Source organism: Staphylococcus cornubiensis (genome assembly GCF_900183575.1).
Taxonomy (GTDB): Bacteria; Bacillota; Bacilli; order Staphylococcales; family Staphylococcaceae; genus Staphylococcus; species Staphylococcus cornubiensis.
In genome coordinates this window covers 1-57,671 of record NZ_FXUZ01000008.1, presented here as the reverse complement: position 1 = coordinate 57,671, position 57,671 = coordinate 1, and the positions used below count along the sequence as shown (strand labels likewise).

The 57,671-nt window shown below is 37.6% G+C and carries 45 protein-coding genes (1 of these 45 running past the window's edge); 10 read left to right on the top strand and 35 right to left on the bottom strand.

What is annotated here, in order from left to right:
• Positions 1-1,575, top strand: the 3' portion of a protein-coding gene (lip, locus tag CCE82_RS08930; RefSeq protein WP_086429052.1) for a YSIRK-targeted triacylglycerol lipase. It extends 525 nt beyond the left edge of the window; the window shows 1,575 of its 2,100 coding nt (coding positions 526-2,100); its start codon lies beyond the left edge, outside the window; its stop codon occupies positions 1,573-1,575.
• Positions 1,576-2,559: 984 nt separating this feature from the next.
• Here the strand turns inward: lip and CCE82_RS08925 are convergent.
• The 4 genes from CCE82_RS08925 to CCE82_RS08910 form a co-directional block, all read right to left on the bottom strand.
• Positions 2,560-3,735, bottom strand: coding sequence for an ABC transporter permease (locus tag CCE82_RS08925; RefSeq protein WP_086429051.1), 1,176 nt, complete (start codon positions 3,733-3,735; stop codon positions 2,560-2,562).
• The gene (locus CCE82_RS08920) at positions 3,719-4,414 is read right to left on the bottom strand and encodes an ABC transporter ATP-binding protein (RefSeq protein WP_086429050.1); all 696 of its coding nucleotides are present in this window, start codon (positions 4,412-4,414) and stop codon (positions 3,719-3,721) included. Before CCE82_RS08920 ends, CCE82_RS08925 begins: the two co-directional genes overlap by 17 nt.
• Complete coding sequence (locus CCE82_RS08915; RefSeq protein WP_086429049.1) at positions 4,411-5,463, bottom strand: efflux RND transporter periplasmic adaptor subunit; 1,053 nt, start codon at positions 5,461-5,463, stop codon at positions 4,411-4,413. The genes CCE82_RS08920 and CCE82_RS08915 overlap by 4 nt, the downstream gene beginning before the upstream one ends.
• Positions 5,464-5,568: 105 nt before the next feature.
• Positions 5,569-6,210, bottom strand: coding sequence for a hypothetical protein (locus CCE82_RS08910; protein WP_086429048.1), 642 nt, complete (start codon positions 6,208-6,210; stop codon positions 5,569-5,571).
• 175 nt (positions 6,211-6,385) lie between these two features.
• Here CCE82_RS08910 and CCE82_RS08905 point away from each other — a divergent pair, with 175 nt between their 5' ends.
• Positions 6,386-6,988, top strand: coding sequence for a YIP1 family protein (locus tag CCE82_RS08905; RefSeq protein ID WP_086429047.1), 603 nt, complete (start codon positions 6,386-6,388; stop codon positions 6,986-6,988).
• 70 nt (positions 6,989-7,058) lie between these two features.
• Here the strand turns inward: CCE82_RS08905 and CCE82_RS08900 are convergent, their stop codons facing one another.
• Positions 7,059-7,505, bottom strand: a complete 447-nt coding sequence (locus CCE82_RS08900; RefSeq protein WP_086429046.1) for a DUF1648 domain-containing protein — start codon at positions 7,503-7,505, stop codon at positions 7,059-7,061.
• A complete protein-coding gene (locus CCE82_RS08895; protein ID WP_086429045.1) occupies positions 7,492-8,355 on the bottom strand; it encodes a fructosamine kinase family protein in 864 nt (287 codons plus the stop codon). Before CCE82_RS08895 ends, CCE82_RS08900 begins: the two co-directional genes overlap by 14 nt.
• A gap of 112 nt (positions 8,356-8,467) precedes the next feature.
• Here CCE82_RS08895 and CCE82_RS08890 point away from each other — a divergent pair, with 112 nt between their 5' ends.
• Positions 8,468-9,130 (top strand): NAD(P)H-dependent oxidoreductase, encoded by a 663-nt coding sequence (locus CCE82_RS08890; RefSeq protein WP_086429044.1) that lies wholly within the window; start codon positions 8,468-8,470, stop codon positions 9,128-9,130.
• Positions 9,131-9,297: 167 nt separating this feature from the next.
• On the opposite strand, the gene CCE82_RS12895 is transcribed toward CCE82_RS08890, so the two are convergent.
• Positions 9,298-9,402: a type I toxin-antitoxin system Fst family toxin gene (locus CCE82_RS12895; RefSeq protein ID WP_119184409.1), complete on the bottom strand. Its 105-nt coding sequence runs from the start codon at positions 9,400-9,402 to the stop codon at positions 9,298-9,300.
• 174 nt (positions 9,403-9,576) lie between these two features.
• Positions 9,577-9,813 carry an AraC family ligand binding domain-containing protein gene (locus CCE82_RS08885; RefSeq protein WP_159454529.1) on the bottom strand — a complete coding sequence of 79 codons (237 nt, stop codon included), beginning with the start codon at positions 9,811-9,813 and terminating at the stop codon, positions 9,577-9,579.
• A gap of 258 nt (positions 9,814-10,071) precedes the next feature.
• Here CCE82_RS08885 and CCE82_RS08880 point away from each other — a divergent pair, with 258 nt between their 5' ends.
• Genes CCE82_RS08880 through CCE82_RS08870 form a run of 3 tightly spaced genes read left to right on the top strand, consistent with a single transcriptional unit; the run spans position 10,072 to position 13,035 of the window.
• The gene (locus tag CCE82_RS08880) at positions 10,072-11,061 is read left to right on the top strand and encodes a tripartite tricarboxylate transporter substrate binding protein (protein ID WP_086429042.1); all 990 of its coding nucleotides are present in this window, start codon (positions 10,072-10,074) and stop codon (positions 11,059-11,061) included.
• Positions 11,062-11,079: 18 nt separating this feature from the next.
• Entirely contained in the window at positions 11,080-11,523 is a 444-nt protein-coding gene (locus CCE82_RS08875; protein WP_086429041.1) for a tripartite tricarboxylate transporter TctB family protein, read from the top strand.
• A gap of 12 nt (positions 11,524-11,535) precedes the next feature.
• Entirely contained in the window at positions 11,536-13,035 is a 1,500-nt protein-coding gene (locus tag CCE82_RS08870) for a tripartite tricarboxylate transporter permease (RefSeq protein WP_086429040.1), read from the top strand.
• 520 nt (positions 13,036-13,555) lie between these two features.
• On the opposite strand, the gene CCE82_RS08865 is transcribed toward CCE82_RS08870, so the two are convergent.
• The 3 genes from CCE82_RS08865 to CCE82_RS08855 all read right to left on the bottom strand — a co-directional run bounded on the left by CCE82_RS08865 (position 13,556) and on the right by CCE82_RS08855 (position 19,242).
• Entirely contained in the window at positions 13,556-16,075 is a 2,520-nt protein-coding gene (locus CCE82_RS08865) for a glycosyltransferase (RefSeq protein ID WP_086429039.1), read from the bottom strand.
• A 212-nt stretch (positions 16,076-16,287) separates the two neighbouring features.
• On the bottom strand, positions 16,288-17,229 hold the full coding sequence (locus CCE82_RS08860) for an NAD-dependent epimerase/dehydratase family protein (RefSeq protein WP_086429038.1): 942 nt from the start codon (positions 17,227-17,229) through the stop codon (positions 16,288-16,290).
• 525 nt (positions 17,230-17,754) lie between these two features.
• Positions 17,755-19,242: a glycosyltransferase gene (locus CCE82_RS08855; protein WP_086429037.1), complete on the bottom strand. Its 1,488-nt coding sequence runs from the start codon at positions 19,240-19,242 to the stop codon at positions 17,755-17,757.
• 386 nt (positions 19,243-19,628) lie between these two features.
• Between CCE82_RS08855 and CCE82_RS08850 the strand changes: the two genes are divergently transcribed.
• Both CCE82_RS08850 and CCE82_RS08845 read left to right on the top strand, forming a co-directional pair.
• A complete protein-coding gene (locus CCE82_RS08850) occupies positions 19,629-21,800 on the top strand; it encodes a bifunctional glycosyltransferase/CDP-glycerol:glycerophosphate glycerophosphotransferase (protein WP_086429036.1) in 2,172 nt (723 codons plus the stop codon).
• 240 nt (positions 21,801-22,040) lie between these two features.
• Entirely contained in the window at positions 22,041-24,215 is a 2,175-nt protein-coding gene (locus CCE82_RS08845) for a bifunctional glycosyltransferase/CDP-glycerol:glycerophosphate glycerophosphotransferase (protein WP_086429035.1), read from the top strand.
• Between the two features lie 644 nt (positions 24,216-24,859).
• Here the strand turns inward: CCE82_RS08845 and CCE82_RS08840 are convergent.
• The 8 genes from CCE82_RS08840 to CCE82_RS08800 all read right to left on the bottom strand — a co-directional run bounded on the left by CCE82_RS08840 (position 24,860) and on the right by CCE82_RS08800 (position 35,190).
• Positions 24,860-25,549, bottom strand: coding sequence for an ABC transporter ATP-binding protein (locus tag CCE82_RS08840; protein ID WP_086429034.1), 690 nt, complete (start codon positions 25,547-25,549; stop codon positions 24,860-24,862).
• Positions 25,542-26,318, bottom strand: coding sequence for an ATP-binding cassette domain-containing protein (locus CCE82_RS08835; RefSeq protein WP_086429033.1), 777 nt, complete (start codon positions 26,316-26,318; stop codon positions 25,542-25,544). Before CCE82_RS08835 ends, CCE82_RS08840 begins: the two co-directional genes overlap by 8 nt.
• Positions 26,311-27,135 carry a nickel transporter permease gene (gene nikC, locus CCE82_RS08830; RefSeq protein WP_086429032.1) on the bottom strand — a complete coding sequence of 275 codons (825 nt, stop codon included), beginning with the start codon at positions 27,133-27,135 and terminating at the stop codon, positions 26,311-26,313. The genes CCE82_RS08835 and nikC overlap by 8 nt, the downstream gene beginning before the upstream one ends.
• A complete protein-coding gene (gene nikB, locus CCE82_RS08825) occupies positions 27,132-28,118 on the bottom strand; it encodes a nickel ABC transporter permease (RefSeq protein ID WP_086429031.1) in 987 nt (328 codons plus the stop codon). The genes nikC and nikB overlap by 4 nt, the downstream gene beginning before the upstream one ends.
• Positions 28,108-29,604 carry a nickel ABC transporter substrate-binding protein gene (nikA, locus tag CCE82_RS08820; protein ID WP_086429030.1) on the bottom strand — a complete coding sequence of 499 codons (1,497 nt, stop codon included), beginning with the start codon at positions 29,602-29,604 and terminating at the stop codon, positions 28,108-28,110. Before nikA ends, nikB begins: the two co-directional genes overlap by 11 nt.
• A gap of 104 nt (positions 29,605-29,708) precedes the next feature.
• Positions 29,709-30,437, bottom strand: coding sequence for an epoxyqueuosine reductase QueH (locus CCE82_RS08815; protein WP_086429029.1), 729 nt, complete (start codon positions 30,435-30,437; stop codon positions 29,709-29,711).
• 221 nt (positions 30,438-30,658) lie between these two features.
• Positions 30,659-31,297, bottom strand: coding sequence for a class I SAM-dependent methyltransferase (locus CCE82_RS08810; protein ID WP_086429028.1), 639 nt, complete (start codon positions 31,295-31,297; stop codon positions 30,659-30,661).
• Positions 31,298-32,355: 1,058 nt separating this feature from the next.
• Positions 32,356-35,190: a YhgE/Pip domain-containing protein gene (locus CCE82_RS08800; RefSeq protein ID WP_086429026.1), complete on the bottom strand. Its 2,835-nt coding sequence runs from the start codon at positions 35,188-35,190 to the stop codon at positions 32,356-32,358.
• A 327-nt stretch (positions 35,191-35,517) separates the two neighbouring features.
• Here CCE82_RS08800 and CCE82_RS08795 point away from each other — a divergent pair, with 327 nt between their 5' ends.
• Positions 35,518-37,572, top strand: a complete 2,055-nt coding sequence (locus CCE82_RS08795) for an amidase domain-containing protein (RefSeq protein WP_086429025.1) — start codon at positions 35,518-35,520, stop codon at positions 37,570-37,572.
• Between the two features lie 260 nt (positions 37,573-37,832).
• Here the strand turns inward: CCE82_RS08795 and CCE82_RS08790 are convergent, their stop codons facing one another.
• From CCE82_RS08790 to CCE82_RS08760, 7 genes are all read right to left on the bottom strand, one after another.
• Positions 37,833-39,683, bottom strand: a complete 1,851-nt coding sequence (locus tag CCE82_RS08790; RefSeq protein WP_086429024.1) for a cell wall anchor protein — start codon at positions 39,681-39,683, stop codon at positions 37,833-37,835.
• A gap of 283 nt (positions 39,684-39,966) precedes the next feature.
• Positions 39,967-41,889 (bottom strand): fructose-specific PTS transporter subunit EIIC, encoded by a 1,923-nt coding sequence (locus tag CCE82_RS08785; protein ID WP_086429023.1) that lies wholly within the window; start codon positions 41,887-41,889, stop codon positions 39,967-39,969.
• 182 nt (positions 41,890-42,071) lie between these two features.
• Positions 42,072-42,797, bottom strand: coding sequence for a MerR family transcriptional regulator (locus tag CCE82_RS08780; RefSeq protein WP_086429022.1), 726 nt, complete (start codon positions 42,795-42,797; stop codon positions 42,072-42,074).
• Positions 42,798-42,826: 29 nt separating this feature from the next.
• On the bottom strand, positions 42,827-43,792 hold the full coding sequence (locus tag CCE82_RS08775) for an alpha/beta fold hydrolase (RefSeq protein ID WP_086429021.1): 966 nt from the start codon (positions 43,790-43,792) through the stop codon (positions 42,827-42,829).
• A gap of 477 nt (positions 43,793-44,269) precedes the next feature.
• The gene (locus tag CCE82_RS08770; protein WP_019167490.1) at positions 44,270-44,599 is read right to left on the bottom strand and encodes an antibiotic biosynthesis monooxygenase; all 330 of its coding nucleotides are present in this window, start codon (positions 44,597-44,599) and stop codon (positions 44,270-44,272) included.
• Between the two features lie 166 nt (positions 44,600-44,765).
• On the bottom strand, positions 44,766-45,071 hold the full coding sequence (locus tag CCE82_RS08765; protein ID WP_086429020.1) for a hypothetical protein: 306 nt from the start codon (positions 45,069-45,071) through the stop codon (positions 44,766-44,768).
• A gap of 133 nt (positions 45,072-45,204) precedes the next feature.
• Entirely contained in the window at positions 45,205-46,593 is a 1,389-nt protein-coding gene (locus tag CCE82_RS08760) for an NAD-dependent succinate-semialdehyde dehydrogenase (RefSeq protein ID WP_086429019.1), read from the bottom strand.
• Between the two features lie 152 nt (positions 46,594-46,745).
• Between CCE82_RS08760 and CCE82_RS08755 the strand changes: the two genes are divergently transcribed.
• Entirely contained in the window at positions 46,746-47,096 is a 351-nt protein-coding gene (locus CCE82_RS08755; protein WP_086429018.1) for a zinc ribbon domain-containing protein YjdM, read from the top strand.
• Between the two features lie 66 nt (positions 47,097-47,162).
• On the opposite strand, the gene dhaM is transcribed toward CCE82_RS08755, so the two are convergent.
• The 9 genes from dhaM to CCE82_RS08710 all read right to left on the bottom strand — a co-directional run.
• Entirely contained in the window at positions 47,163-47,522 is a 360-nt protein-coding gene (gene dhaM / locus CCE82_RS08750) for a dihydroxyacetone kinase phosphoryl donor subunit DhaM (protein ID WP_086429017.1), read from the bottom strand.
• A complete protein-coding gene (gene dhaL, locus CCE82_RS08745; protein WP_086429016.1) occupies positions 47,519-48,100 on the bottom strand; it encodes a dihydroxyacetone kinase subunit DhaL in 582 nt (193 codons plus the stop codon). The genes dhaM and dhaL overlap by 4 nt, the downstream gene beginning before the upstream one ends.
• 19 nt (positions 48,101-48,119) lie before the next feature.
• Positions 48,120-49,082 (bottom strand): dihydroxyacetone kinase subunit DhaK, encoded by a 963-nt coding sequence (dhaK, locus tag CCE82_RS08740; RefSeq protein ID WP_086429015.1) that lies wholly within the window; start codon positions 49,080-49,082, stop codon positions 48,120-48,122.
• Between the two features lie 172 nt (positions 49,083-49,254).
• Positions 49,255-49,956: an antiholin-like protein LrgB gene (gene lrgB, locus CCE82_RS08735; protein WP_086429014.1), complete on the bottom strand. Its 702-nt coding sequence runs from the start codon at positions 49,954-49,956 to the stop codon at positions 49,255-49,257.
• On the bottom strand, positions 49,949-50,380 hold the full coding sequence (gene lrgA, locus CCE82_RS08730) for an antiholin-like murein hydrolase modulator LrgA (protein WP_086429013.1): 432 nt from the start codon (positions 50,378-50,380) through the stop codon (positions 49,949-49,951). Before lrgA ends, lrgB begins: the two co-directional genes overlap by 8 nt.
• A 604-nt stretch (positions 50,381-50,984) precedes the next feature.
• Positions 50,985-51,719, bottom strand: coding sequence for a response regulator transcription factor LytR (locus CCE82_RS08725; protein WP_086429012.1), 735 nt, complete (start codon positions 51,717-51,719; stop codon positions 50,985-50,987).
• Positions 51,720-51,722: 3 nt separating this feature from the next.
• Positions 51,723-53,474: a sensor histidine kinase gene (locus CCE82_RS08720; protein ID WP_086429011.1), complete on the bottom strand. Its 1,752-nt coding sequence runs from the start codon at positions 53,472-53,474 to the stop codon at positions 51,723-51,725.
• A gap of 195 nt (positions 53,475-53,669) precedes the next feature.
• Positions 53,670-54,947 (bottom strand): YhgE/Pip domain-containing protein, encoded by a 1,278-nt coding sequence (locus CCE82_RS08715; protein WP_086429010.1) that lies wholly within the window; start codon positions 54,945-54,947, stop codon positions 53,670-53,672.
• A 237-nt stretch (positions 54,948-55,184) separates the two neighbouring features.
• Positions 55,185-57,671, bottom strand: a 2,487-nt coding sequence (locus CCE82_RS08710; RefSeq protein ID WP_119184408.1) for a Rib/alpha-like domain-containing protein, incomplete at its 5' end; no start/stop codon positions are given.

The following is a 57,671-nucleotide window of genomic DNA, read 5'->3' as shown; positions in this document are numbered from 1 at the left end:
AAAAAAGTTGATAACGGTAAACAAAAATCAGACAAGATCGTAGCCAAAAACAACGCACAACATACACAACATCAGTCGATTACTTTACCTCAAAACGATTCATCTGAGCCTCAATCACAAAGTTTAGCGTCAAAAGAAAATACGGTGCCAACAACTCTTGATTTATCATCTGAGGCACAAAATGAGCATCATAAATTGACAGAACAATCTGACAAAAACGTCACAACGTTCTCAGCAGAAGCAGCACCTCAAACAATCACAACGAAAAGTGTGGACAAAAACGCGCTCGTGAATACAAAATCTAAAACACCAACAAAAGATGACGTGAAAACACTTAAAACAGCAAATGTAGCGACGACACAACCACAAACGCAACAACGCAACGCTGAACAAGTGAAAGCACAAGCAAGTAAAAAAGCTAAACAAGGTTTCTATAAAAATGGAGACCCTATCATTTTAGTACACGGTTTTAACGGCTTCACAGATAACTTATTGCCTTCTGTATTGTCACACTATTGGGGTGGCGAAAAACTAAACATTAGACAAGACTTAGAAGAAAACGGTTATAACACATATGAAGCAAGTGTGAGTGCCTTTGGTAGTAACTACGATCGTGCAGTAGAACTGTATTACTATATTAAAGGTGGGACTGTAGATTACGGTGCAGCACATGCCGCGAAATACGGTCATAAACGTTACGGTAAAACATATGAAGGTGTGTACAAAGATTGGAAACCAGGTCAAAAAGTACACCTCGTTGGTCACAGTATGGGCGGACAAACAATTCGTCAATTAGAAGAACTGTTACGCAATGGTAATCCTGAAGAAATTGCGTATCAAAAAGAACATGGTGGCGAGATTTCTCCACTCTTTTCTGGTAAAAACGATAATATGGTGTCATCTATTACAACACTAGGTACACCACATAACGGTACGCACGCATCAGATCAACTCGGCAATGAGGCGATTGTACGTCAAGTCGTTTTCGATGTCGCACAAGTCCTTGCTAAAAACAAAGCACGCGTAGACTTTGGTTTAAATCAATGGGGTCTAGAGCGTAAAAAAGGCGAGTCATTAGAGGATTACTTTGAACGTGTTGCCAATAACGACCAATTGTGGCGCACAGAAGATCACGGTTTTTATGACTTAACACGTGAAGGCGCATCAAAATTGAACAAAAAAACTTCACTTAATCCAAACATTGTCTATAAAACATACACAGGTGAAGCCACACACCCATCAATTTCAGGCAAGCACAAATCAGATTACAACATGTTCTTCCCATTCACACTGACAGCGAATGTGATCGGTAAAGCTGCTGAAAAAGAATGGCGTGAAAATGACGGCCTTGTATCTGTTGTATCTTCACAACACCCATACAACCAAGCTTGGGTCGATGCATCAGATGACGTGAAAAAAGGTGTATGGCAAGTGATGCCTGTACAACACGGTTGGGACCATGTAGACTTTGTCGGTCAAGATACAAATGATACTGCACATTCACAAGATGAGTTAAAAGACTTCTGGCATAAACTGGCTGAAGACTTAGTCAAATCAGAAGAACAAACAGGATAAGGAGGTTTTGTAGATGGCAGGTACACCATTAGAATTGTTATTATCCATTTTCAAAGTGCTTAAAACTATTTTCAAATTCTAATTGCATTTAACATATACGGGAGCAGGACATTAGATTGTTCTGCTCTCTTTACTATAAAAGCAAAGGGCATCAAATATTTTTGATTGACTTAATTGATTTTATATTTCAATTTAACGGTTTTCATTTATCATAGAAAAAGCTAAAAAATTATGTTCCATTTCCTCTTCCTAAAAAAATGAGGTGCCCGAACTTTGAAACGTCCGAGCACCTCTTTCCTTCTTTAAAACATTCATGAAGTTTAAAATCAAAATGTCACCTTTCAAATGCGTACACATATTACTGATAAACTTCATAATGATAACTTTTTCTATTCTAACCTCTGCTACATGACAATGATGCCGTGCCTCATACACTCACTCATTACCTTTAGAAGGTTTAACCTAGATTGCTAGAACGCACCCGAGAATATGACGGCTCTCTTCCTCACCTTCACTGTACGACGATGATGCTGCACCTCATACATTCACTCATTACTATTTAGAAGGTTTAACCTAGATTGCAAAAACGCACCCGAGAATACGACGGCTCTCTTCCTCACCTTCACTGCACGACGATGATGCTGTACCTCATACATTCACTCATTACCATTAGAAGGTTTAACCTAGATTGCTAGAACCTTTCTTCACCACAAAAATAAGTAGCCTTTATTAGATTGCAAAACTGGGCGAGACTCCTGAGGCATCCAGCCGAAGCTGAAAATCCACCAACGCTTCAACCTTGTCACATACCAATCAATGCGTTGGTTAGTTGAAGCGAGGCGCCTAGGAACGCGAAGCCCATAATCGCAATCAATAAAGGCTCAATTATTAAACGCTAAGAAAGGTTCAGCAATCTGCAAGATGCTCTCTTAGTATTGAAAAACGAATGCTTTTGAAATGTTTCAGCATCATCAAAATGCAGCATTACTTAATAATATCAATCAACTCTTTCTTAGCTGCGGCGCGTGCGGGAATCCACCCAAACACAATACCAATTAACGTAGACACACCGACTGCTAATAGAATAGAACCGAGACTGACAGCACTTTGAATATATTCAGGTGTCACCACATCCACTAATTTCGCAATTAAAATACCAATAATCAAACCGATAATACCACCAATTAAACAGAGCACAACACTCTCGATTAAAAATTGAAATTCAATATCTCTCGCTTTGGCACCGAATGCACGACGAATCGCAATTTCTTCCGTACGTTCAGCAACTGAAATATACATCACATTCATCACACCAATCCCTGCAATAAAGAGTGAGATACCTGCCACGGCTGCAACAAAATACGTAATTGAGTCAAAGATTTTACCGATACTCTTCATCAGTTCTTCAGTATCTGCATATTGATATTCTCCTTGTGAGACGGCTGAACCTCTTTGATTCAATTGGTCTGCAACTTTTGTAGCAATTTCTTTTTTATTCGCATCTTCACCGACTTTTAACATTAACTGTGGAAAGTCAGATTTCAAATTCGGCAAGTCGGATTCAACGGTTTTTGTAGGGATTTGCACAGCATTCGGAATTTGTGCCTTTTCTTTCACACCGATGACTTCAAAGCCAATGTCATCAATATAAATGGTTTGACCGACTGCATTGCCTTTAAACAACGTCTCTGCCACTTCTGATGACACGGTTGCGACACGTTGCTTCAAAGCATTATCTTCTTTACTAAAACCTTTGCCTTCATCCGGTTCAGTAACTGTTTCACTTTTAACAACCGCAATATCTGCTTTCTTTTTCACAGTACGTGCTTCAGCCGTTAACCCAAGCGTGTCATCTTCTTTAACACTTGCATCTTGGACCCCTTCTACTTGGCGCGCAATATCAATATCTGTCGTTGTAAAAGGAGGTTCTTTCACTGTCTCAAAGTTGTTCGATAAGAAACTGACCAAAGCACTATCTTTTGACGCCCCTGCATCGCTGAATTGTTCATCGGCTGTCTTTTTAAAGCCATTACCTAATGACATAATCGTAATCACAGCCGCAATCCCAATAATAATCCCAATCATAGTAAAAATATTACGGCGCTTATTTTTCATAATCGAACGTAATGAAACGTGAATAATATTAGCGATGTACGCCATGCGACAGCACCTCTTCTCTTTGAACTCGACCATCCAAAATGTGAATCACGCGATCTGCTTGTGCAGCAACTTTCGGATCATGCGTGACTACAATCATTGTCGTGCCTTGTTCTTGATTCAACTGCATAAACAACGCCATAATATCTTCAGACGTTTTCGAATCGAGTGCCCCTGTTGGCTCATCGGCAATAATAAATCGAGGACGGTTCACAATCGCTCTTGCAATCGCCACACGTTGTTGTTGTCCCCCTGACAATTTGTTTGGAACTAAGTTTTCTTTATTGTACAATCCGACACGATGTAAGATGTCCAACACACGTTGATTGCGTTCAGCTGGCCGTATACCTGCGTATAACAATGGAACACTCACATTTTCTAAAATCGTGTTGTTTTGGATAAGTTTAAAGTTTTGAAATACAAAGCCCACTGTCCGGTTACGAATCGTTGCCAATTCATTATCTGACTTTTTTTGGTAATTTTCACCGTTAAACAAATATTCTCCTTCATAACCGCGATCGATAAAACCTAAAATATTGATAAGTGTACTTTTACCTGATCCTGAAGGGCCCATAATTGCGACAAATTCACCTTGCTCAATACGCAACTCGATATCTTTTAAAATGTGATTTGTTTCATTCCCATTTTTAAAATGACGATTGATCCCTTTCAGTTCAATCATTTGGCCACCTCAACTTTCTCACCATCTTTAATTTTAGCGTCTGGGTGGTTGATAACGCGATCGCCTTTTTTAACACCTTTCTTGATGATCAATTCACCATTCTTTTCGTCATACGTAATTTTCGTACGATGTGCAACGCCTGATTGATCCACGACATACACGTGATGATCTTTCGTTAACACAGATTTTGGAATTTTAAGTGTTTCTAAAGGAATCGTCGCCTCCACGGAATAGCCGTTGCGCGCATCAAAATCAAGTTCACCAATCGTAATTTTATATTTCGATGTTTCTTTGTCATTCTCGCCAGTTGGATGCGATTGTATTGGATTATTCGTCGTTAACGAGTCCGCTTCTTCACTGCCATCACCTGCAGCAGGCGCACCTCCTGTTGTCTCACCTTTGCCATCTTGTTGATAACTTGTCGGAAGTTGTGAAATGTGCGTAATTTTCCCTTTGCCTTCTTTACCAGTACTTGTCACTTTAACATTGACCGTATCGCCAACTTTAACCTTTTCCAAGTCAAATTCCGAAATAGTAGATTGAATCTCTAACTCATTCGCAATTAATTTCAATATCGGTTCACCTTCACCGACTTGGCCATTGTTTATCAATGACACTGTACCATTAAATGTCGCATTCACACTGTTATACACTTGTCCATCATAACGATTCAATTGTTTCCAAGCTTGATTAATCGCTTGCTGATCTCCGCTTTGCTGGGCATCGTTTAGCTGTTTAGATAACTTTTGACGTTGTGTTGGGTCAATATCATAATTCAATAATGGTGTTCCTTGAGTTACGGTTTGACCATCTTTCACTTGCGCGCTTAAAAATGTACCCAATTGTGCATTATTTAAGTATGTTTTAATCGTTTCAGGTGATATTTTACCCGTCACACGTAGCGGTTTGTCAGTTTTTACAGTATATGTATCGTAAGCATCTTCATTTTTTTGGTTTCCAACATCACCAAACGTTTTCACTAAAAATGCAATTCCTACAAGTAAGAAAATGCCTATCACTGACGACACAATCAAAGTTTTTTTCTTCAAAATAAAAATCCTCCTTAATGGCATAAGATACTTTGGTTGTATTATACCATTAAGAAGGATAAATTTTCTTTAAAAAATCAATAAATTATATATATTGCGGACAGTTTACAATTCCCCGGCTAAACTTAGTACCGTATCTTCTAAAAACGCTGAACCTAGCGCGAGTAATATTGTTAATATGATTGTTAACAAGCCCAAAGTCAAAGCGGCACGAAAAGACAGCCGACTCGTTGCATGATAAACGATAAACGTGACATAACCTTTAAATATGGTTTGAACGTCAAATGCGGCTAAGTACATATTCCCTGGTGCAAAAACATTAAGACTTGTGATGCTATATGTAGGAAATGACAAGTGAAATATAAGTTGAATACATACGAATACTAGTGCGACCGATGTCACAATTAAAGAATGACTTAATGAGGCAGATAGTATCGCTTGGGTCGAAACATCGGAGTGCAACAGTTTAGAAAACATCATAAATACGACAAAAGTAAACAAAAAACTTATCAGTACCCCCATCAAACTACTCATCGTATCAGCAAACCAATGAATTTGATGGAAGTCTTCAATATCTTCTTTTGAATAACCAAAGCCTTCTAACAGCGTTGTATTATCCGTATCAATTTTTAACAAAAACGCATGAATGAGTGTGATAACTACCATCAATGCCGCTTTTAATTTCCAAGTGGGATGGTTGCGTAAGTTTTCAAAATGTTGGAATAGAGGTAGATTTGTCTTGACCAACTTTTTTGCCTCCTCAAAAAGATTAACTTAATATTATCACATTGTTAGACGCTTTTTTGTATTTAAAGTAAAAATTCTAAAATATGACAAATGCTTACACAAACATTGTGAACAAAGTATAAAATTATATAATTTAGTGCTATACTATTTTTAATACTTTTTGGGAGGCAGGTCTATGGAATATTCGAAATCGTTATATATAGAAGCATTTAACACTGATAGAACACACCCTAACATTTGGAAGAAACTTTTACTCTGGATAGTTTTTATCATTATCCAAGCTGCACTCTCTATTTTTTCTATTGATTACACGAAAATGCTGACTGAACAAGGATTAACTGAAGCTCAAGCACAACAATCAGTACCTTTTACAATGGTCGCTGGCGTGATTGGTACCGTCATTAGTAGCCTCGTTGTTATAGGTATCACTTATATCATCACACTTATCATTTACAAAATTTTCAAGAAAGTACTCTCTAAAAAAGCAATATTCGGTGCAGTATTACGTTACTATAACACCATTTTAGTCGTGATGATAATTATTCTTGTCATTCAACTGTTATTTCAATTGGATATCTCAACAGTAAAAATCGATTCACTTAATGTTTTCGCACGCGGAAATACATTGTTAAGTGCATTCAGTTTGACGAATTTATTGACAGGTTGGTTATTCGGTGTCATGTTGCATTCTAATGGTCACCTTTCTGCTAAGTGGTCTTGGATAATCGGCATTGTGGTATTCATCCTATGCGTTGGATTAACTGCTATCAGTGCATAATACATACATAAAAATAAGAAGAGGCTCGAGCCACTTAATGCCCGAGTCTCTTAATTTTATACTTTTATCATTATTTTCTTTTGACGAGCCGAACCATTCGTACCATCAGTGTCACACCTATAACGAAATACGCCAACCACATGAGCCAATACGGAATCCCCTCTATACCGTTAATTGTATAAATAAGATTCACTGTGTAAAGCAGCCACACCGTAAGTTGAACGACCAGTGTTATCATCAAAACATCTCGCGTTTGTGCATGACGCTTCTCATCTACTTTCCCCTTAATTGTACGTTCGATGACAGGTAAATACTTGAATAATAAAAAGAGAAAGCACCATATAATAAGAAATACGATAGGTATGATCCATAAATACCTTTTCGAACCCCAATCATCTACTTCACCATTAAAGTTCATATGTATCCCTACTTGGTCCGGTAATTGCATGTAAAATACCGCTAATATTGCGATAGAAATCAACCATAAAACCGGGATCAATCGATTAATCCGCTTCATCTAAAATTTCCTCCATCGTTCTTCTTACGCTGCCTAAATACATTGTCCCGAACTTCACTAAATGAACGAGTAACAAATACAACTCATAAAAACGAATCCGTAACGTCGCCCCTTCAGCAAGAGGATAAGCTACATCATATGCTTCATAAAATGCCGGACTGAACCCACCAAATACTTTCGTTGCACCTAAATCAAACTCCCGATCTCCATATAATGGAGCAGGATCAAACAGTGCCGGACGACCATCCGTTAAAAACATATAATTGCCTGCCCACAAATCACCATGTAACAACGACGGTGCACTCTCATGTTGTGTGAGTATCACTTCCATCAACGCGTATACTTTTTCAAATAACGCATCATCAGCGTCAGACCACAATTGACGTTGACGAATCACGTGAGCAAGTGGCATGATACGTTGTTGCAAGAATAACGTTTTCCAATCTTCTGTCCAAGAATTGTCAAATTGAATGTCCCCTCCTTCATAAGGCAAATGAAATCCAAATCGCCCTTCTCGTTCATGCGTTTGGTGCAGTTGTGCGACTAATTTTCCCAGTGCTTCTTGACTACCATCGTACCCTTCATCCAAATAACTTAGTAATAAAAAGGCATCATGTTCGATCTGTCCTTGTTGAATCACGATAGGCGCTGTAATCCCCGCCTCTTCAAACGCTTCAAGACCTGCCACTTCTGCATCGTAAAATGACGCATCTCGCCCAGGTTGAATCAATAAAAAGTATCGTGCGTCATTGGTATCCACTCGATACGCTTGATTCACATCACCACCACTGACCGGTTCAATCGCTTGAATATTTTCGAGGGGTAAAGTGTTATACCAATTTTCATTCATAACATCCAACTCCTTTTCTCTATTGAAATTGAATCCAAACAAACTATTTTAACGTACATTTAAAGTCAACTATACTATAATTGTATGACACTATTTAAAGGAGTTGCAACACATGGAAGATAAACGTCAAATGTTACTAGACACATTTAATTATCGCTTTGCTACAAAACGTTTTGATGCAAAGCGTAAAATTGACGACGCTGATTTCGATACAATTCTAGAAACTGGCCGTCTGTCACCAAGTTCACTTGGCTTTGAACCTTGGAAATTTTTAGTCATTCAAGATCCGGAAGTACGTGAAGCACTTAAACCTATAAGTTGGGGCGCACAAGGGCAATTAGATACAGCAAGCCACTTTGTATTGATTTTAGCGCGTAAAAATGTACGACCAGAAAACGAATACGTACAAAAATTATTGCGCGACGTCAAACAAATGGATACAGACATGATTGAGCAAATGAGCGAGAAAACGTCAGCATTCCAAAACGATAACTTAAATCTTTATGAAAGCGATCGTGCATTATGGGACTGGGCTAGTAAACAAACGTATATCGCACTTGGAAATATGATGATATCTGCAGCATTTTTAGGGGTGGATTCATGTCCAATTGAAGGCTTCCAATATGATGAAGTGACACGTATTTTAACTGAAAAAGGTTATTTTGATGATGCTGAGTTTGCACCTTCAGTGATGGTTGCATTTGGTTATCGTGAAGAAGATCCAAAACGTGCCAAAACACGTCGTAGCAAAGAAGAAGTCATTGATTGGATTTAGTTGTTGGGAATAAATAAAACATGATGAATCACTTATATCGAAATTTATAGTCGTTGACAAATGTGAATTGATAGATTAATATTTGTTTATAAGGAATCCAACATAATAAACACCAATCCCCTCACTATTCGTGGTAGTGAGGGGATTCTTATTAGGTGTGGCTATTGTCATTGTCGCCTATTTTTATCGCGTTTACGTAGCCAATGCGCAAAATACGCGATAAAGCAACCACTAACTACTGTGGTTGGGCCATTCAGAAGGATTTCCCCCATAATAAACACCTCCTCTCACGCCAAATTGACGTCTGAGAGATAGACGACCCCATTATTATATCACCTACAAATCGACAATACTATCGTTTTATAATAAGACTTTGCAAAACATTATATTTATAATAAAATGGTATTTATGCATAATAAAATGGTATTTATGCATAATAAAATAACCTATGTCGTTAATTTATCAGGAAAAATGACAAAACCTTGATTTTGAGAAAGTTGATACGTTTGTCCATCAAATTGATAATATCCCTTACCCGAAACAATAAAATGAATAATAAAATTAGGTCTCACGGCTGGACCAAATTGATAACCTGAATCACAATATTCTTCTCCAGCAAACAGAAAATGAATATCATTAAATAAGTTCGTTCTCTCATTCGATACAACACGATTTCTCCCCATTCCCATCACCCTTTTCAAAGCATCATCATTTTCATTATAAACATCACATCCATAAATTAACAATTTCCATTTGGCTAAAATGCAACGATATCCTTATAAAAATCTTCAAACATTCTCCCCTATATTCATTCAATCTTTGATCCATAGCTAAAAACAAAATAAGAATGCCAAAAGTATATTATTTGAATGCTTCCTCGTTAATTCTGAATATTATGATAAACTTAGATTAATTGTCACATACAAAGGGGGTATGGAGTTATGCGAAAACTCGTGACATGTTTGATGGGCCTCGTGCTCATTTTGGCTGCTTGTACGAATAACAACAAAGATGAAGAAACAAAATCTTCAAGTAGTCAAAAATTTCCAAATCGCACTATAGAAATTATTGCACCTGCTTCACCTGGCGGGGGCTGGGATGCGACTGCACGCGCTATCCAAAAAATTATGCAAGATGAAAAGCTGAGTGATCAAAACATTACAGTCATCAATAAACCAGGTGGCGGTGGTGAAGTCGGTTGGCAATATCTTCGTGAACGTCCAGCAACTTCTATTGCAGTGAACTCTAGTCTATTGCTTTCTAACCACGAACTCGGCTTAAGTGATTTGAGTCATCAAGATTTTACACCGATTGCCATTTTAGCTACAGAATGGATTAGTCTTTCAGCTTCTAATCAATCTCACCTGTCTTCAGGTAAAGAAGTGATGGAAAAGTTAAAAGCAGATCCTAAGTCATTAACGATTGGTGTTGCACCTGGTCTTGGTAACAATGACCATCTTGCCTTTGTTCAAGCAGCAAAAGCATACGGCGTCGATGTGAAAAACTTAGATTTCCTCGTCTATAAAAGTGGTGGTGATTTAGAAACAGCACTACTCGGTGGTCATGTTGATATCGCCTCAACCGCTGTGTCTGAAGTCAAAACACAACATCAAGCTGGCAAACTTAAAGTGCTGGCAACGACTTCTGATAAACGGATTAAAGGATTAGAAGATGTCCCTACTTGGAAAGAACAAGGTTTGGATATCGTCTTCCCACATTGGCGTGGTGTGATGGGACCTAAAAATATGACCAAAGAAGAACGCGCTTATTGGAACCAAGCCATGAAAAAAGTGGTCCAATCTGAACAGTGGGAAAAAATCCGTAAAAATAAAGACTGGGATAAATTTTATAAAGACAGCTATGAATCTGAAAAGTTTTTAAATGAACAACAGAAAAAGTATGAACAGCTCATTCAAGACGCTGGTTTTTAAACAAAGGGGGAACTTCATATGGTAAGACTTATTGCGCCTATTGTTTGTTTCATCATTGGCGTTACCTACTTACTCCTCTCTCTCAATTTGCCGATTTCTAGAATTGGTGATCCACAAAGTCCAAAATACTTCCCAATTCTTATCGCGAGTTTATTGATTGTGATGAGTATTATTTACTTTTTTCAAATGCTTCGTGATAAAAATGTGTCTTTCAATGAATTTAAAGCATTTTTAACACCACTTGTCCTTAAACGCATTGGTTTGACATGTTTATTTATCCTGATATATACATTCATTTTCGAACGTATTGGTTTTTTAATTTCGACCATGTTATTTTTAGCAGCCGTCATGTTCTTAGTCAATGGCTTTAAGCATTGGTTGAAAAATCTCATCGTGGCTATCGTCTTTTCAGGTGTGGCATGGTATACCTTTGCCCAACTGTTAGACGTTAGTTTACCGTAAGGGGGCGGTCATATGGGTATCGATATCAATAGTTTTTGGGAAGGTCTCTCAACTGCCTTCCAACCGATGAATTTATTGTGGATTTTGATTGGCGGCTTCCTCGGTACAGTCGTAGGGATGCTTCCAGGTTTAGGGCCTGCGACGGCGGTGGCTGTTCTTATTCCAGTAACGTTTGGGATGAATCCCGTCAGTGCATTGATTCTGATGATTTCTATTTACTACGGAGCGATGTATGGCGGTTCCAGAAGTTCGATTTTACTCAATACACCTGGAGACGGTTCTGCAATTGCCGCAACATTTGATGGTTATCCGATGACACTCAATCATCAAGCAGGTAAAGCTTTGACCATTTCGGCGGTTGCTTCACTATTCGGCGGCCTTTTTTCAGTCATCGGCTTTATTCTCCTTGCTAAACCATTATCCGAATTTGCACTTCATTTTGGACCACGTGAATATTTCGTCCTTTTCTTATTCACATTGTCCATGATCGTCACATTGTCGCTTGGTAAAATGGTCAAAGGCTTTATCGCCATGTCTATCGGTTTAATGATGAGTACAATCGGTGTGGATTTACAAACAAGTGTGTATCGTTTTACTTTCGACGTCACACATTTAAGTGAAGGTATTGATTTTCTTGTCATCATTATCGGTGTGTATGCCGTTGCTGAAGTATTATACAACTACATGCACTTAGACACGTTACAACCACCGAAAAGCGATTTAGGCTCGATGAAATTAACGAAAGAAGATTGGAAACGCACACGCTGGACGATGTTAAGACAAAGCCCCATTGGATTTCTAATTGGGGTCTTACCGGGTGCTGGTGGTTCAGTGGCTTCCCTACTTAGTTATGCGACTGAAAAGCAATTCTCTAAAAATGGGAAGAAGTTTGGTAAAGGTGCTATCGAAGGGGTAGCAGCGCCTGAAGCTTCAAACAATGCCGCTTCTGTCGGTTCACTCATTCCATTATTAACGATGGGCGTTCCCGGTTCAGGCACAACAGCTGTTATCCTAGGTGCTGTCGTGATGCTTGGCTTACAACCAGGACCTCTCTTATTTGAAAAGCAACCCGAAATGGTATGGACACTTGTTAATAGTATGTTCATCGGCAATATTTTCTTAGTTATCATCAATATTGCGATGATTGGCCTATTACTAAAAATTTTAAAAACACCACCGAAAACACTTTATCCTATTATTTTAGTCCTTGCATTTCTCGGGACATATACATTGAGTTACAGCGTCATTGATTTCTATATTTTATTAATTTTTGGTATCATCGGCCTATTATTAAAATTATTAGACTTCCCAATTGCACCGCTCATTTTGGCAGCAATTATCGGATCTGATATGGAACAAAACTTCCGTAAAAGCTTAATTACAAGTCATAATCATCTCGGTGACATTTTCTTCGGTTCGCCGATTACCATTGTCTTAACGATTATGACTGTATTAGCACTTTTCTATCCATTAATCATTAAACTGTTTAAGAAAAAAGCATCATCAAATTGATAATATAAGGGAAAAAGGGATTGGACATAAAAATTTTTGATGCTATTGATGCAGTATTTTGTTAAACTTGCCCCGTTCTTAAGATTTATATTTTTGAATTGCCCTCATGGCTTCCCTTTCCCAGGGGCTGATCTGGAATGAAGCCGAATTGGATTTTGGGAGCAGTACAGAAATCTCATGTGTAACAAAGATTTCGTCGTACTGCCCCCGCAAGGCTGACTAGACTTCTCAAAAGTACAGCATTGAGAAGTCAGACAGCTACTGCGTTAAACAGTAGCCTCTATCAAAGTTAAAAGACGACATTTTGTTGTTAACTATGTCCCTCAGGAGTCTCAGCCTTCTGGGCAATCTTACATCAAATGTAGCCACTTAGGGCAAGTTTATGAAATGAAGACAACCCATAGCATCCAATTTTTTTCGTCCAATCCATTCTCATTTTTAGCTGTTTTATCATCATTAATGGATATATTTCCATAAAAAGGTAGGGACCGGGAAAACTTAATGTCCCAGTCCCTTCCATTTATTGTTGTAACAATGAATAAAACTCTTGAATTGTTTCCTGATTATAACCAACTGCATCGAACTTCGCATAGTCTTTATTAGTCCCATTGATAAATTGCTCTAAACCTTTAGCAATTTCAACTTCATTCTTTTCTACTAACATACCATACTTATCATCTTCAAGAACATAACGATTAGCAATAATGTCTGAAGCGAGTACATTTGTACCAACTGTTAATGCTTCCAAAATCACCATAGATTGTCCTTCGTAATGAGAAGTAAGTGCAAATACATCCGCGCGTTTCACTATATAGAATGGATTGCGACGTTGACCAAGAAAATAGACATGATTTTGTAAACCAAGCTGTGCGACAAAATTGTTCAACATCCCCTTCAGTGGTCCGTCTCCAAGAATGTATAATTTCAGCTGCGGATAATTGGGCACTAATTCGGCAACAGCTTTAATCAGTAAATCAAAGCCTTTCTCTGGTGACAATCTTCCCACTGACACCACTTTAAAATCATCTTTAGAAAATTCAATCGCTTCCATGCCTTGCTCTGTTAATGTTGCTAAAACGGCTTTTCCATTTTTTTCAAACAAGTCACTATCATCATCAACTAACTGATTGATTTTTTCAATGTTTATCGTATTTCTTGAAGCAATATGACGATTCTTTAACTTAATGGAACCAAAGTTTGATTGATTTAGTTTTTTCGTTGCTTCTGACACGCTCACTAATTTATCAAAATATGGATAAAGCGAAATAACGCCTTTCAAGTTTTGATAGTGCGGACGCTTCCCGTTAACTGTTCTCTCCATATCAGACTTAATATCACTATGCAATAAGATGTATTTCTTATTAGCACCACTTGCTAAAATGAGATTCGACCAAAACATTGCATAGCCACTGTAATCAATCGCATAATCAAATTTAGAATCCCCAAATAGTTTTCTAAACTCACGTTCAAATAGTGCTTTAGGATATACACATTTTTCGAAAAATTGATATATCCCTCTTTGGCGAATAAATTCGTTTTGATAAATTTCTTTAAAAGTAGAAATCATTGGCCCTTTTCTTAAAATAATACGTACGTTCTCATTTAAATTTTGTAAGTTATTTAACTGCTCAGTGTTATTTGTATTATTCGTGAAAACGGTGATGTCATACTTATCATAGTCTATATTGGATAACAAATTCGTCACTGATGTTGTAATTCCATTATTCTTCATTCCACCTGGATAGAGCAGTATTTTTTTCTTTTTATGATAATTTGAAGTTTTAATAGAATGATCTTGATGATTTAAAAATACCTTTTCGATAAAACGCTCCGTTACACCACCATCTTCATGATTCACGAATTCTCGCTTGAATTTTAAGTATCTATCTTGGACATCCGTACTTTTATAATTCTCATCCTTAATTAATTTAATGACTTCATGGATATTGTCAGTTATCGGACCTGGTAGTTCTGAAGGTTCTATATAGACACCGCGCTCACTTTGATACGCATCTAAATCAGGTACGTAGAACACAATTGGGTAATCTGTAACTAGAAAATCGAAAAATATACTTGAATAATCAGTAATCATGATATCAATTGCTGGCATGAGCTGGTTCGTATCTAAAAAGTCAGGAACCAAATAAGGCTTAAGTTCTGGCATTTCTTCAGCTTTACTATAAATAAATGGATGAACTTTAACAAAAATTTGATAAGGTAACGATTTTTTAAGTAACTGAATTTCTTTATAAATATTAGATAAACTATTTTCTGGATGATTTACATCTGTTCCACGCCATGTCGGACAATAAAGTAAAATAGGTTGCTGATTCACATTTAAATGTTCAGATAAATATTTTTTGGCCTCTACCGTAGATGTATTTATTGTTAAGTCTATACGTGGATAACCTACTTCTAAAATTTCACCCTCATATAGACCCTCTAATTTAAATGCATGCTTAAAAATCTGCGTCGTATGTGCATTAGGACTAATAATATAATCTGATGCTAAAAAATTTTTTATCGTATTTTGAGAACCCTTTAAATTATCTTTTACATCTAATCCCATATGTTTTAAAGGCGTCCCATGCCACGTATTGATATAAATTTGTTGTGGCTTTTTTGTAAAATAGGCAGGAAAAGTTGCGTTATTAATGATATACTTGCTTTCATTTAATGCTTGAAGATATTCATCAGATTCCTTAATCACAAAAGAGACATTACTATATTTTTTTAATTTTCTTTTATAGTAATTTAACGTATCAGGATGATCTACTACCCATATATGACGGTATTTTGAGAATTTTTTATTAGCATTCAATTGTAGAAAAATGGCATAAGGACTATCTGTAATACTTTTACCATCTCTGACCTGATACATAATTTGATATGGCTTAATAGAAGTTTTTCGATAAAGTCGTGCGTATTGATTCACTTTTCTTTGATACTTTGAATTGAGTGACTTAAAAATAGGCGAGGTTGCAAATTTAAATTTTCTAGACAATTGATTAGATAGTTTTTTCTTAACACTATTTTCCATTATCTATTTTCTCCTTTTATTGAATTGTGGATAGCCGTTGATTTCATAATAAAAGCCTAGTCCATCATCGCTGATATCCATTCTCTTATATTGACGATAACTGTTACGTACTTTTTATACATCAACAAAAAACAGTCTTAACATTGTAGTTAGGACTGATTGAGTAAAATTTGGTAATCTTATCTACAAAAATATAGAAATTATGTTTTCTATTATGATTGATACTTCATTTCAAAATTCAAATATTCATCTAGCCCCTCTTTTAATGTATAGCGCGTTGAAAATCCCAATTGTTTCAAAGGTTCAATATCCGCGTAAGAATATTTCACATCCCCTTCTCTAGGGTGAGTAAAGCGTGTTGGAATCTCTTTTTGATATAAATCCATAAAAACTTTGTATATCGCTAATAAAGATTTTGGGTGTGATGTCCCCACATTATATACATAGCCATTGGTAGAATTAGAATCAATAACAATTTGAATGGCTTGAACGATATCTTTAACATAAACAAAATCTCTTGTTTGTTCACCATTACCAAAGAAAGTAAACTGTTTATCTTTATCAAAACAGTTTTTCATGATAGAGAGTACACCTGAATATTGAGATTGTGGATCTTGCTTTGGTCCGTATACATTAAAAAAACGTAGTGACGTTGTTGGTAAATGATACAATTGGTAATATAACTTTACATATTGTTCACCACTATATTTTTGAATCGCATATGGAGATTCGGGTTGAATATGACTTGTGATACTTTTAGGTAATTTCGGATTGTTACCATAAACCGCTGCTGATGACGCAAATATAAATTTTTTAAGATAAGGCAAGTGTTTACGACTTAATTCAAGCAATCGAACAAGCGCTGAGATATTAACTTCATTTGATTCTTCAGGATTTTCTACAGTATCAACGACACTCACTACTGCTGCCAAATGAATAATGATATCAAATTGATGTGTTTGAATAATATTTTCAACCTCATCATAACTTCTAATATCTGTATGTAAGAAATGTTCATTATCAATAAAAGGAATGTTATGTCTATAACCCGTACTCAAATTATCCATTATATATACTTCTTCTTGTTGATTAAAAAAATGTTCAGCAATATGTGAACCTATGAATCCAGCACCACCTGTAATCAATATCTTCATTTTTTCCACTTCCTTAAACACGTAAAACAAAATTCTATTTAATACTAAAATTCGTTCTAAACTAAAACATTTTATTCTTTTATAATTCTATTGTAAAATGGTTGGTGATAATTGTAAATATGTAAATCTTTATTACGGCTTTCGGAGCACGCATTCATCACTTAAAGTCTCTATAATAAATAGCAACTTCGCCTGTTTTTTATTTGCATAGGTAAATACCGACTTGCTTGTTAATACTTATACAGGGCCAGATGCTTTACTTGAAGGAATTAAAAATATTTATCTCATTAAATAAACATGCAAAAAAGGATAGAAACTTTTTGTTCAACAGAAAAGGAATACGGTTCAAATGATATCGTTAGCATGATTTATCAAAAATTCTAAAAATGCTCATATAAAAAAGCGAAGTTGAGACACAAAAGACCTCAACTCCACTTTTAATAGTATGAAGTGTACTAAAATGAAAAACTCAGAATCATTCCTACACTTCAGACAACACTTTACATAGACAGTTCTTGGATTATTTTATTCAACCGATTGAATTAACTCCGCATATTTCTTTTCAGCATGTCGTATATCGAAACGCTCATCTAACTTAACATCAGTAATGGGGTGTTCTGTAATTTTCATCATTTTATCTGCTAAATCATCAATATTTTGTGATTCAACGAGATAACCATTTTCACCGTTTTTTATCATTTCTCTTGGACCATAGCGAATATCATATGCAAGCACAGGACATCCATTATTGATACTCTCCATTACAGATAAAGAAAAAACCTCATATTGACTCGTAAGTATTGATGCGGCATGTTGACTGAATACCTTATCCGGTTCATTCGTTTTACCGTGAAATGTTACCTTATCAGTCAAATCAAACTCACGAATATATTGTTTCATCTCTTTAACAGGCTGACTTTCCCCATGACCATAAATGTCTAAACCATAATGGTAACCGGCATCTCGATATGTTTTAAACGCTTTAATAATATGTGGAAGTTGCTTATTTTCATCAATACGACCAATATATAAAAAGCGTGGTTCTCTTTCGACATGTCCCGGTTCATGAACTGCCATAAAGTGTGGCACAACTGTGATACGATGTTCCGAAATGTTAAAATCTTCCATCATCTCATGCTTTTGCTGTTCTGTTAACACGACAATCTGGTTAATTTCGTTAGCCCTTTTATGAAAAATTTTATAGCTTTTCTTAATACTACCATCAACATTTTTGTGACTACTGTGAATGAAGAAAATGTTTTTAATAGGCTTTGATACATTTAAAATCGCACGGTCTAACAAACGCGCATCATTGAACACTTTAGCACCAGTATCAATGACATTTTCATAAAAATAAGTAAAAAAGTCTTTTTCATCATCAAATGCATGCGTGATAGTACCATTTTGATAAAGATGTATGTGCGAAAGTTTATTTTCTTTAAAGTGGCGAACACAATAAACTTCACCATTACGGTCAAATAATTTTTCACTTAATTTAAAGTTATCTTTTTTATCAAACAAGCTCACACGATGTAAATAACCATATTCATTGTATTCTCGACGTTCCACTTTATGTTTTTGACTAGGTAACATTACATCTTCAATATGCAATATTTCTAATGAGACGTCATAATATTTTCGGTACAACAAATACGTATCATCTTTGTAATAGCGTAGAACTTTTGGATCTTTTTTACTGCGCTTATAAGTCATGCCTTCAATTTTGATAGGTGTTTGATGATATTTAGGCTTTTTCTTGAATTTCGTGTGTGGAAATTGATAGATTTTCCCATTTGTAAACCATTCATAAATATTCATCACTTTTGTATCTTCACTTAAAATTTGACGTTCTCTAAAGCGGTTAACAATAAGAGGATAATTAGGATTATAGTTAGTAGTCAAAATCATATGCGATTCTTGAAAATGATTTTCCATAAACTGTATTCTTTTTAATAATGATTTCGTCCGCCCACCATGTATTTCTGGTAGCGTCGATGTGATAGTGTAAAGCATAGTCGCCCCCTCAGTAACTTTTAAATATAGTATTGATGGCAATAGATACTAATGTTGCTGTATCTGTTCCACCTTTTTACGCTTTCTTCTCTGCCCCACCAAATAGCAATAGTATATACCCCCACTTTTTAATTTAAAAATATTACTTATATAAACCCTGTTTTACATGATTTCAAACACTTAGCATTCAATCACTCAAAATTATAGCTTGCAATTATCAATCCTTCATTTAATTTAGAATTCAACCTAATATTGTATAAATCACTTATTGTTACCATTCTCAGAAATTTTAAATTTATTAAGCCAAGTTTGATTTATTGCTACTTTTGATTAAATGTTAATGATATAATACCAAATGTTAAAAGATTACTGAAAGGATGATCCTTATGCATGCACTATCCATTATAGTGCCATTTTACAACTCAGAGGAGTACATCACAGATTGTATCAGTTATATTAAACGTCAACGCAATCAAGACTTCGAACTGATTCTTGTAAATGATGGCTCAACCGATCGAAGTGAACCTTTACTCGATGAAGCTTTAGCAGATTATGATAAAAAAGTGAAATATATTAAATTAGAAACAAACCAAGGTCACGCGCATGCACGTAATGTAGGGATGAAAGCCGTTGAGACACCTTACTTTATGTTTGTCGATGCTGACGATAAATTAGCAACTTATGCAGTCAACTTTTATTTAAAACATATTCAAAGCTTCGATGGCTTAATTGCACCTGTACATGAATTCGCATTGAATATGCCACAATTTGTCGATCAAGACCGTGTGCAGATCAAATATTTAGATACGAAAAGCAATCCTAATTCATTTTTAAGAAAAAACACAGCATGTAATATCATCTTTAAAACAGCAATCGTTAAAGGACACAATCTTCAATTTAACGAATCATTAAAAGTGTATACAGATTGGTCATTTATTTTAGATTATGTTCAATATGCGGAAAATTTCATTCGTGTAACGCACTTCCCATTTTATTTCAAAGGCGAAGTGTATGATCCGTTTGAAACCAATACATTATCTGAACAAAGCTTTGACTTCTTATTTGATGATTACGCAAAAAGTTTTATTGATGCATTATCTCGTGTACACAGTAAACAAACACGAACATTTATTAAACAACGTATGCTCAATACATTACATAACGACTTTTCACCGAACTTGCGCGAAACAGCCGAACGGTTTGCAACACACCAAGACGCATTGGCTCAAGTCGTTCGTCACCTCGGTGTAGACATTCTTAAAGAACATAAGTTGTTGTTCACTTTAGAAGCACTCGCATTAGCATTCAAAAAAATAGGATGGGCTTCAAGTATTAACCGCTTACGTTTTGTAACACGCCATGCTAAACGTGTCGCGTTACGTCAAAAAGGAAAAGAGCGTTCTCAATATTTCTTAACGGACAAAGATGAAAATGTGAACAATAAAACCGTTGTCTTTGAGTCATTTGGCGGAAAAAATTATAGTGACAGTCCAAAATACATTTATGAATATATGAAAGACCATTATCCTGAACTCAACTATAAATGGGTCTTTAATAATCCAGAATATAATTCAGTACCTGGTGAAGTGGAGAAAGTCAAAAAAAATTCTAATGCGTATTATAACGCTTATTCAGAAGCAAAATTCTGGGTGTCCAACGCAAGAATTCCACTTTTCTTAAATAAAAAACCGAACCAAATTTACATTCAAACTTGGCACGGAACACCTTTAAAGCGCCTTGCTAATGATATGAAAGTCGTTAGAATGCCAGGAACAACAACGTCATTGTATAAACGTAATTTCCATAAAGAAGCATCTCGTTGGGACCACTTAGTCTCACCAAACCGTTACTCAACAGAAATCTTCCGTACCGCATTCTGGATGCCACCTGAAAAAGTTCTAGAAATTGGCTATCCACGTAACGATATTTTGGTAAATCGCGCAGATGACACAGCGTTACAAGAAAGTATTAAAGAAGAACTCAACATCCCTGAAGGCAAAAAAGTCATTATGTATGCACCAACATGGCGTGATGATGAGTTCATTAAAAAAGGTCAATATACATTCGAACTCAAAATTGATCTACCCCGTTTACAACAAGAACTTGGTGATGATTATGTGATTTTATTACGTATGCACTATTTGATTGCCAACGCTCTTGATTTAAACGGTTTTGAAGATTTTGCGATTGATGTATCGAATTATAATGACATTTCGAAACTATATTTAATTAGTGATTGCTTGATTACAGATTACTCTTCAGTCATGTTTGACTATGGTATTTTGAAACGTCCACAATTTTTCTTCGCTTATGATATTGAAAAATATGACAAGAATTTACGTGGTTTCTACATTGATTATCATAAAGATTTACCAGGTCCGATTTATACAGAACCTGGTGCATTAATTGAAGGATTGAAGCAGTTAGATGCGGTTAAAGATGAATACAAACCTCGAATTGATGCCTTTTATAACCGTTTTTGTTCAATTGAGAATGGTCGTGCATCACAGTATATCGGTGACATGATTTATAATGAGATTCAGAAAAACTTAGATTAATATCGAGAGATGGAGTCATTACGATGGCTTCATCTTTTTTATTTAGTGTGTCATCGTATGAATTGCATTGAATGTCTATAAACTTTCTGATACTTAAAGGACACTGTAAGCAATTTACTTCCATAACCTAAAATAAATTAAAATCATTATGATATTTTAATTGTTATTTAGTATTGCAATCTTTTATTGTGGTAATATATGTCTATACAGCAATACATGATTCGGAAGGATGATTGGATTATGAACCTGAGTATTATAATTCCTTTTTATAATGAGTCAGATCACATCATAGATTGTATCAATGCGATAAAAAAACAACAGAACCAAAATTTCGAATTAATTTTGATTAATGATGGATCCACAGATGATAGCGAGGCATTATTGAATACAGCATTGGCTGATTATGATAAAAAAGTGACTTATATTAAATTTGAAGACAATCATGGCCATGCACACGCACGCAATGTAGGAATTCAAGCTGTTACAACACCTTTTTTCATGTTTGTAGATGCAGATGATCAACTTGCAAGTTATGCAGTGCACTTTTATTTAAAACATTTACAACATTTGGATGGCTTAATTGCGCCAATTGACGAATTTTCACTTAATCCACCACAATATGTGAATCAAGATGATGTACAAATCAATTATTTAACTGTGCAAAGTCATCCGCAAGCATTTTTGCGAAGTAATACAGCTTGTAATATTATTTTCAAAACGAGTATCGTTCACGCTCATCAAATTCAATTTAATGAAAATTTACGTGTCTATGTCGATCAATCGTTTATTTTAGATTATCTTCAATATGCTGAACGTTTTATTGAAATAAGTCATTTTCCTTTTTATTTTAGAGGAGAAGTATACGCTCCTTTTAATACAACGACCCTTTCTGAACAAAATTCTGATTTTCTATTTGAAGACTACTGTAATAGTTTTATTGATGCGATTACACGCGTTCATAACAACACCTTGCGTCAGTTTATTAAGCAAAATATGATGATGCGATTACACCAAGAGTTTAACCCTAATGAAAACGACACTATTGAACGTTTAATCGTCCATCAAGCATCACTCTCAAAAGTTGTGCATCATCTTGGTTTTTCTATTTTAAAAGAGAAGAAATTACTGTTTATTATTGAAATGTTAGCTTTAGCGATGGACAAGTCGCATTGGGCAATTAAAATGAACCGTTTTCGCTTTATTATAAGTCACCTAAAAAATATCGTAGAACGTCATCCACTCCAAGAGCGCTCACGTTATTTTCTAACTGATAAAATTGACAATGTTAACGCTAAAACAGTTGTTTTTGAATCATTCGGCGGTAAAAATTACAGTGATAATCCAAAATACATTTATGAATATATGAAAAATCATTATCCTGAACTCAACTATAAATGGGTCTTTAATAATCCTAAAATGAATCATGTGCCTGGTGAAGCAGTCAAAGTTGAAAAAAATTCTGGTGCTTATTATCAAGCGTATTCAGAAGCAAAAATCTGGGTTTCTAATGCACGTCTCCCACTCTTCTTAAATAAAAAATCAAATCAAACATATATTCAAACATGGCACGGGACACCTTTAAAGCGTCTTGCGAATGATATGAAAGTCGTAAGAATGCCGAATACAACGACTTCATTATATAAACGAAATTTTTACAAAGAAACGTCACGCTGGGATTATCTTATTTCACCAAATCAATATTCAACAGAGATCTTCCGTACTGCTTTTTGGATGCCGCCTGAAAAAACATTAGAAATTGGCTATCCTCGAAATGATATTTTAGTCAATCGTGCAAATGATTTAGCGTTACAAGCTGAAATACGTGAAGAACTCAACATTCCTGAAGGTAAAAAAATCATTATGTATGCACCAACGTGGCGTGATGATGAGTTTGTTAAAAAAGGGGGCTATACTTTTAAACTTAAAATCGATTTAGCGCAGTTACAAGAAGCTTTAGGTGCAGAATATATCATACTTTTACGTATGCATTATTTAATTTCGAATCAATTGTCACTTAATGGTTATGAAGATTTTGCGATTGATGTCTCAAATTATAATGACATTTCAAGACTTTATTTAATTTGCGATTGTTTGATTACCGACTACTCTTCTGTCATGTTCGATTATGGTATTTTGAAACGTCCACAACTCTTCTTTCCTTATGATATTGAAAAATACTCGAAAGAATTACGCGGATTTTATATTGATTATCATACTGAGTTGCCTGGTCCAATTTATACAGATTCAGATGTCTTAATTGAAGGTTTAAAAAATATTGACCAAATTCGTGAAACGTACCAAGATAAAATTGAAACGTTTCATCAACGTTTTTGTTCAAGCGAAAATGGACGTGCGTCACAGTACATTGGTGACATGATTTATGATGAGATTCAGAAAAACTTAGATCAACAATAAGCGGAATGGGACATTAAAATTTTTAATGCTATTGATGCGGTTATTTTGTTTAACTTGCCCTTTCACTATGATTGGCGGTTTTTGATTGCCCTCATGGCTTCGCGTTCTTCCTAGGGGCTGGCCCTTCAACTCAATTCTGCTTTGATAAAATAGTCACTTGTTTGAAGCCGAATTGGATTTTGGGAGCAGTACAGAAATCTCATGTGGTACCAAGATTTCGTCGTACTGCCCCCGCAAGGCTGACTCGGCTTCTCAAAAGCATGCGCATTGAGAAGTCAGACAGCTACTGCGTTAAACGGTAGCCGCTTTTAAAGTTAAATGACGTTATTTTGCCTTTAACTTATCCCTCAGGAGTCTCAGCCTTCTGGGCAATCTTATATCAAACACAGCAACTTAGGGCAAGTTTATGAAGTGAAAACAACCCATAGCATCTACTTTTCATGGCCAATTCATCCACATTTCCCCATTGTTTTATCAACTTTAATGGATATAAGTCCATAAAAAGAGAATGGGAAAACTTGAAATTATCCCATTCTCTTTTTTGTTACATACTATGCATTCATACATTGCTGTCAGCCTTTATTTTAACATCATCACGTGGTTAATGTGTTCATGATAACTGGTGTATGCCTAACTTACTATCATTACTCATAAATCGACAATAATGCCTTCGTATATTCATCACGTGCTTCATCAAACAGCGCTTCTATCGGAAATGCATCAACAACACGACCTTGATGCATCACCACAATACGCGAGACCCACTTTTGTAAAAATGCTAAATCATGAGAAATTACGACCATTGCGCATTGTGTCCGTTCGACATGCTGTTTTAACTGCTGCGCCATTCGATCTTCTGCAATCACATCTAAATTCGCTGTAATCTCATCACAAATCAACAAATCTGGCTGCAACATTAACGTTCGAATGACATTGAAACGCTGTAATTGTCCCCCACTCAACGCATTGGGATACCGTTTCATCAATTCATGTGTCAAACCCATCGATGCCATCAAATCATCACGATACTGTTGATATACTGTACGTTGAGTGACATCAAAAGCTAATGCTTCGTTTAGAGAAGTCGCTACTGTCATTTTAGGATTAAAAGCATAACTCGCATGTTGTAAAATCGGTAATACACGTTTGAATGTGGATGTGACCCGACCTTGTTGGGCACGTAATTCCCCTAACATCACATGCGCTAATGTAGATTTACCAGAACCACTTTCACCAACAATACCTACAATTTCATGAGGCCCGACTGTTAATGACACATCATCTAAAGCAGTGACATCGTTATATTGAACGGTAATATGTTCTAATTTAATCATAGGACTCACCTTGTTTTAACTGACTTCGGTGTTGAAATAAATGCGCACTGTACGGATGAATGTCTGCTGTTTTGAAATAGTGATCGTCACCATAGTCCACAATACGGCCATGTTGTAACACATATAGATAATCACTAAATCGTTGGACATGCGTTAAGTTGTGCGTCACGACAAATAAAGTGACATCGTGTGCTTCAGCAAGATGATCCAGTAAAGTCATGATTTGATGACCCGTTACAGCATCCAAAGCAGCGGTCGGTTCGTCTGCGATAATCAATGTTGGTTCCAACATCATCACGCTCGCAATGAGTACACGTTCTAGTTGCCCACCAGACAGCATGAAGCGATAACGTTTCGTCATGTCGAGATGGTCTAGTCCAACCCATTTGAGCGCTTTTTGAACTTGCTCCGCCGCTTCTTGACGCGTAACTTTATAATGCTGACGATAAATACCGAGCAGTTGTTTACCAATCGGGGTATGGTCGTTAAAACTATGCGTATAATCTTGAGAAATATACCCCACTTGTTTACCTAAGTATGGTTTTAATGACGTCACACTTTGACCGTGATAATACCATTGATCATACGTCATCACACATTGTTCCGGTAAAGCGCCGAGCAATGCTTTAATCAACATACTTTTACCGGCACCACTTTCACCAATTAAGACATTGACTTGTGACGCATAGAGGATCATATCGAGACGATCAATAATGTAACGCTCACCTTGTCGTACAGTTAAGTTGCGTATGTCTAATAACTTATTCATGTCCACGATGCTCCTCTTGTGTAAAATGATCGCGTACAGCATCTCCAGTCAATTGGAAAATCAAAATCGTCAGAGCAATCATTACGGCTGGTGCAAATAAGAGTAATGGATTTGAAGTCATAAAGTCACGACCTGCATTTAACATTGCCCCCCATTCCGGTGATGGCGGTTGTGCACCTAATCCTAAAAATGATAACGATGAAATGTAGAGAATATTTTTTCCGAAATCGACTGTTGCTACGACTAAAATGGAAGGCAAAACATGTGGAACAAAGTGCCGGAACATAATACGTAAGGTCGGAACACGATACAATTTTGCCATACGGATATAATCCATATCACGAATACTTGCTACAATTGTACGGGTCAACCGCGTATATGTCATCCAGCGTAACAATACCATGGCCCAAACGATATTCCAGATACTCGGTTTCAACAAACTCGCCATCGCAATAATGAGCACAAATTCCGGAATGCTGAGACCAATATCGACGATGCGCATGATGATTTTTTCAACTTTGCCTTTAAAAAATCCTGCAATCATACCGATAGGCACACCGATGATGACTGTCATCACTATCGTAACTAAGCTGACTAACAACGTATAGCGTGCCCCGATAATGAGTCGTGCAAACATGTCCCGTCCGTAGTCATCTGTCCCTAACCAATGCATCGAACTGATCGGTAAAAATTGGTCACTTAACTTCACTTCCAATGCTGATTGTGTTGAAACAAAAAATTGAGCGATGATGAGTAGCACGACATAAAGTGCGCATACCCATACCATTTTCGGTAAGTGTCGTAACTGTTTCATCATTGGGACACCTCGTATGTTGACGTTTGCGCATGTGCATCATCACGTCCTTGTTGGAAATAACGTTGTTTCGGATCTAACAAAAGTACGATGGCATCGCTCACCAAATTAGAAAGCACTACGACAATTCCTAACATGAGCACGACACCTTGAATGACAGGGTAATCTCTCGCCCGGATACTATCGACTAAAAACTGCCCCATCCCTGGAATACCAAACACATTTTCAATAACGACCGTACCTCCAATTAGACTGCCAATAGAGAGGCCTAAAATCGTCACAACAGGTACTAACGCCGGCTTTAAAATGTCAGTAAAGAAGATATAGCGCTCTGATAAACCTCTTAATCGAGACGCTTTGACTTCACGGCTGCGATATAAATCCATCACATTCGCACGCATTAATCGAACGTAATAGGCACTCATTCCGATACTCATCGCAATCACAGGCAATACTAATTGTGTAGGCGAACCATAACCCGAAACAGGTAAAATTTTAAAATGTAACGCAAAAATGTGCAGTAATATCATCCCTAAAAAGAATGACGGAATACTCACTGTCACCGATGTTACGACGCGTATTGTACGGTCCAGTTTACCGTTCGGATGACGCGCTGCAAATACCCCTAAAGGTAGCGCAGTCGCCATAACCACAATAATAGTAAAAACCGCAATCGTTATAGTCGGTGGTGCATAAAACAAAATCTCTTGCAGTACAGGGCGTCCTGTTTGATAACTTGTCCCAAAATCGAACTGCACAATTTGACCTAGCCAACGAAAATATTGAACAAACCACGCATCATCTAAACCATATTGCGCACGTGTTGCTTCTATAGTCGATTGTGAAATATTGGATTCCCCAACATGTAAAATTTGGTTAACTGGGTCACCTGGCGTACTTTTCATTAAAATGAACGTAATCGTCGACAATACCCAAAGTACGACAATCATTTTGACTATAGCGCGCATGAAACGCTTAATCCGCATCTTTCATATCAACCTTGTCATCTACTAAATAAATGCCTTCAGGTGTCGCTTTAAAGTTTGTGACATCTTTATTCAACCCATCTACTGTATCGTTATACGTAATGTAGCTTGCTGGAATATCTTTCGCAGCTTTATCAATAATTTTATTTGAGAGGGCTTCACGTTGTTCTTTGCCTACAGTATGGTTCAATTCATTAATCATTTCAGTGACTTCTTTATTTTTGTAATCCCCTTTATTGCTTGAACCATCTTCATGGAACGCTTGGTTAAAGAAGTAACCTGTGTCACCACGTGGAATGGTACCGAAACTATACATTGTCGCATCCCATTGTGAACGATCTGCTAAGTAACCTTCGATATCATCTACGTTACGAATTTCGATATCGATATGTGCTTTTTTTGCATCAGATTGAATCACTTGTGCCATTTTAGGAAGTTCTGGACGGCCTTCATATGTCGCTAATTGAATTTTCAATGGATGCGCATCACTATAACCGGCATCTTCCATTAATTTTTTCGCAGCTTCAATATCTTGTTCTTGAACTTTATGTTGATCAATAAAGTCTAAACTATCATTGAATGGACCTGTCGCAGGTTTCGCATAACCATTCGACACTTCTTTCGCAAGTCCTTTACGATCAATAATTTTATCCAGTGCTTCACGTACGTCATGCGTCATTTTGTCACTATCTTGGTTGTAAATCATCATTTGCGTACGATAGCCCGATACACGTGACACTTTTGTATCGCCTTTATCGTCTATTTGTTTCACACGATTGACAGGAACGTCTGTGATTAAATCCGCTTCACCAGATTCTAAATGGCTCACACGTGCATTCCCATCTTCTTGGTACGTCACTGTAACGCCATCAAGTTTGGGTTTACCATGCCAATAATCATCATTACGATCTAACGTGATTTTTTGAGAACGTTTGTAGTCTTTAATTTGATATGGACCTGTACCAACTGGCTCAGCATCGATATCTGTTTTAGCATCCGCATCGAAAATTGCAACAAATGGACTAGCCAATTCAGAAGCAAGCTCTGGATAAGCCTCTTTTGTTGTAATCGTCACTTTTTGACCGTCTGCTTGAATGTCCTTAATCGGTAGCGTTGACTTTACAAAATCACTCTCTTTTAATGCCTTTTCTAAACTTTCTTTGACTTTCTCACCAGTTAAAGCTTCACCATTTTGGAATTTCACATCATCTTTGACCGTTAATTCCAATTTTTCAGGTGACACTTGTTTGTAGTCTTGAGCCAACCACGGTTGCACTTCACCATCTTTTGATACTTTGAATAACGACTCTGCCGCTCCTGCTCTCACAGCAACATCTGTTTCATACGGAGCAATTGATGTTGTCTTCAAAGGAATTTCAATATCCAACACTTTATCCTTAGCGTGACGATCCCACGATCCCGTACCACAACTTGCCAACAATAATGATGTTGCCGTTAAAGCGACGAGTGAATATTTCAATTTCATACGATAAACGCCTTCTTTCTCTGTAATGAGCTAAAATATCATTTAACGTTCATAATTATATCAGAAAAGTATTCATCATATAAAATTATTTATTTCGGTTGTCCTTAATTTTGTTTTTCTAATTGTTCTAAAAATAATTTTGCTTGGCGATTAATCGTTTTGAAATCAATACCTTGTTGCTGTGCGGCAAACACACAACCACAATAACATTGACGGAAAATGTCATAATCTTGACACATTGTAATAGAGCGTTCATACCCTTTATTTTTCTTAAAGTCACTTGGTAAATATTTGACATCATACAATTGTTGCACATCTAAGCCAATTTCATTAATCAACTGTGCATTTTTCTTAGGTGACAACGTAATCGCACTACCAAAATAATCATAGCCTAGTTCTACAGCTGCTTCTGCGACCATTTCTAAACGCATACCAAAACAGGCCGAACATCTTGCACCGCCTTCAGGTTCTTCCGTCAAACCACGTGATTTCGCCATTTTCATAAACTCATGTGGCTCGTATGGCGCTTCAATATAACGAACATGATTGCCTGTTCTTTCATTAAAGTCATGCACAAATTGCTCTTGAACACGTGCACGTCGCAAATATTCATTTTTCGGATGGATATTCGGATTCGCAAAATAAATGGCCACGTCCGCATATTCCGTCAAAAACTCTAACGTATACGTACTACACGGCGCACAGCAACTATGTAATAAAATAGAAGGACGCTCATTTTCGCGCTCCCAATTCACAATCATCTTACGTAAAACTTTGTCGTAATTAATTTTTTGGTTTTTCATTTTCTCTAAAATTTGTTCAGCTTGAATCATATGACTCCCCCACTTCGCAATCTTATGTTTTTTCAATAAAACCAATATATCACAAAATTTATCACAATGTAGGCGGAACTTTCCCTTCATTGCAAACGGTTTCCCAAATAAAAAACAGCCATCCAACATGACATTGGACCACTGTTATATTGAACATATCACATATATTCGCATACGTTACATACAAACCCGTTCAAATATTCATATCATTGCGTCACACATCAAACATGCTCAAACGTGATGCGCACACGCCAAGCAAATGTATTCAATCGTGTAAATTCAACTTTCCCACCTACTGCATCAACAATTGAAGCCAGCTCATCTTTAAAAGGATAATATTCCGTTTCTAAATCCGCAACCAAATTGACATACCTCTTATCACGATACGTCTTAATTATTTGCGCTTTATCCCCTTCAGATTCAAATAGTGTATCTACTAAAATCACTTGACCCCCATTATTTAAAAATGATTTCAAATAAGTCAGTGCTTCTCGTTTACTGTCATGATTCAAATGATGAAAGGCAAATGTAGACACAATCGTCTCAAAGCGTGTGTCAGTAGGAACATCTAAAAAGTGACCATTCCACACGTGTAAGCCTTCTTTTTGATTGGCAATCTTACGCATATCTTCAGAAGGGTCAATAGCCGTGACATCCAAACCTTTTTGAATTAAACGCGTTGTTAGATTACCTGTTCCAGCGCCAATCTCAAGCACACGTCCCTCTGACAAATCGACCACACCATCTAACATCGCTGTATACCCAGCAAACACATCTTCGTACTCATTGTCGTTAACAGTGTTGAATACCGTTTCATCATAACGCTCTGCCCATTTTTCAAACACGTCCATAAACTCCATGATTATCCCCTTTTCAATTCCTAGTATTTTGATATGTATTATATACTAATTGACAATCATTGCCAACCTCAAAAAGAAGAAAACACATTTAATTACAAATTCTAAAAATAAAAAGCACAGTACAAAAGGGCGTCACACCTTTGCACTGCACTTTAAATTAAAATGAATTGCTTACTAAAAAAACACACATCATCGCGACTACTATTAATATTAGGTTGGAAATTCAGCCTCTGGAAATTCAGAAAAAGTTCATGTGCTTTCTTTTTACTTCCTTCCATTTCAAAAAGAATCATGTTTTTGAAATGTGTCTTCTATATTCAAATACCCCCAAGATTGCAGAACCTTTCGACACTCCCGAGGGATCAGCTGAACCGGAAAATCCAATTCGGCTTCTATCAAGTGTACATTCCAATAAATCCAAATTGAGTTGAGGCAAGTTCCCTGGGAAAGGAGAAATGGTTCAGCCACTCTCTATATTCCTATTCCCAAAAGAATCATGTTTTTGATAGTTGTTGAATCATTAAATGTCCGAGATTATTCCACGATTGACAAAACCGCGCAAGACTCCTGAAGGATAGATGCTGCCTAAAGTAATCACTTTTCATTTTGATAGTGGCTACTGTTTATCGCAGTAGCTGTCTGACTTCTCAATGCTCATGCTGTTGAGAAGTCTAGTCAGCCTTGCGGGGGCAGTACGACGAAATCTTTGTTGCACATATGATTTCTGTACTGCTCCCGAAAATCCACTAACGCTTCCTTAGTAACAGTTCAGTCAAGCGTTAGTTAGTTGAGAGGTCAACGTACACACTCCACCAAAAAGAATCATGTTTTTGAAATGTGTCTTCTATATTCAAATACCCCCAAGATTGCAGAACCTTTCGACACTCCCGAGGGATCAGCTGAACCGGAAAATCCAATTCGGCTTCTATCAAAATCACACTTTGATTAAGCCGAATTTAGTTGAAGGTTCAGCCCCTGGGAAAGGGAGAAAAAGTTTAGCAATCTTGAGGGTCTATGAGCCTCTTTAATTTAAAGTAACACTTCTTATTTCAAAAACATTATTCCAACACGTCGCTTTTCTCGGCCTTCTCCGCCAATCCTTGTGCTAATGGGTCCAAATATGGTTTCCCAATCAAGCCCACCAAGAAGAAGCCAACGCCGAATAAAGTGAGCATCGTCAATTTATACGTTAAAATTTGTGGCACAGGTCCGCCCACTGCTTCTCTTAATGCATCAATACTATAAGAGAATGGCAAGAACGGATGAATACTTTGGAAAAATTGCGGTGTCACTTCAATCGGGAATGTCCCCCCACCACCTGCAATTTGTAAGACAAGCAAGACGATAGCTAAGGCTTTACCTGGATTACCCAATACAGAAACTAATGTATACACAATCATTGTAAAAATCAGTGCAGAATACATACTAATTGCAATAAATAACGGCACGGATTCAATGGATGCTTTCAAAATCACAATATCCCCAATAGAGACGATCGTCGCTTGAGTGATGTTCATTAATAAGAAAAGTCCCATTTTACCGAGATATGTTTCTCGAATGCTTAAGTATGGCTTTAATTCTGGATGTTTATTATGAACCGAAAGCAAGCTCACTAGTAACAAAGCCCCCACCCATATCGCTAATGCAGTATAGAATGGTGTACTTGCGGAACCATAATCTTTAACAGGAAAGACATCTTCTTTTTGTAAATCAACAGGACTTGCAATGACACCTGCTTGTTTCTTCAGATCATTACGCAACAAGTCAATTAAATCCTCTATTGTGTTCTCTTTGTCGAGTTGTTTAAAAATACCATCCGCTTTTTGTAAATCTTGTTCTACTTTTGGTAAATCATTTCGAGCAAATTCTGCTAAACGATGTAACGTTTCCTTCGCTTTCGGTTGATTTGTATCTAAAATATTGCGTAAACGGTCATATTGTGCGAATGCTTCTGGTAATTTTTCATTAACTGTCGCAGTCGCATCGGAAACGCGACCTTCTACACGCGGCAAGTCATTTTGGACAAAGTTGGACGCTTTTGCGACTTTTTCACGAAATTGTGGGAAATAGGTTTGTGCCGCATTCATCGCATGAATATATTCAGCTTCTACACGTGGCAACGTATCACTCAATTGATGTAAACGTTGTTGGCCTTCCGTTAAAAATTGCTGACCTTTTCGAATCGCATTGTTCAGTTGATTCAAGCGTTGCTGTACTTGATCTAAAGTCGTTGCGCCTTGATTTAAAGCTGTACCGACTTGGCTTGAAATATCTTGTAACGTTTGTGAAAGATCTCCACGAAGGACTTTATCCGCTGACGCTAACTGATCTTTCACTTTAGATAAACCATTCAATACATCTACCGCTTCAGCTTGTCCTGAGTTACCTGCTGAAATGGCATCCTTCAATGCATTCAAACGTTTGGTTCTTTGTTCAACATTTTCTTGTGCAGTTTTAAGTCGTGCTTGGGCATCGGATAAATTTATACCTTCACTTTTTTCAATATCCGCTAAATAATCTCTATAGTCACGAATCATTTTCGTCGTGTTGTTCATACGGGCAATGAGGTGATTTAACGGCGACTCAAATTGTTTCGGATCTTTGGCACTTAAAATACCGTAACTTAAGTTCTCTGCTGTATCCATATCTGCAGACGTCGCTTTGAGTTGCTTTTCTACAGCTTGATTCACTTGTTGTAATGCATCTCCATACGCTGTCGTCATCATTTGTGCATCATCAGGTGAAATCACATGACCTGCCGGAACATTGCTATCATCACCAGATGTCGTCGTACTCATTTGCTTCGTACGATACGTCACCTCTTTTGTACTTTGTGGCGCTGTTGCAGTCGCATCTTGGGCACGTTCTCCCACTTTGTTATTTACTGCACTTGCACGGTCCACTCCATTTTGTAGCACATTCACACGTTGCTCTACACGAGGCAGTAATTGTTGGATTTCATTAAGTTTTACGAGTGCTTGGTCCGTACCTGCAATTGCACGATCCACACCGTCGTTTATGGCTGGGAAATGATCAGGGACACCACTCGCAACTTGGAGTACACGTTCGATGTCTGGCATCGCTTGATTTAATGACACAATGAGTTTAGCACGCTCGTTAATCGCTGGAATACTGGCATTCAACTGATTCAATCGTTCTGTTGCATTCACAGCATCATCTTTATATTGATCTAATGCTCTAAATTTATCTGCATATTGATCGATTTGGTCTTGATTTTCATCTAAATAAATTAAAGTTTTACGGAATTTTTCAATTTTTGGTAACGCTTGGTTCGCCGCATAAATACCATCTCTGACTTTATGGTAATTTGGCAATTGGTCTTCTAATTTAATACCAATACGATTGGCTTCATCTAACAATGCTTTCGTCACAGTCTCATTAAATTTTTTATTGGCATTTCTAACAATTTCACTTGAGCCCGCATCTGTCATTTTAGGCGCAATTGCATTCAGTTTCTGATTCACTTTATATTCTACTTCAGCTTGTTGAGGATCTTTACGTACAATTCCAGTAATTTGATGTGTAAATTTTTCAGGAATGTAAATCGCTGCGTAATATTTCCCCATTTTCAAATCCCTGTCTGCTTTTTCACGACTCACCACTTGCCAATTGAAATGGTCATCCTTGCGCAAAGTCTCTTCAATTTGATTCCCAACGTTAATTTTTTTATTGCGCACCGTATCGCCTTTATCCTCGTTGACTACTGCAATTTTAATGCCATCTGTGTTAGAGTATGGATCCCATGTGGCCTCGAGATTAAACCACGCATAGAATGAAGGGAGTATCGCTAATCCTATAATCAACACCAACGCTCCAGGGGTTTTGGCAATTTTTTTAATATCCGTCAGAAAAAGTTTGATGGCATTTTTCATTTTCTCACCTCAATATTTTGTGAAACACTTTATTATTTACTTCCATTCATGTAATATAAAATATGTATAACAATTGCAAAATTTCGTTATTTTTAATTTTTAAGTTAACACACGTCAACGAAATACAAGACATCCTATAGTATAACAAGTTCACTAGCGTTTTGTATACCTTTGTATGAACAGAATGCCTTTGATATAGTAAAGTCGAACACGCTTATCTCACATGACGTCACTCCCCCTTGTGACTCAACTCGTGTCGCTATCAATGTGCATTTTCATCCTATTTCACACATAAATCACTGCGCTTTTTAAGAAAGGAGCCTAATATTGAATAAGAAATTCATTTATACAGGGTTGTTAAGTACTGCACTGCTCATTCCTTCCGTTACACCTCAAAGGGCTGTTGCAGCGACACCTCAAACTGAAGATGTACTCAAAGATAATCAAGAGAATGCCCATGATACAGATGTCACATCAGATGAAGCACGTGACGAACGTACGACGACATCTCAATCATCAGATAAAAAAGATACTACAAAACGAAAAGCAACCAAAGCATCCGAGAAAGCGACTTCTAAACAAGAGGATTCGAAAAATGCTTCCCTTTTCGACACATCATCTCCTATAGATTCACAATTGAAATCGGCTTTTTCATCTCATACAGATTGGTTTGGCCAACTTTTCCATTCTACAGTCAATAACACAACAGATGCATCTCATCATACTACATATCCAGCACCAACAAATGATGCGGCATCAACACCATCACAAGAGCAACCATCGTCTCCTGAAAATCGAGGCTTTTTTGAGGCACTTCAAGCATTATTCAGTAATAACGATGAAGATAAACAAGAAGACCATACTGCATCATCAACTGATGAAACAGCGTCTACAGAAGAAAAAACAACTGAAAAGCCATCATCAGAACAACAAGACCGCTCTAAAGATAATGTAGCATCTTCTCAAAATAGTGATGCAACAGAAAAAACATCAAAAACGGAAGACGAAGCAACATCCGAAGCACAACCTGCACCACACCAGAAAGATGATGCAACAACTGAAGTGCCATCAACGACTGAAGAAAGTCCGGCTACTGAAGACAAGCAGACAGAAGCACAATCAACACCTTCACGTGACACTTCTTCAAAACAAACAGAAAAAAAGCAAAATGATGCGATGATTGATGCGCTATTGGACGAATATAGTGAGAAAGCAAAACAAACGGATGATTCGTACAAAAAACAAAAATCGTCTACAGATCAAACTTCAACATCTAAAGACAAAAAACACGAAGCACAAATTTCAAATCCAGGCACTTTCAAGCAATCAAGAGAACAAGCGCCGACACAATCATATCAAAACAGTGAAGACAAAGAACAATTACGTCAAACGACACTTTTTGAAGCAATGCCGAAGTCTGATGGATCAACGGACGACTCAGGCACGATGCGCGTCGTACCTCAAGCGTCAACACGTGAATTTATTAATGACATTGCTAAAGATGCACATGATATCGGTCAAGGAGAAGATGTCTATGCTTCTATTATGATTGCACAGGCGATTTTAGAATCTGATTCTGGTAAAAGTGAATTATCACGTGAACCTAATTACAATTTATTTGGAATTAAAGGAAGCTATCACGGCGAATCTGTAAATTTCAAAACTTTAGAATCTGACGGTGAACAATTGTATGAAATCAATGCCGCTTTCAGAAAATATCCAGATCATAAAGCATCACTTCAAGATTATGCGGATTTAATTAAAGAAGGTATCGATGGCAACCCAGACATCTATCAAGACGTATGGAAAAGTCACAGTTTAAGCTATCGCGATGCTGCATCAGCATTAGTCGGTACATATGCAACAGATCCACAATACGACAAAAAATTAGAAGCTTTGATTGAAGCATATGACTTAACACGCTTTGATCAACAAGAAATGCCGGATTTATTAGATCAAAAAATGGATAATCCGTCGACAAAAGATTATAAAGGGGCTTTTAAACCATTCTCAGTTTCAGCTAACTCACCGTATCCACATGGCCAATGTACGTGGTATGTGTACAATCGAATGTCACAATTTGATATCAGCATTCCTGGTGATATGGGCAATGCCGCCGACTGGACTTATTCAGCACTGGTCAAAGGTTTTAGCGTTTCAAGTACACCGAAACAACATAGCGCTGTCGTATTTAATCCGAATGAGTTAGGTGCTGACCGTTACTATGGTCACGTCGCTTTTGTTGAGAAAGTTAATGATGATGGTTCAATTGTCGTATCTGAATCTAATGTCAAAGGACTGGGCGTCATTTCATTCCGTACAATTGATGCAAAAGATGCCGAGAAGTTGGACTACATTAGTGGCGATTTAGCAACAGAATAGAAGCGTTTTCTTATCATTAGATTTATAGCGTTCAATACTCATATTTGATACAACGTTTAATGATTGATTGATGAACGCTACAAACGCAATATACTGTTTCATTTTATAAGAAATGGGCTCAGACAAATCAACGTCTGAGCCCTTTCTATATCCGTGACACCTGTTTATTCTATACCGATAGCATTGTTCCTTGTCGTTACTATGAAAATGTATACTTCTATTTATCAATGATACGGTACAATTTCAAAGTACGGCAATCATTATGAACGACGCGTTTTTTTATGAAATCTTAAGAAAAGTATGAGTGCACCGACAGCAACAACTAAAATGCCAAATGGAAGCCACGTATATTTAACAATTTGACCTGTATTCGGTAAATTAAAATTACCATCTTGATCAAATAAACCATCTAAAAAGCCATGTGACGTGGTCTGACTATTAATCACTTGATACGGATCAATGTTCGGTTTTGGCGCAAAATCATGTTTGAATAAGCCGCCATCTCGATGCCATGATTGTCGATCACGATTTAAAAGTTGCTGCAGTTTGTCATTGGTACGGCCTGATGATTTTATATCGTCACTATTCAAACCATCTCCGAGAATATTCGCAATGCGACGTAACGGTGCGAATAAGTCATTGATATTTGTCTTCGCATTGTTTCGTGCATGCTGAAGTTGTTCTCGTAAAGTTAACAATCGATTGGCTTGAGCACTGAGTTCATCTTCAATCGACTTTAACTTCTGATGTGCACTTTTTTTATCTTGCTGCACACGGTCGGCAATCAGTTTAGCATTTTCTGCGTTCAGACGCCCACCTAATATCGATTCAATCACTTTAGGGTCGGCATCGGTGTTGTTAATCAGCGCACTTAAAATATCATCCCCGCTTGCTTTACCGTTCGTTTTAAAATGATTTTTAAGGCGATCGAGTATCATTTGATGAGAAGGCTTACCTTTCAGCACTTCTTCAGCAATTTTTTGTGCTTCTTGTTCATCAAAGCGTGTTCGTAAAATACTTTCCACTAAACCTTGTGAATTTGAAGCATTATCCAACATACCTAACAACAGATCATCACTCGACGTTTTTTTAAGTCGATCTGCCTGTCGATGGATTTCGTTTGCTAATTGTTGGTCCGTTTTACCTTTAACATCTATCTGCTTTGCACGTTTGGCCGCTTCTTGTTGATTAAAAACTTCGCCTAATATCGATTCGACCGCCACGCGTTTATCTTTTTGATCTTTAAGTTGTGTTAAAATCGTATCATTTTGTGCATTCAGTTGATGAGTCACTGTTTTGGCATCATCAAGCAAAGCTGTTTTTTCAGCACCAGAAATGTCTGTACGATTTTTAATCTCTTGTTCAAAACTTTGTAAATGCTGTAATTTATCTTCAAAATAACGATTTGTCTTGTCATTCAAATTGTCTGAAACGAAATGATCAATGCGTGTGACAGCACTGTCTATATCTTGCAATGGTAAAATTCCGTTTTCTGTCGTCTCATGTTTGTCTTTTAATGATTCGAGGTCTTTTTTTACATCATCTTTCAATGCGCTATTTTTTTGTTGACCGTGATGAGGTGCTGCTATCGTTGGTGTTGAAGATTGACGATGCTTTGCTTTAGCTGAGTCTTCAGTTGTTTCATCTTCTTCCACACTTTTGGCTGTCGACATTCCTTTATCTTGAGTGTCAGTTGTTTCTCGTTGACCTTCATCAACTTTTGCTTTTAATGCGTTGATTTTTTCGTCAATAGCATCGAGTTGGGGTTGACTTTCGTTGTCTGTCTCAGCATCGTGCGCTAAACGATTAGCTAATTCGGCTTCCTTCATAACTTCCTCAATATTTTGGGATGACGTATCGTACTGACGAATCAACGAAAGAAAGTCATTTTTATAATCCGTATTTAAATATTGAAGCGCCTTTACTCTCTTATCAGCTTTTTCACGTAACGATGCTAAATCGTCAGTTGTAGCTGTTTGTGCTATCGCTGTCGTTTCGTGTGACAATGTTGAAGGCATTTGAAGTCCACTACCAACTAATAAAAGAACAGTACCGGCTTTAACTAAACGATGACGCATGTTTTGAGATGAAGGGGATTTTCGTTCTGGCATGCCATCATTCCTTTCTATATCATGTCTCTATTATAGCGTTTATTTAACACTTTTTAAATAAAGATTAGATATATTGCAATTTGAAAATAACCAAGGATTGGCTATGACATCCTCTGTTCTTCCAACAACACTTCCATGATCAATATCGTGGCTATGGTATAAAAATTGGCTATGGAAAAGCAAACCCATCAAAGCATTCCTAAAACGACAATATTCATGTCAACCAAGGTTATTCATGAAAAAAGACCGGGAATCCTATGACCCCAGTCTCTGATTTGTTCACTTATGCTTTAATGATATGTTGCAACGTACTGTATAATTCCGCTTCATTCGTTGTTTCTAACAATTGTTGTCGCTTGTCATCATGCATTAAGTTTTTCGACAGTTGTTGTAATACTTTTAAATGCGTATCATGACTTTGTTCCGGTACAGCAATTAAAAAGACGAGTTGTGGCAATGTACCGTCTAAACTTTCCCATTGAACGCCTTGATCGTGTTTTAATACGGCGATAATCGGTTGACGTACCGCGTTTGTTTTCGCATGTGGCATTGCAATATGCATACCGAGTGCTGTCGTTGATTCTGCCTCACGCGCTAACACGGCCTCTTTTAAAATCGCTGCATCCGTCACATAGTTTTCGCGCACTAAACGATCAATCATCGTATCAATCGCTTTGTCTCTATCCATAGGCACTGCTGTTTGAATCATGACTTGTGGATTCAACATGTCTTGCACGTCCGCATCTTCATTCACCTTTACTGTCGACTCCGATTCATCTGATGTCCCTTGTGTCGCTGTCGGATGTTTTTTAAATGTTAAGACAAGCGCTGTCGTCACAAAGCTACCGGCTAGTACAGCAACAATAAACATGAGCACCCCATCGATACCCCCTAAGACTGCAACGATAGGGCCACCATGCGCCACTCTATCACCGACATGACCGAGTGCTGCAATGACAGAAGCCACCATCGCACCAATCATATTTGCCGGAATGATACGTAACGGGTCCTGAGCTGCAAATGGGATTGCCCCCTCTGTAATACCAAATAATCCCATTGTAAATGAAGCTTTCCCCATTTCGATTTCATTACGGTTGAATTTACGTTTTTGGATAAATGTCGCAAGTCCGAGTCCAATCGGCGGCGTACAGACTGCCACTGCAACCATCCCCATGACACTATAGTTTCCTTCTGCAATTAAAGCCGAACCGAATAAAAATGCGACTTTATTCACTGGACCGCCCATATCAAAAGCGATCATCGCCCCAATAATTAAAGCTAAAATAACAATATTTGCCCCTTGCATGCCTTTCAGCCAAGTTGTCAAAGTTTCAAAAATAGCTGCAATTGGCGCACCTAAAACGAAAATAAAGATCATACCAACGAGTACCGACGCAATAATTGGAATAATAATGATTGGCATAATCGGCGCCATCGCTTTCGGCACTTTAATATTTTTAATCCATTTTGCGATATAACCTGCTAAAAAACCAGCAACGATACCACCTAGAAAGCCAGCTCCTGCCGTACTACCGTAAAAACTACCATCTGCCGCAATCGCACCACCAATCATCCCTGGCACAAGACCCGGCTTATCCGCAATACTCACTGCAATATAACCAGCCAAAATCGGTACCATAAAACTAAATGCTAACGCACCAATTTTTTCGAACGGCTTCCAAAATGAATCATCCGGTATGACTAAACCTTGTGTCGCTGTTTTTTCACCACCTAACGACAACGCTAAGGCGATGAGTAACCCTCCGACAACAATGAACGGTACCATAAAAGAAACCCCATTCATTAAATGTTGATAGACCATTTGCATACCGTTTTGTTTATTTTCACTTTGAGGTGCAGTTGTAGCACTTGTGTCAGCTTGTCCTGACTCATGATACACTGGTGCTTCCCCTTTCACCACACGCTGAATTAATGCTTCAGGTTGGTGAATGCCTGCCCTTACACTTTCTTTCACGAGGGGCTTACCATTGAACCGGGATAAATCCACTTGTCTATCTGCTGCGATAATAATGCCGTCTGCTGCCGCAATTTCTTCAGCTGTTAATACATTTTCGGCACCGACGCCTCCTTGTGTTTCTACTTTGATGTCGATACCTAACGATGCTGCAGCTTGCTCTAACTTTTCTTGTGCCATATATGTATGTGCAATACCATTTGGACAAGATGTAACTGCGAGTATTCTCATACCAATACTTCCTCTCTTCACAAAATTCCATACATCCCCATCTTATTCGCTTTACGGACACAATTCAACGTATTTTTGAAGCGCTTACAAAATTTCGGCAACTTCATTGCACGTAGGTCTGAAATACAGACAAAAAAGCGCGCAACAGCAATTAAAATCGCATGTCACGCACTATAGTTTTATCATTTTATTGACGCATCGTAAACTTCAGTACAATACCCTTTAAACCCACAATTCGGGCACGTTAACATTCTTGTTTGTGAAGTATGGGGTGCTAATAACCATGTTCGATATGAGGGTTTAAACTGCTTTTGGCAATTTGGACACATGTAACTGACTTGCTGATAGTACGTATAGGTCATTCTTTGCGCCAGTGTGAGTGCACTACCAAAACCTAATATTGCGGGCCAAAATTGACGATATTTCCAACTTAAGCCAACCCCAATCACTTCAAATAAAGTCGCTGTTGTTCCCATCCATAACATTTGTTTCATTAGACGTTGATGCTGTGGTTTTTGTTTCATCGCATCTTCAATGTCAGAAAGATTTTTAACAGGTGCACGTGATGAATCCAGTATCATCTGTTGCATTTGCTTCATCTGTTTCAGTTGCTGTTGTTGCTGTTGAATTTCTGCCTCAGTCTCTTCTACTTTACGTGTTAATAAAGTACGTACCGTTTGAAGTGTACCGTCCGCTAATAACATTTGCTTGATTTCTTTAAGACTGAGCCCTAATGACTTCATTACTAAAATCAAATGCAACTGTTCAACTTCATGCTCTGTATACATCCGATATTGATTGTCGTCTGTATAAGCAGGCTTTAAGACGTGTTGATGATCATAATACTGAATGGTTCTTTTTGAAATTCCAAACATATTCGCAAGCTCACCCGTCGAATAATGTGACATCGATTTCACCTCCATACTTCATGTATAGCCTATGACGTCACGTGACGGTCAACAATTTCATGCATAATTTCAATCATTTTTTCAGGCTCATCGACAAATGGTGCATGCGCCGTATCTTGAAAGGCGTAAAAATGCTTTTCTGGAGACCCGACATGATCAAAAAATGCTTTACTGTCTTCATAAGTCGTCTGCATATCATGAACACCTTGTAAAATATAAAATGGCACCTTTATTTCCTGGGCAATATCATTCAAATTGGTATGCGCCATTTCACTCGTTAAATGTTCAAAGGTTGATAAACTCCCTCTAACAATATTAATTCTTTCCATTAAACTGTAATAAGGCGTCTGCATCATCACACAAAACATGCGCCAAACCGAATACCCACGACTTGAAAAACCGACATGATAACGCGCGGTATAACGTTGTCTTGCCTTTTCATATTGACAATCTTGATTAAAATCACGCGTTAAATGAATCGCTTTGAGTTGTTTAATCGCACGCTGATTTCGTTCTTCATGTGCTAAAAACAGCAAATGTTGCAAAATGCACTGTTCATTATGAAAGACGTCCCCAAGTTGCCCCATGCCAATATATGCCGCAATATATTCAGGATAACGATGTGCGAGATGTGTACCTATAATGGTACCGAATGAGTGACACATCAAATACACTTGTTCTTGTTGAAAATGACGTCGTAAAAATTGAATGAGCTGATACGAGTCGGAAATTAAATCTGCCATTTCAACCGTTTCGCGCGTATAAGACATGCCCGTCCCGCGTTGATCCCAAAATACAACCGTATAGCGACCTGTCAAATCAATATGATGTGCTCTAAAAAAGGAATAAAGTGGAAATCCTGGCCCACCATGGACGACAAGCAGTATCGGTTTATCAGTACCTCTTGATTCAATAATGATGCCTTGTCGATGGCCATTCAAAGTCAAATAATGTTTCTGAATGGTACGTCCATCTTGTTCTATGTATGTTTTCATGTCTACACCTCACATCTTTCGATACCATTATAATCTATTTTGAGAGGCTTGTAGCATTTCTAGGCAAATAATAAACAAATATGCTAGAAACCAAAATATAAAAAAACAGGCTAGGACATTATTTCCCAGCCTTTATCCTATTCATTAAAGATGATTAAACAGCAGAAAAAAGAGGATGAATTGGATAAAAAATTGATGCTATTGCTTTTCTTAATTCTGTAAACTTGTCCTCTATTTACTGAATTAGATGTAAGATTGCCCAGAAGGCTGAGACTCCTGAGGGATCAAGCTGGTCCGGAAAATCCACTAACGCTTCAACAAATGTAACAGTATAATCAAGCGTTAGTTAGTTGAAGGGCCAGCCCCTAGGAAAGCGAAGCCATGAAGGCAATCAAAGCCAAAAATCATTGAGGGCAAGTTAAACAAAATATTGCATCAATAGCATCAAATTTTTTATTCCATCCCCTTTTAATCTATCTATGCATGTGCTTTTTCATAATGATAACCAATCTGATATGTAGAAACCTTATTTTTCAAAATCGGGCTTTCCTTCTCTTCATGATGCTGTCTTACGTTTTTATGTGACGCTTTAAACACATCTGACCCTAACCATTCACGAAATGCATCTTCAGATTGCCAAACTGTTAAAATTTTCACTTCATCATATTCTTTTAAACCATTCGTTTGTGTCACGTACATTTCGATAAATCCATCAATCGTTTCAATGCCTTGACGACGGTGGAATCGTTCCATCGTAGCCTCCGCTGTACCTTTTTGTAATGTCAATTTGTTTTCTGCCATAAACATTGTACTTCATCTCCTTTTACGCATTCGCACTCATCACGACTGCACCCTTATTGTATCTATCTCCAAATGAGGTACCTTGATTGCTCATTCAATACAAACTCACTGTTCAATCGATAACTTCTTTCATTATAATTGATAAAGATTATCATTATCAACCGAAATTGTGTTATTTACGCTTTTTAAATTTTTTTATTAGATAGTTCAACCTGACCAAATTTAAAATGAAAAAGCATACAATACCTGCGATAAAAAGAGGGATGTTCTTATAATAAAAAGCGAAAATTGTTGTCCAAATGCCGAGAACAATAACCATCATTTCTGTCCAAATAAACCATCGTCTCCGAACAATATCATGATAGCGTTCATCAATTTGTTCAAAGTCAATATTGGCAATCACAACATCTAATTTAAAAATATGAATCACGAGTACTAATAAAAAAACAAAACCAAAAACGGCAAGTGATATAATCATTGAGTTGCTCCTTTTTCCAGACAATTTTAGTTAATAAAAGCATAACATAAAGAAATGATTTAAAGGAAACTTCTCAAAAAAAAGACCGGAAGATGATGACATTCTCCCAGCCTTTAGTGTATTTTTTGTATCGCTATTTTGTTTTTGTACCGATTGAAAGATATTTCGTTTCAAGATAAGGTTCGATTCCTTCAATACCACCTTCACGGCCATAACCGCTTTCTTTCACACCACCGAATGGCGCATGTGGTGCTGATGGTGCACCGTCATTCCAACCAATCACACCATAGTGTAAGTTGTTATAAATATAAAGACCCGTGCGATAATCATTTGTGAAGAAATAAGATGCCAAGCCAAATTCTGTATCATTCGCTAAATGAATCGCTTCATCAATGTCAGAATAACGCATCACGGGCGCAACAGGACCGAATGTTTCTTCATGCATACATTTCATATCATGGTTGACATTTGTAATGACAACAGGTTTTAAGAAGTTACCTCCGAGCTCTTGAATGTCATTTAATTCACGTGATAATTGACCACCATGTTCAACCGCATCTTGAATGTGATCAAGCACTTTGTCCACGCCTTTTTGGTTGATGAGTGGTCCAATTTTAACGTCTTTATCCATACCGTCCCCTACTTTTAAGGCATGGACTTGTTCGATGAGTTGTTTTTCATATGCTTCTGCAATATCTTCGTGTACATAAATACGGTTGGCACAAATACATGTTTGGCCTGCATTTCTAAATTTTGTCTTAATCGTTTGTTCCACAGCATGTTCAATATCAGCATCTTTATGCACGATGAGTGGTGCGAGACCGCCAAGTTCCATTGTGACATTTTTAACGGATGCTGCAGATTGTTCGATTAACTTTTTGCCGACAGGTGTAGAACCTGTGAACGTCACTTTGTTGATCAATTCATGTTCTGTGAAAATTTTACCTGCAGTTTTACCACTCGCTAAAATGTATGAAATCGCATCTTCAGGAATACCTGCTTCATGCGCTAATTCAACTAAACGAATCGTTGTCATTGGCGTTTGTGTCGCTGGTTTACATACAATTGTACAACCTGCTGCGAGCGCCGGTGCCATTTTACGCGTAATCATTGCAGCTGGGAAGTTCCAAGGTGTAATCGCACCGACGACTCCAACTGGGAATTTATCAACTAAAATTTTCTTATCTGGTGAATTAGCTGGAATTGTTCTACCGTAAATACGTTTCGCTTCTTCAGCATACCAGTCCACATAACCAACAGCGTAGTCCACCTCACCTAATGCCTCTTGATAAGGTTTGCCTCCTTCAAGCGTGATAAGCTCCCCTAATGCTTCACGATTTTCTTTAATTAAAGTTGACCACTTCCACAATAAACGTGAACGCTCGTGAGCATCCACTTCACGCCATGAAAGATACGCTTCATAAGCACGTTCAATTTTATGATGAATCTCAGTTTCTTCAGTAAATGCATATGTCTTAATCACTTCACCCGTCGATGGGTTTTCTACATCAAACTTTGTCATCTTCCATCCCTCTTCCTTTTAGTTATTTACCGTATGACACTTTATTGCGCATCATACAATTATCGTAACACGTCATGAAATTTCTTACATACTTTTCACTCATAATATGTTAGATTAGATTTATATTTTTAACGAAAGTAGTTGATTCTAACATGACAACCGCAATCCCCAACTGTCCGCAGTGTGATTCTGAATATACTTACGAAGATGGCGGACTTTACATTTGCCCGATGTGTGCGTATGAATGGACAAACGACACACTTGAGGCAGCCGCTGAACAAGCCATCATTCGTGATGCTAATGGGAACCCACTTCAAGACGGTGACACGGTATCAGTCATTCGCGATTTAAAAATTAAAGGTAGTTCTCAAATGATTAAACAAGGGACTAAAGTTAAAAACATTAAATTAGTCGACCCTGAAGATGGACATGATATCGACTGTAAAATTCCTGGCTTTGGACAAATTGGCTTAAAATCTGAAGTCGTGAAAAAAATTAAATAACATTAAAAATAGGACAACATTGTCGTGCTATGCGCGCTCATGTTGTCCTATTTCTATAGATGTTGTTTAAAACGCTTCGTCGACAGATGCGATGGCTTCATCGATGGTTTGACCTGTAGATAAAGCGACTGCCGCAATGAAACTACCTTCTACAATCGGGGCATCTACTTTTTCAATACGATGTGTCCCAGTATACATTTCTATCGCCATATCCAAATTCATTTCAGATGAGCCGATATCAAAGAAACAAATCGCGTCATCGTCAATATCGTTCAATACTGCTGAAATATCATCAAAAGACGTACCGATTTCGCCTTCAATTCCACCAATTGCAACGACATTCACATCTTGTGCCATCTGTGCAAGGAGTTCTTTTGTGCCTTCTGCAATTTTTTCACTGTGACTGACTAAAACGATTTGTGTCATGCTACATCAGCTCCTATCAGTGCATTTAAAATGTAGACACTACTTTGTGCGCCTGGATCAATGTAACCAATTGATTCTTTTTTAAAGTATGACGCACGACCTTTTGTTGCTTCTATATCACGTGTTGCATCGGCATAGGATTGTAACTTTTCTAAGTCCACTGTCTCACCTTGCTCGACCGCTTCTCTTGCACGCGCAATCACGTCGTACATTGTTTTTTCATTTAAAGTCACTTTACCACGTTGGGCCACTGCTTCTTCAAATGCTTTTAACAACTCGACTAAGTTGTTATGGTCTATCTCGTCTTGTGCGATTTGCGCCATTTTGACAAAACTAAAGCCGTATAATGGTCCAGAAGCCCCGCCAACTTTCGACATGAGCGTCATGCCTGTAGATTTGAATAATGCCTGCATTGAACTGTCATCTAATTGTTCAGGAAGTGCTTCAAAACCACGCCGCATATTCACACCGTGGTCCCCATCACCAATCGCACGGTCAAGCTCAGTTAAAGTCTCTTCTTGTGCTTCAAATGTTTCTTTCAATGCAAGTAATCGTTCTTTTAAAGTTGCTACGTCCATCTTGTGAACCTCCTATTGATTAAAAAAATCGACTTGTTGTAGGTGCGCGAAACGCTGATAATACGCGTTCATCGTATGAGACAAATGTTAGTGAAAATCCTTGCATGTCGAGTGATGTCATATAATCACCCACAAACCATCCTTTAACAGTTTTCCCTTCTTTTTCTAATTGTAACGCGACATATTTCGTCACAATATCTAATTCTGATAATGGTGTGCCACCCATGCCGTTCACCATCACAATCAATTCGTCACTCGTTACTTCTTGCTTCAATTGTTCGATCAAGCGTTGCACAATTTGTTCTACAGGTTCTACTGGCACGCGCGCTAATCCACGTTCACCATGGATACCGATACCGATCTCCATTTCATGATCTTCAATATCGAAACCATATTTACCTGTCGTTGGTACTGCAGGAGGTGTGAGTGCCATCCCAATCGTACGCATGTGTTCCATCATTGCTTCAACTTCAGTTTTAAGTTCCGTTAATTTCTTACCATGTTCTGCTAAATAACCGGCATATTTATGAACAAATACGGTACCTGCAACACCACGACGTTTTTCAACATCATCAATCGCAATGTCATCATGAACAACGACCATTTCCACTTGAATATCTTCCATCTCAGCCATGTCTTTTGCCATTTCAAAGTTCATGACATCACCAGCGTAATTTTTAACGATGAGTAACACACCGTCTCCATTGTCTACCGCTTTAATAGCTTCTAGCACTTTATCCGGTGTCGGTGAGGTAAACACTTCACCACATACCGCAGCATCCAACATGCCTTCGCCGACATAACCCGCATGTGCAGGTTCATGACCGCTTCCGCCACCTGAAACTAATGCGACACCTGAAGTTTTTTTATGCTGACGCACAACAACTGTATCCGCAATCACTTCAATGTTCGGATTTGTGATTTTCAAACCGTCTAACATGTCTTGTAAAAAGTGTGTTTTATCCTGGATTAACTTTTTCATTTGCTCACCTTCTATCCTTGTTTCCTCTATTATAAATTTTATAATGAAAACGTTCACGCAAAAACTATTTTCATTCATCTCACAATTCTGTATATAAAAAAAGTTGTACAGCCGCTCCTTCCAACTAGAACGTGCTGTACAACACTTTTCAATCATTTTAAATTGTGTCGATTTAGAAGAAAATAAGTGTCAAAATCGGAACAACTGCTACAACGACAACCCCAACCAGTACAATCGCGATGCTCGCCATTGACTCTTCTACAGGTCCGAGTTCTTTAGCTGCCGCTACACCTAACGTATGTCCACTCGTTCCTAACGATAACCCTCTCGCAATCGGATCATCAATGTGGAACCATTTCAATAATTTATTACCTAAAGCGTAAATAATAACTGCATTTAAAATAACTGCCAGTGATGTGAGTTCTTTAATACCACCGATACCTTCAGATACAGGTAATGCAATCGCTGTTGTTGCTGCTTGCGGAAGCATTGATGCGATAATGTCACTACCAAATTGAAGTGCTTTTGCGACAAAGAAAATACCGACAAGTGCCAACACCGTTCCAATACCAATACCGCCTATAATACGATGCCAATGTTTCACTAATACATCACGCTTTTTGTATAATGGAATCGCAAATGAAATCGTCGCAGGTCCAAGGAAGAAATTAATGATGTCACCACCAACTTTATACTTTTCATAAGGAATTCCTGTAAAGTGTAGGAATGCCACCCCGAAGACCATCGCAACAAAGAGCGGTGCGAATAAGAAGAAGCCATTCGTCTTTTTAAATAGGACTGTTGCGATTAAAAATGGAATCACTGATAACAAAATACCGAAATACGGTGTATCAATAGCAAGATGATTAACCATGTGAATGCGCTCCTTTCACTTTCGCTTTTGTACGATTTGTAGCTACTTTGTCTTTCGTCGTCATACGCATTAAAATTTGTGACGCAAAACCTGTAAACACAAGTAACAGAATTGTAGAAATAATAATCAATCCAATAATAAGAATCGGACTTGCACTAATAATGTCCAATGAATTCACAACTGAAATCCCAGCTGGTACGAATAAAAATCCGATATTATTCGTTAACGCTGTTCCTACTTTTTCAACCTGACCGAGTTTTATCACACCTGTACATAATAAAACGAACAGTAACACTAGCCCTATTACTGATGCCGGCATAGGAATCGGCATAAATGATTCAATAATACTTGAAACAAACAACACTGACGCAATCACTAACACTTGATGTAAAAAACTATATGTTTTCTCTTCTTTTTGTTTCACTTTTACAACCTCCCGTGCGTTTCTGATTGACTTCATTATATTATGAAAAAAATCACATACCCCGTTTTCATCCCGAAATGCAAAAAAAGAGGCGTGAAATACAAAATCACACCCTCTTTGAACAAACACATGATTTAATTGTCATATAGCGTAGTAAAAATACACTTTGAGTTGATAAAAAATCTCTGTAAACACCACTTTCCACACCAAAAACAGGTGAGGGATGTGGTAATCGTTGTGAATGGCACCCTTTAATTGATACGTCTACTCTACAAAGATTGCAAGAACTATTCGACACTCCCGAGGGATATAGTTGAAAACAAAATGTCGTCTTTTAACTTTGATAGCGGCTACTGGTTAACGCAGTAGCTGTCTGACTTCTCAATACTCTCGCTTTGAGAAGTCTAGTCAGCCTTGCGGGGGCAGTACGACGAAATCTTTGTTGCACATGAGATTTCTGTACTGCTCCCGAAAATCCATCAGCGCTTCAACAAGTGTCTCATTTAATAAAAGCGCTGGTTAGTTGAAAGATCAGCCCCTGGGAAAGGGAGAATAGTTCAGCAATCTAAGATAAACGCACCACATCAATTCACAAACAAAAACCTCACAACCTTAATCCCATCACTTGCTTAAACTTCTTCATATATGACCGACTCACCTGCATCTTCACACCATCCGTCAACGTCACCATATACGTCGAATTAAACCAATGCTCAATCGCCTCAATATGCTGCCGATTAATCACATTCGCACGATGAATTCGAATAAACTGCTCACCATCCAACCGTTTCTCATAAGCACTCAAAGGCTCAGACGTTTGATACTCGCCTTGTGTCGTATAAATCGTCGTCACCCCTTGATTGACCGATATCCCAATCACATCAGCAGGACTCAACATATGAATACGTTCACCCACTTCAATAGGCAATGGTTGCGTCACTGGCATTGTTGAACGCGTCACATGCGCATCCTCAAATTTCTCTTGTTGTGCACGAACTTTTTCAACAGCTTGCGCAATTCGAGCCTGATCGAACGGCTTCATAATATAGTCTGTCGCATTGAGCTCGAATGCTTGTACCGCAAATTGATCGTGTGCCGTCGCAAAAACAATCGCTGGCGGTGCTTTCATCTTCTGAATCTTCTTACCTAATTCAATCCCGTTTTCATTCATTAAATTAATATCTAAAAACACTAAGTCATATTCATTAACTAACAACGCTTCAATCGTTTCGCTCACATTTTCCGCTTCATCTAAAACGTCAAATCCTCCAATACGATTCAATAAATATATCAATTCATTACGCGCTAGTGGTTCGTCGTCAACAATTAACGCACGCATGATTTAATCCTCCTTTTGTTGATAAGGCAACGTACACCATACGCACGTTCCTGTTTCATCACTATCAAAATGTAACGCGGCATGATCACTGAACAAACCTTTTAATCTTAAATTCAAATTCTCTAAAGCACTACCCGTTCCTGACTCCGATTCGACTGTCGTTTCACCCAATTGTGTCAGCTTATCTGCAGGAATACCCCGACCATTATCACTCACTTCGATACAGAGCTGTTGTGCATCTTTCAAACGTGCATAGACCTTAATTCGGTTGCCCTTTTTACGATTCGGAAAAGCATGTTTGACTGCATTTTCCACTAAAATTTGTATTAAAAATGGCGGCACAGAAGCTTGTTTCACCTTTTCTGGCACATCAAAAGTCACATCAAACCGCCCTGGAAAACGTGCTTGTTCGAGTGATAAATACGCCGTCACTTGCCCCAACTCTTTTTCTAAAGTAATCGTGTTTTGACGTGAACCTTGTAAATTTGAACGAAAGAAATGGCTCAACTCTAACAACAATTCTCTCGCTTTTTCACTATCGATACGCACCAATGCAGAAATGGTATTAATCGCGTTAAAAAAGAAATGCGGATTCACTTGAGCTTGTAGCGATTTGATTTCAGCATCTTTCAATAACTTACTTTGCATTTCAGCTTCTCCAAGTTCGATTTGACTACTAAAGATTTCCGCTAAACCTTCCGCTAATTGACGTTCGACAAAAGTTAAATTAGTCGGATTCGTAAAATACATTTTTAACGTTCCTGTTACTTTGCCATGCATTTTAAGTGGAATCACGAGCGCGGCATGAAGTGGGCAATGCGGATGGCTACAACCAATTTCCTCTTTTGTATGTACTTCTTTTAACTCTCCAGTTTGTAATACTTCCTTAGATAAATGGGTAATAATTTCTTTTTTAGGAATATGATGATCACTCCCCGCCCCGACATGCGCTAAAATATCATGTCGATTCGTAATTGCGACGGCTGACACTTTCATCAAATCTTTAATAATCATGGCTACATGCTTTGCCGAGTCTTCATTGAGTCCTTCTTTAAAATAAGGCAACGTTTGATTCGTCAATTGTAAAACATCATGCGTTTGAACCGCACGCATTTGTTCTTCTTGCTTTAAAGTCGAACTAATGATAGACATAAAAATCGCTGTTCCTACACTGTTAACGACAATCATTGGCAGCGCAATCAGTGAAATTAAATCCAATGCATACTGTTTATCTTGGGCGAACGAAAAAATACAAATCATCTGTACAATTTCCATCATGCCACCAATTAATGCGCTTTTAGCAATTGTTGGGTATTGATGTTTTTCAAGTGCTTGTCTACCATAATATCCAGAAATCAGTCCAATAAACAGCGAAGAAATTAAATATGTATAAGCTTCTGCTCCGCCCATATAAAGACGGAATATACCTGACAATATGCCAACAAACACACCGACAAAAGGTCCTCCCACAAGTCCGGCCACACCAATCGTAAGAACACGTGTATTTGCTAAAGAAACATTATCGTCTAACTGAAAATAGATACTTCCTGCTAAAATATCCCCATTCTTTATCACTATACCGGTAAAGTTAGACATGAGCGCAAAGAGACTAAAGACGATGCACAGTTGCCATTTAGAAGCCCATGCCTGTCTTTGTTGCATCGTATGCTTGAAGTAATTCGAATTCATTAAAATATATGCCAAAATGATAATGATTCCGACACGCTCCATGAGTAATATCATTAAATTAAACATCGATTTTTGCTCCTTTTGCATTTTCGAGACTTTTAAAACTTTATTCTAGTTTATCACAACATACCAAACTTCCTAGATTGATAGAATGACTAATTTTTTACAGTTATTACAATTTAATATAAAAAAACACCACCACTATCTAACATTTGTCAGATAATGACGGTGTCGTGAATGACATTAATTTTTTTGAATGACTTAAGCAGGAATTTCTGCACGTTTTGTACTATGACGACGTACGATAGCTGCAATCATAGTAGATGCAATACCGAAAATCATAAAGCCAATCAACATCCACATTGTACTATTCAATTCGATACCTTCATTTAAATATAAAATACTTCTTAACATGTCTGCATAATGGACTAAGGGATTCCAATCCACCATATATTTTTGATAAAACTCAGGCAACATTTGTTTCGGCAGTGTCACCATTTGCATGCTAAAGAACATTAATAAGAAGAAAATAGGTACAGATTTCATTCCAAGCCATGTCATTGTCCCTAAAATTAATCCAACAAATCCCATAATGGCAAGTGCAATAAATGTCGCTGTTGCATTGGCATCATTAAAGTCAAAGTCAAGTACACCTTGCATAAAGTAGACAAATGCAAAAGCACCAGCAAATGCAGTCACTGCTGTCATGACAATTTGACCTAACGCCGCAGTCACACGATGACGTATCGTGATGTTGTTACTTGTTCTAAATGCATAGAACAATAAAACAGAAATGACGATAGAACCCATCCATACCGGCATAAACATTAAGAACGGACCATTACCTCCTGCCTGATGATCACCGACTTTATTCATTTTTTGATGATCCGCCTTAACAGGTTGTGTTAAACCTTGAATGTCTGAAGCATTCACTGTCACATTTTGATCTTCTAACGTTTTTAAACTTTGTGCAGTGATATTTTGATTAACTTTATCACTCATACCATTAAGCATCTGTGAAACCATTTGAGATATTTGTGTTCCCGCGCCTTCATTCACAATCGTTTTAAACGTCGCTTGTTGTGGCTTCACAGTTTGTGCACCACTCTGTTTAGCCATTTGTTGCGCCACTTCTAGAGGAATCTCACCAGACTTCACTTTTTCTTCCATCTCTTGTTTTTTATATTTTCCCACAACACTTTGCGTTTGACTCATCGCATGTTGAGAAAAATCCTTTTCGATTACGATGACACCGAAATAATCTTTATTTTGCATGCCTTTTTTCAAATCGGCTTCATTATCCACTTTAATCCATTTAACAGTATCCGAATCGCTCTTTGTCAAATTAGATTCTAAATTTTTACCAATATTCACTTCTTTATCTTGAATTTTGATGCCTTTATCCGCATTAACTACCGCAATTGGAATATCTTTCGGTTTTGGATTAAATGCAGGATAAAACGCCAAAGAAAAGATAAGTAGAATAACTACCGCTACAATTGGCGCCATCCAAAACAATTTACTTTTTAATATGTTCATTTTTTAACCTCCCTATAGAATCATCGTCATATTTTTGATTACTGTTTTATTCTAATAGGTTTGTCACAACTTACAATATTCAATGTATGTCGATTTGTATGTTATTCAACATTTGGCAACAGATTGTCGTATTACTTGAAGAAATTGTAATCACTTAAAAAAGACTTGCCCTCATTAACGAGGACAAGCCTTATCATTCCCTTATTGATGATTTAAATAATGCACGCTATTTTACAATTATTTGTCTTCTTTTTCTTTACGACGTCTGCCGATTAAGAATAAGCCACCTAGTGCTGCAAATAATCCACCCAATAGTGCACCATTTTGCGTGTTGTTTTCACCTGTGTCTGGTAATTGTTCAGACTGTTGTTTTTGTTTTGCTTTACCTGAAGTTGAATTTTGTTCATCCGCATTCATAGAGTGATTCATTGCATCAGAAGTTGTTTGATCTCCAGTTGGCATTGGATCCATATCTGTTGCAGTCGAAGTACCATTACTTTGATCAACAGTACCATTAGATTCTTGGTTCATGCCTCCACCGTTATCTGTAGAGCCTTTTCCTTCGTCTGTACCTTGGTTCATGTCTCCACCGTTATCTGTAGAGCCTTTTCCTTCATCTGTACCTTGATTCATGTCTCCACCGTTATCTGTAGAGCCATTATCTTCATCTGTACCTTGATTCATGTCTCCACCGTTATTTGTAGAGCCATTATCTTCATCTGTACCTTGGTCCATGTCTCCACCGTTATCTGTAGATCCATCCCCTTCATCTGTACCTTGGTTCATGTCTCCACCGTTATCTGTAGATCCATCCCCTTCATCTGTGCCCTGGTTCATGTCTCCATCGTTATTTGTAGAGCCATTATCTTCAGATTGTTTACCGATTGTTACTTGTACTACAAGGTGGTCTGTTGTTCCATCTGGGTACGTTACTGTCACACTTACTCCTGATGTACCTTCTCTTTCACCATCTGGTAATTCACTTGGATCATCAATCGTAATTGTCGGTTGATCTCCATCTGTTGGATAACCTGGAATTGTGATTGAACCGATAATGTCATCTTTTGTGATTGGTGTTCCAAAGTCTTTTGTTACTTCTTCACTTGTTGGTGTGTATTTATCATTATCTGATTGTTTTCCAACTGTTACTTGTACTACAAGGTGATCTGTTGTTCCATCTGGGTATGTTACTGTCACACTTACTCCTGATGTACCTTCTCTTTCACCATCTGGTAATTCACTTGGATTGTCAATCGTGATTGTCGGTTGATCTCCATCTGTTGGATAACCTGGAATTGTGATTGAACCGATAATGTCATCTTTTGTGATTGGTGTTCCAAAGTCTTTTGTTACTTCTTCACTTGTTGGTGTGTATTTATCATTATCTGATTGTTTTCCAACTGTTACTTGTACTACAAGGTGATCTGTTGTTCCATCTGGGTATGTTACTGTCACACTTACTCCTGATGTACCTTCTGTTTCACCATTTGGTAATTCACTTGGGTCATCAATCGTAATTGTTGGTTGGTCTCCATCCGTCGGATAGTTCGGTACTGTAATTGAACCAATTACATCCTCTTCATTCACTGGTGTACCAAAGTCTTTGTTCACGCCATTCGTTTCTGGTGTGTACTTATCATTATCCGCTTGTTTACCGATTGTCACTGGTACTGTAATGTGGTCTGTTGTTCCATCTGGATATTCTACAGTTACTCCTACATCTGTTGTGCCTTCTGTTTCACCATTTGGTAATTGACTTGGATCATCAATCGTAATTGTTGGTTGATCTCCATCCGTCGGATAGTTCGGTACTGTAATTGAACCAATTACATCCTCTTCATTCACTGGTGTACCAAAGTCTTTGTTCACGCCATTCGTTCCTGGTGTGTACTTATCATTATCCGCTTGTTTACCGATTGTCACTGGTACTGTAATGTGGTCTGTTGTTCCATCTGGATATTCTACAGTTACGCCTACATCTGTTGTGCCTTCTGTTTCACCATTTGGTAATTGACTTGGATCATCAATCGTAATTGTTGGTTGATCTCCATCTGTTGGATAGTTCGGTACTGTTACCGCATCTTTCACTTCATCTTCTGATACACCTGTACCAAAATCTTTTGTGATTGGTGTTGTTGACGGTGTGTACTTATCATTGTCCGCTTGTTTACCAATTGTTACTGGTACTGTAATGTGGTCTGTTGTTCCATCCGGATATTCTACAGTTACGCCTACATCTGTTGTACCTTCTGTTTCACCATTTGGCAATTGACTTGGATCATCAATCGTAATTGTTGGTTGATCTCCATCCGTTGGATAGTTCGGTACTGTTACCGCACCTTTCACTTCATCTTCTGATACACCTGTACCATAATCTTTTGTGATTGGTGTTGTTTCTGGTGTGTACTTATCATTATCCGCTTGTTTTCCGATTGTTACTGGTACTGTAATGTGGTCTGTTGTTCCATCTGGATATTCTACAGTTACACCTACATCTGTTGTGCCTTCTGTTTCACCATTTGGTAATTGACTTGGATCATCAATCGTAATTGTTGGTTGATCTCCATCCGTTGGATAGTTCGGTACTGTTACTGCGCCTTTCACTTCATCTTCTGATACACCTGTACCATAATCTTTTGTGATTGGTGTTGTTGACGGTGTGTACTTATCATTATCCGCTTGTTTACCAATTGTTACTGGTACTGTAATGTGGTCTGTTGTTCC

Excerpts from the sequence above, each read along its gene's own strand:
- nikB (WP_086429031.1), bottom strand. The coding sequence starts at position 28,118 with ATGCGGATTAAGCGTTTCATGCGCGCTATAGTCAAAATGATTGTCGTA.
- nikC (WP_086429032.1), bottom strand. The coding sequence starts at position 27,135 with ATGATGAAACAGTTACGACACTTACCGAAAATGGTATGGGTATGCGCA.
- CCE82_RS08785 (WP_086429023.1), bottom strand. The coding sequence starts at position 41,889 with ATGAGAATACTCGCAGTTACATCTTGTCCAAATGGTATTGCACATACA.
- CCE82_RS12895 (WP_119184409.1), bottom strand. The coding sequence starts at position 9,402 with ATGGGGGAAATCCTTCTGAATGGCCCAACCACAGTAGTTAGTGGTTGC.
- CCE82_RS08905 (WP_086429047.1), top strand. The coding sequence starts at position 6,386 with ATGGAATATTCGAAATCGTTATATATAGAAGCATTTAACACTGATAGA.
- CCE82_RS08770 (WP_019167490.1), bottom strand. The coding sequence starts at position 44,599 with ATGTTTATGGCAGAAAACAAATTGACATTACAAAAAGGTACAGCGGAG.
- CCE82_RS08840 (WP_086429034.1), bottom strand. The coding sequence starts at position 25,549 with ATGATTAAATTAGAACATATTACCGTTCAATATAACGATGTCACTGCT.
- CCE82_RS08855 (WP_086429037.1), bottom strand. The coding sequence starts at position 19,242 with ATGCTTTACACTATCACATCGACGCTACCAGAAATACATGGTGGGCGG.
- CCE82_RS08800 (WP_086429026.1), bottom strand. The coding sequence starts at position 35,190 with ATGAAAAATGCCATCAAACTTTTTCTGACGGATATTAAAAAAATTGCC.
- dhaL (WP_086429016.1), bottom strand. The coding sequence starts at position 48,100 with ATGGACGTAGCAACTTTAAAAGAACGATTACTTGCATTGAAAGAAACA.
- CCE82_RS08790 (WP_086429024.1), bottom strand. The coding sequence starts at position 39,683 with ATGCCAGAACGAAAATCCCCTTCATCTCAAAACATGCGTCATCGTTTA.
- CCE82_RS08715 (WP_086429010.1), bottom strand. The coding sequence starts at position 54,947 with ATGAACATATTAAAAAGTAAATTGTTTTGGATGGCGCCAATTGTAGCG.
- CCE82_RS08845 (WP_086429035.1), top strand. The coding sequence starts at position 22,041 with ATGAACCTGAGTATTATAATTCCTTTTTATAATGAGTCAGATCACATC.
- CCE82_RS08875 (WP_086429041.1), top strand. The coding sequence starts at position 11,080 with ATGGTAAGACTTATTGCGCCTATTGTTTGTTTCATCATTGGCGTTACC.
- CCE82_RS08895 (WP_086429045.1), bottom strand. The coding sequence starts at position 8,355 with ATGAATGAAAATTGGTATAACACTTTACCCCTCGAAAATATTCAAGCG.
- lrgB (WP_086429014.1), bottom strand. The coding sequence starts at position 49,956 with ATGGTTAATCATCTTGCTATTGATACACCGTATTTCGGTATTTTGTTA.
- CCE82_RS08880 (WP_086429042.1), top strand. The coding sequence starts at position 10,072 with ATGCGAAAACTCGTGACATGTTTGATGGGCCTCGTGCTCATTTTGGCT.
- CCE82_RS08835 (WP_086429033.1), bottom strand. The coding sequence starts at position 26,318 with ATGAATAAGTTATTAGACATACGCAACTTAACTGTACGACAAGGTGAG.
- CCE82_RS08850 (WP_086429036.1), top strand. The coding sequence starts at position 19,629 with ATGCATGCACTATCCATTATAGTGCCATTTTACAACTCAGAGGAGTAC.
- CCE82_RS08920 (WP_086429050.1), bottom strand. The coding sequence starts at position 4,414 with ATGATTGAACTGAAAGGGATCAATCGTCATTTTAAAAATGGGAATGAA.
- CCE82_RS08870 (WP_086429040.1), top strand. The coding sequence starts at position 11,536 with ATGGGTATCGATATCAATAGTTTTTGGGAAGGTCTCTCAACTGCCTTC.
- CCE82_RS08760 (WP_086429019.1), bottom strand. The coding sequence starts at position 46,593 with ATGACAAAGTTTGATGTAGAAAACCCATCGACGGGTGAAGTGATTAAG.
- CCE82_RS08765 (WP_086429020.1), bottom strand. The coding sequence starts at position 45,071 with ATGATTATATCACTTGCCGTTTTTGGTTTTGTTTTTTTATTAGTACTC.
- CCE82_RS08865 (WP_086429039.1), bottom strand. The coding sequence starts at position 16,075 with ATGGAAAATAGTGTTAAGAAAAAACTATCTAATCAATTGTCTAGAAAA.
- dhaK (WP_086429015.1), bottom strand. The coding sequence starts at position 49,082 with ATGAAAAAGTTAATCCAGGATAAAACACACTTTTTACAAGACATGTTA.
- dhaM (WP_086429017.1), bottom strand. The coding sequence starts at position 47,522 with ATGACACAAATCGTTTTAGTCAGTCACAGTGAAAAAATTGCAGAAGGC.
- CCE82_RS08725 (WP_086429012.1), bottom strand. The coding sequence starts at position 51,719 with ATGCGTGCGTTAATTGTTGACGACGAACCACTAGCGCGTAATGAATTG.
- CCE82_RS08775 (WP_086429021.1), bottom strand. The coding sequence starts at position 43,792 with ATGAAAACATACATAGAACAAGATGGACGTACCATTCAGAAACATTAT.
- CCE82_RS08890 (WP_086429044.1), top strand. The coding sequence starts at position 8,468 with ATGGAAGATAAACGTCAAATGTTACTAGACACATTTAATTATCGCTTT.
- CCE82_RS08720 (WP_086429011.1), bottom strand. The coding sequence starts at position 53,474 with ATGTTTAATTTAATGATATTACTCATGGAGCGTGTCGGAATCATTATC.
- CCE82_RS08860 (WP_086429038.1), bottom strand. The coding sequence starts at position 17,229 with ATGAAGATATTGATTACAGGTGGTGCTGGATTCATAGGTTCACATATT.
- CCE82_RS08810 (WP_086429028.1), bottom strand. The coding sequence starts at position 31,297 with ATGGAGTTTATGGACGTGTTTGAAAAATGGGCAGAGCGTTATGATGAA.
- CCE82_RS08780 (WP_086429022.1), bottom strand. The coding sequence starts at position 42,797 with ATGTCACATTATTCGACGGGTGAGCTTGCGAATATGTTTGGAATTTCA.
- CCE82_RS08755 (WP_086429018.1), top strand. The coding sequence starts at position 46,746 with ATGACAACCGCAATCCCCAACTGTCCGCAGTGTGATTCTGAATATACT.
- CCE82_RS08885 (WP_159454529.1), bottom strand. The coding sequence starts at position 9,813 with ATGGGGAGAAATCGTGTTGTATCGAATGAGAGAACGAACTTATTTAAT.
- CCE82_RS08925 (WP_086429051.1), bottom strand. The coding sequence starts at position 3,735 with ATGGCGTACATCGCTAATATTATTCACGTTTCATTACGTTCGATTATG.
- CCE82_RS08900 (WP_086429046.1), bottom strand. The coding sequence starts at position 7,505 with ATGAAGCGGATTAATCGATTGATCCCGGTTTTATGGTTGATTTCTATC.
- nikA (WP_086429030.1), bottom strand. The coding sequence starts at position 29,604 with ATGAAATTGAAATATTCACTCGTCGCTTTAACGGCAACATCATTATTG.
- CCE82_RS08815 (WP_086429029.1), bottom strand. The coding sequence starts at position 30,437 with ATGATTCAAGCTGAACAAATTTTAGAGAAAATGAAAAACCAAAAAATT.